Below are 43,600 nucleotides of genomic sequence, written 5' to 3'. Positions count from 1 at the left end.
TTTTTAGCAGAAGCAAGAAGCTCCAACGATGATTAATAAAATAAACAGTACAACTAATAAAGCAAATCCTCCAGCAAAACCGCAGCCTTCGCCGCAACTACCACCAAAACCCATAATAGTTCCTCCTTTTAATAAGAGGGGAAAACAAGGGTACACTCATGTATTTTAACGGATTCAAATTACTTTATGTTTTTTACGCAATAATTGAGCAGGTCCTTTGGAAAATAAAAAAAGACATCAATTAAGATGTCTTTTTTCTTTGTAAATTGGTGTTAAGAAGGTAACTTATTGCTTTTAACCTATGAATAATATAACAATCATCGAGTAAGTTTATTATAGCAGTGATAAATAGGATTTTTATATGTAATATTACATATATATAGATTTATTTATGTTTTATTTGTATATTTTAATTGTCTGTTCCTTGTTTTAATTCGTTTAGTTATATTATTTTTTGAGTGCTCCAGCAATGGAGCCTTTTTTTAGTATTCTATTTTGATGATGTTCCATAAAATTAGCACCTTTTAAAGCTGTTTTTATATAAAAAGTCTTTAACTTGTATTTATAGCTAAAGGCTCTGAGTGTCATACTTTATAGTTTATAAAATCTTATAAGAAGAATAACCAGTATTTTATATAGAATTTATCCCACTATTTGCCGGGCTGCCCATAAACGCCCGATTGGTGAGAGCTGATTAAAGTTTCACTGTATAATGTTTTTTATCCAGTTTGGAACTGAAAATGTACTAGCTTGATAATGAAGCTAGGTTATTAGAAGTGAAAAATTTTAGTTTTATTATAATTAATAGAAATGAAAGTAGTGTAAATATAAATCCACTCCAAATAAGTTGATGAATACCTAAGTTTGAAATGAACCAGCCTCCAATAGTTGTTCCTAGAGTAATTCCAAGATTTGAGAATGAAACGAATAGGCTATTACCAAATTCGGGTGCTTCTCTTGCTTCACTTATTAACCATGTTTGACCAACAATTAATCCACCAGCATGCACGATTCCCCAAATGAATACCATAAAAATCATTGGAACAAGATAAGGACCTAAATAATAAACCAATATGTAAACAATAGAATATAAAATAGGGAACGATATTACTGTATTTACGATGCTTCTTTGCAGAAGACTACCAAATAAATGATTGCCTAAAATCATAACTATACCAAATATGAATAGCATGATACTGATGAGCGATCCATTCATGGAAGTTACTTTCGCAAGGTATTCGGCGAAGTAGCTGTATACGGAAAACATGGCTGCAAAAAGGAATGTGACAGTTAAAATATTTAACCATAATCCTGGTTTGCCGAGTATACGAATTTGTTTGCCGAAAGACATTTTTTCTTTAACGGGCATAGAAGGAAGTGAGATTAGTATTCCAATGAATGAAAGGGCGTTAATAAGCGCTCCGAATAAGAAAGCAATTTCTAATGAAAATTGATCTGCAAGGTAAGAGGTTAATGGTACACCTAGTGCAAAGCCAACCGTAATTCCCATGAAAACTTTTGTAACCGCTTGACCACTCTTTTCAGGAGGGACAAGTTTAGCAGCAGTTACAAGAGCGATTGAAAAGAAGAGTGGGTGAAGTGCTGCAGGTAAAATACGAAAAATAAGCATGATTTCAAATTGTGTTGTATAAGCGTAAATTATATTTGAAATAACAAAAACAAAGATTGCTATTAATAAAATTATTTTACGATTAATACTAGAGACGAGCAGAATTAAAAACGGACCAGAAATAGCAACGACTAGTGCGAATATACTTACTAAAAACCCTGCTTGTGCAGTTGAAATGCCAAATTTCTGAGTGATTTGTGGTAATACACCGACAATACCCATCTCGGTAGTAATAATTCCAAACACCCCTATTGCTAGTGTAAGAATAAGTAAAGGACTTACTTTTTTCATTTGTAAAACTCTCCATTCTTCTTATTATTTTGAAAGTGAAATCGATTTATTAACAAGGAAATGAGCATGATTGGATGTCAATAGTATTAGAATTATGTAATGTTAAACACAAACACAGATATCTAAATAACTAGATATGATATGTTAAAAAAGATGCTCCTTTCTATGTTTCTTTCTTTTATAGGTAGCGAAGTTTTAAAAAGAATGTATTGGGCAGCTATATAAAAGCAGAATGTGTGAAAGCAAATAATCAATGGTAGGTTGATTATTTGCTTTTACTTTATAATTCATTTTGAACGTATTCAGAAAACGCTTGTATTGTTTTTTCATTTCGACGATAATATGTCCATTTTCCAATTCGGTCAGAGTCTAGTAGTCCTGCCTTTTTCATAGTTAATAAATAACTAGAAATAACCGATTGGGCTAAGCCAGTTTTAAGCTGAATATCTCCTACACACACTCCAATCTGAAAATTAATCCCTTGTTCTAAATAAGGTTTTTCGTCGAAATGGTTTTCTGGATTTTTTAACCATGATAGAATTTGACATCTTGTTTCATTTGACAATGCTTTATAAATTAATGAAGGTTCCATAAGGATATTATATCTACTTTTATAGATTTGTAAATGGGTTTGTGTGATTTTAAGGGAAGAAGGTCTAGTTGATCCCCTCGAATAGGAATAAGGTGCTCTTGATCTGTACCCTTTGTAAAGGACATTTTAAAAAAAATTAGGCAACCTAAAAAAGATGATTTCTGTATGCAAACAGAAGTCATTTTCTTTAAATTCCATTGATAGCAAGAGTGATTATAGTACGTCATATATTTATTAATTTCATGTTTTAACTGAACAAACGAGTCACATGATTTTATATATGCTTTATCGGTTAAAGTACTACGAGGATTACGTGCAAAAATGATAGTATTGTTAGGCTTAAGCATGTTGTTGCCTAGCTATCAATGGCGGATGCCTAAGAAGAGTAATAATAAAACCCAACTGAAGATTTAAGAAAAATTTTATATTTACCCCACTCTTTATTTTAAAAGTTTTTCCTATCCTATAAATGAGTTACATCATGAAGGAGACTAAAAAAGACAAAGTCATAGATGAAAATGTAAAGTTAGGGGATTCTACATGGATACAGGAGTTTTGATTAGTTATTTGTATACTTATTTCTTTACTATTATGTTTTGTATTGTGTTTCAAATTGGAGTTTATTTTAAAGCGAAAAGAACTATATCTATTCGGCATTTTTTGTGGGTGTATGTTTTTCTGTTCTATCTTTCGTTAGTGTATAAGGTGACGCAAATCGCGACTGTATGGGATATAAGTAGATATGAAACGTGGATTCGTGTAAGTCAAATCAATTTGACTCTATTTGATACGGCAGGTAGTACTACGTATCTTTTGAACATTGTACTGTTTATGCCGTTAGGTTTTTTATTACCGATGATTTGGCCGCACTTTAGAAAAATGAAAAACACCGTATGTGCAGGATTTCTTTTTTCATTGGCAATTGAGTTAAATCAATTACTTAATAATAGAATTACAGATATTGATGATTTATTTACGAACACTCTCGGGGCGATTATTGGATATTTATTATATAGAGCTTTTAAAATGATATTAAGAAGAGAGGGGGAAAAGCTTGATATCAACTCTTCTCTAGTTATAAAATACGAGGCTGTTTTTTGTTTAGTGTGTTCATTTGTAGGGGCGATGTTAATTTATCATCCAGCTTTATTTGGAAGACCTGTCATCATTCAGTGAGGTGATTACGAATTTTTTTTGAACGCTCGTGCGATATTTCAATTTGTAAAAAGCCTTTAACTTGTTATAGTTAAAGGCTTTTATCATCATGATTTTTACTTACCAATTACCCACTCTAACATCCGCCTTCAACCACTTCACCCAATCCAAATCCTCTACCTTAAGCAAACTGAGCGAAACACCCTTCATATCTAAAGAAGTTAACAACGTACCAACCTTTACGAATGTAACTTGCAATCCTTCAAGTTCAGACAAACGGCGAATGTCGTTTGCGAAAATGTATTGTTCCATTAATGGAGTTGCGCCGAGTCCATTAATAAGGATAGCGAAGTTGTCACCTTTTCTCCAGCGATAAATGCTTTTTAGTTTGTTCATTAGTTCGATCGCTAATATTTCAGAAGAGGATAGTGCTTCTTTGCGGTAACCTTTTTCGCCGTGAATACCGACGCCGTAAAAGACTTCATCTTCGGTTAATGTGAAGGAAGCTTTTCCTTTCACTGGATCGTTTGCAGGTGAAAGAGCAACTCCTAATGTGTGTAAGTTTTTGATGACAGCTTGCCCGATTGTTGTTAGTTCTTCTAAAGAATGTCCACTCTCAGCGGCCGCACCTAATATTTTTTGAACGAAAACAGTGCCAGCTACGCCGCGTCTTCTTTTATTAAAGGAAGCATCATCTTCAATTGAAACATCGTCATTTACGATGATATGGTCAACTTTTCTTCCTTCTTCTTGAGCAATTTGCTTTGCTGCTAGAAAGTTTTCTACGTCATCTTTAAAGTTTTTGATGATGAATAGTATACTTTTATCTTTTGGTATGAGGCGAGTTGCTACTACAATTTGTTCCACTGTTGGAGGAGTGAAGATGCTTCCGTTTACTGCCGCCGTAAGCATTCCTTTTCCTACATAACCAATATCAGCAGGTTCATGTCCGCTACCACCGCCGCTTACAATAGCGACGTCTTGCTTCATTTTTTCGATATCTTTTACATAAATGATGTTATTTGTTTCATCGTAATTTACTTTGTCGTTATGTTCAAAATAAAAGCCATGCAGCATATCTTGAACGATATTTTGTACATCATTCATAATCTTTTTCATTGCTTTTGCCACCCTTTAATTACTTTGCTGATTGCTCAAGTAATAGTAGTAATTGATTGTTTATCATATTTTTCATAAGAGAAGACATAACGGATGGATCTACTTCGCACTTGCTTTCAATCCAATCTTTTATCGTTCCAACGAAGCCGTGACTATAAAAGGAGGCAATCGTATTTTTGGTCTCATCAGAAAGGCTGAATCCACAGCTCACAGATAATTCATCAATAATCTTCATATATAAGTTTTTCGTATGCTCAAATAAATAGTGATTAAACGAGTTTTGCTCAATGACTTTAAAAGCATTTCGGTAAAATTTTTGATTTTCATAAAAGTAATCAAATAATAAATCGAAAATGTTTTCCCACGTTTCATAGTCAAGAAAATCGATAATGTTTTCCTTCGTTTCTTCTCTATAAATCCAGCTTAATAGTTCAAATTTATCTTTAAAATGATAATAAAAAGTTTGCCTACGCATTTGACAGTGTAACATAATATCGCTCACTGATATTTTATGAAACGACTCTGTTTCCATTAAATACTTCAATGAGTTCGCGATTATCTTTTTAGAAATTATAGAAGAGGTCATCTGAATCATCCCTAGAATGTTATTAATATAAAAATCCTATCTATAAATGAGAGCGGTGTCTTTAGACAGATTGTCCATTTTGTCCGTTTACTATAAAACGCTTTCATTTTAACATGAGTAGTAAGAAGAAGATTTCAAATATATCACAATATATTAAAGGAATTGAGGGAGAACTACAATGAAAAAGATTATAAACAAACCAGAAACATTAGTAATGGAAATGTGTAACGGAATGGTTATGGCTCACCCAGAGCTTGAGCTTTTGAAAAAACATAAAGTAATTAAGAAGAAAGAAATGAACGAAAATAAAGTAACGTTAATTAGCGGCGGCGGTAGTGGTCATGAGCCGGCACATGCAGGATTAGTCGGAAAAGGAATGTTAGATGCGGCAGTGTGCGGAGATGTGTTTGCGTCACCTTCACAAATTCAGGTATATCAAGCAATTAAAGAAACAGCTAGTAAAAAAGGTACGTTATTAATTATTAAAAATTATAGCGGCGATATTATGAATTTCAAAAACGGTGCGCATTTAGCGACGGAAGATGGAATTGAAGTCGACTACGTAAAAGTGGACGATGATATTGCGGTAGAAGATAGCCTATATACAGTAGGACGCCGCGGCGTTGCGGGAGTTATTTTAGTTCATAAAATTGCCGGCGCAGCAGCGGAAGCAGGTATGGATTTAGGAGCGGTGAAAGCTGTAGCAGAAAAAGCAGCGGCTAACGTGCGCACAATCGGTTTAGCGTTAACGTCTTGTACAGTTCCAGCGAGCGGATCACCTACTTTCACACTTGCGGAAGATGAAATGGAATACGGCGTAGGTATTCACGGCGAACCAGGAATTAAGCGTGAAAAAATGCTGTCGGCTGATGAATTAGCTAACCGTATGACAAATGATTTAATGAAAGATTTAGGAGTAAAAGATGGCGAGGAAATCGCACTTCTAGTTAACGGTTTTGGCGGAACACCACTGCAAGAACTTTACTTATTTAACAACGCCGTTACGAGAGAACTAGCAGCTAGAAACATTAAAATTAATAGAGTATTCGTCGGTAACTATATGACAAGTATTGATATGGCTGGTATGTCTTTAACGGTAATGAAGTTAGATGACGAGCTAAAAACATTACTATCAAAAGAATGTAATACACCAGCGTTTAAAGTAGATGGACCAGTTGAAAGTGTAGAGTACGTGAATGTACTTGAAGAAACAGAAGAGAAGGAAGTTTCCTTTGAACTAGAAACAGCGGAAGAGCACGCTGTGATTAAAAATAATGTCATCACATTAAACAACATAATTTATCTCGTTGATAAAATGAGCGATATTATTATTAAAAATGAAGTACCGTTTTGTGAGTTAGATACACATGCAGGTGACGGCGACTTCGGAATGAGTGTTGCAAAAGGATTTAAGCAATTAAAACGTGAGTGGCATTCGATTGTAGAACAAGAAAATGTAACGATTGGATCATTCCTTGACGGTTGTTCGATGATTATTATGGAACATTGCGGCGGCGCTTCTGGTCCAATTTGGGGCGGAGCATTCCGCGCAGCTAGTAAAGCAGCAGGCGAGAAGCGTGAGTTAACAGTGAAAGAATTCGCTGAAATGTTGCAAGCAGCACTGCAAGGCATACAATCTATCGGTGAAAGATCATTCGGCAGAGGAGCGGTAGTTGGTGACAAAACATTAGTTGACGCACTTGCTCCATGTGTAGATTCTTGGTTAGATAGCGCCTCAAACGAAGTAGACGTAAAAACTGCCTTTGAAAAAGGTGCAGAAGCAGCCGTTAAAGGCGCAGAGTACACGAAAGAAATCGTAGCTCGCATGGGCCGCGCTGGTACAGTTGGTGAAAGAAGCTTAGGCTATCCAGATGCAGGTGCACATGCACTTGGAGTTATCTTTACGGAGATTGCGGGTAGTTTGAAATAGGAATGAGAAGATCCCCTCTGCCTTGTGGTGGAGGGGTTCTTTATTTATAACTATCATTCTTCCAGTGAAAAAATTTATTTGTTAGCCAATCTAGAAGCAGCTTCTTCAACTTCTTTATATGCATTTTGTAATACTTCATTTGGATCTAGTACTGCTGTTCCTTGTGCACGAACAATTTGATAATCTTCAATACCAAGGAAATTAAACATTGCTTTTAAATATTTATGAGAGTATTCCACTTCTGTATACCAATCATCATTTGTATAGATTCCTCCACTTGCTTGTATAACAAGCATTCTTCTTCCATCTTTAAGTAATCCCACTGATCCAGTTTCAGTATATTTAAATGTTTCACGTGCAATCATGATATTGTCCATGTAATCTTTTAACTTTGATGGAATATTAAAGTTGTGCAAAGGTAATACGATTACATACGTATTTGCACTTTTGAATTGTTGTAAAATTTCGGACATACGCTCTGTTACTTTTTGTTCTTCATCAGTTAACTGCTGTCCATTTCCTTGCTTTTCCCATGCGCTTAAAACAGTTTTATCTATCATTGGTACTACATCATCGTATAAATTAATCTGTTCAATCGTTTCATTATTAGGAATTAATTCTTTATAAGATACTAAAAAGTGGTTAAGAACTTTAATGCTGACCGATGATGTATCATCCACTTTTGGATGTGCGTTTATGATAAGTGTTTTGTTCATTTGTATTTCCCCTTTTTAAAAGTTTTTACGTTTTAATCGTCGACAATATTAATCGACGATTAATATTGTCTTTAATATAAACTCCGAAATTATTTTTGTCAATGAAATACATACTATTCTAAAAGAGCCTTTTTTTATTTGACTAAAATTCTAAATGGTCCTAAGATACAATTTGATAACCCTTAAAATAAAAAGCAGGTGATTTGTATATGCAATATAGTGTTGGGGTTGAATATGCCTTGCATTGCCTAGTTTATTTAATCAATGCTCCTTCCAAGGAAAGTGTTGGAATAAAGGATTTGGCAGAGTTTCAAGGACTTTCTGAAACATTCCTTTCAAAAGTTTTCGGTAAATTATCTAAAGCTGACATTGTGAATTCTGTCCCAGGTGTAAAGGGAGGATATAGGTTAGCTAAGTCTCCAGAAGATATTTCTTTTTGGGATGTAATAGAAGCTGTCGAAGGCCCAAAACCTATTTTTCAATGTAAAAATATTGTACAGAATGGTGTACTATATCGAGATGAGGTTTGTAATTCTTGTGAACCTAGCAATTCTTCTTGTACAATTAACTTAGTAATGCTTGAAGCGGAAGAACACATGCGTGAGTTTCTTCGTAAAAAGACTCTTGCATGGTTAGATAAAGAACTTGATATTGTTTTACCTGAAAAGATAAGGGTAGATACTCGTGAATACTTCAAACAAAAAAACTCTAACTAAATCGCCATGACGAATTAGTTAGAGTTTTTTTGTTTTTTAACAATATCAATCAACTTTTATTTGTCTAGTCTAAAGCCTATTTCCATGGCCAATTTGATTTCTTCACATATGTACCACATATCAGTAATTTGTTCAGTATCATTAAATTTAAAAATACCAACTTCATCCCACACTAAAAAAAACCTTTTCGCCAGTAGCTGCTTAAAGGATCGCGCTGGTACAGTTGGCGAAAGAAGTTTAGGATACCCTGATGCAGGTGCACATGCGCTTGGAGTTATCTTTACGGAGATTGCGGGTAGTTTGAAATAGGAATTAGCAAGTCCCTCTGCCTTAAGGTGGAGGGACTTTTATATAGTTGATATGTAGAAGGCTTCTTTCGGTGCTCTCCCTGTAAAATATGAGTTTGTTACTATTTTTGATAAAATCTTATTTCAAAAATACAACTAATATTTCTCAACATTAATATATTGAAAATAGTTAGAATATTTAAGATAATCATTTGTGAAGAAGTAAATTATAAAAAAAGGGGGAATTTATTTTGTTACGTCGTTTATCTATTTGTACAGTACTAACAGCTTTTATATTTACTTTATTTACATTTAACGGCTCTGCTTTCGCGGCTACGAATGCTACTGAAAATGAAACAGTAGTAGCAGCTTGTGCAAAGGGAGGTACGGTAGGTGTATATGGTGCAAAGATGCGCAGTGGTTATACTGTCAATTCACCTGTCTTACATACATTTAATGACGGTACGAAAATTACTGGAACATGGGTAACTGGTGAATATGTTCAAGGTCATTACAGTAATTCTAAACAGTGGTTAAAAGTTACATATAAAGGGATGACAGGTTATGTATCCCATACAACATTATATAACGTTTGCTCATAAAACTATGTACCATAATAGCTTTGGATATATTGAGCTAATCTCTTCTAGAGATTAGTTCTTTTTTATCTCTTAGTTTTTAATGGGGCATTTTTTGAAAAAGACCAACGATTCATTAAATCGATGGTCTTACGTTTATATAGTATTCATTTGTATCTATATCAAATTTTTCATTGCTTTTTGCTTATTTTAGACTTAGTTTGTTTGTGATTGTAGCTTATCAATTTTCCAGTATGTTTGTAGAGGGTCTAAAGAGCTTTCAATATAAAACATATATTCATCTACGGTATGTGGTACTTCAAAAGCTATTTTCAATTCTACCGTTTCATTTGGTTTAACTTGTATATCAGAAGGGTTTTGATCAAGCACCTTTCCTTTATAGATCTTTCCGTCTTTTTCATCTTTTAAGTTATATTTTAATTCTGATAGTCCAATCGTTTGACCTCGTACATTTTTTACAGAGACATTAACAATGACGGAATCGTTGCTAGCATTTAAATATGCACTTTGAACAGCGGCCAAGTAATAGCCTCCTTTAACACTCTCGCCAACTAATAAAATGCCTTGTTCCAAGCGGCTCATCTCTTCTTTTTCTTCAAAATTTATTAATTCTTCATTTTCATTTTTTGCGGTTGGTTCTTCTATTGGACCATTTTCAACGGCACTATCTGTTTTATCTTGTGTGCAAGCAGCCGTAACACTGACTAATACTAGAATGAAAGTAAGTAATATAGATAATTTTCTCATAAAATTTATCTGTCTCCTTAAGTTTCTCAATTTTGTGCAGCTATACATATAAGATTAACATAATGTCTCATTATTGGCTCAAAATAGGGGGTCTTTTAGACAACTTATTCTTTTTACTTTTAATATACATTCGATTGGTTCTCGCGATATTTGTTAATCTTTTAAAACATTGGCTTAGTAATACCGAGGGTTATTATAGATATATTAATCATGTAATTTGTCCATATCAAAATGAACGTTTTTTGCATCTAATATATTGTAAATATATTTTATTTTGAAAGGATGTGATTATATGGCCCATAAATCTACTGGAGTGTTCCGAGTTCCAGTCTCTGAAAATGGGATTATTCCAACTGCTCTCAACATTATGCTAAACAATGATTCGCGTTGCCATACTAGTAATGTGACGGTAACTGTTAAGAGAAGTCGAAACACTTTTTTCCCAACTCAAAATGAATTAGTTGAAATCTCTCGTACTTTTGTTTCTTTAGAACCAAACAGAACAACTAAGATTGTGTTATTTACTCCAGAATTCCAAATAGAAGATTTTCTTGATGTCATCATTAGTGGAAATAAAGAGGATGTTAAGGATGTTCTTGTATATTCTTTCTTAGCAGATTCAGTAGGTCATAATCTGCCATCTACTGTTTTCAGAAATGCAGAATACACTTTTGCTTGCTGACACCGTGATGATGTATTCTTTACTGTCGTATATCTGAATTGAATGTTGCAAGTAGCACTTCAAGGCATATAATCTATCGTTGAAAGATCATTCGGCAGAGGAGCGGTAGTTGGTGAAAGAAGTTTAGGATATCCAGATGCAGGTGCACATACGCTTGGGGTTATCTTTACGGAAATTTTAGGTAGTTTGAAATAGAAATTAAAAGATCCCTTCTACCTTAAGGTGGAGGGGGTTTCTTAATATTGTTTTTTGATATATATTGCTAAATATGTTCCAATAATTCATTCTATTGTATTGAGAATAATGTCATCTACATCAAAAAAACGGCTTATAAAAGGAACTAGTATTTGAAGGAGTTCCACCTCAAACATACTCCTATGCATATAGGTATGTTTGAGGTGGATTTATTAACGAATTTTATATATAGCATGAATGAAAATGGGATAAATAAAACAATGTTTCCTATTATGTTTTTAAGAATTAATTGAGCAGGCCCTTGTAAAAATAAAGAAAAGACACCAAAAGGTGCCTTCTGCCGACTTAAATTATTTTAATATTATCGTTCTAAGTTTAAAAGCTATAGGGATTTTTTCTGTGGGATTTGTAAGTAGTTTTTACGAAATTATGAGTGTTTTTTATTTTGTAATTCAATAAGTTCATCTGGTAGCATTTTTGTATAATATTCTTTTTCTGTTAGTTCAAATATAAATAATGCTTTTTTCCAGTTATAAATAACATCTTCTACATTATGTTGTTTAATTTTTAATAACAACTGACCTTTTAAATAGAATAGTTCACCTAATAGGTATAACGTATTTAGATTAATTGCTAATTTGATGCCCTTATCAATGTATTTTATTGCCTCTTCATGTTGATATGTGAAGTCCAAAGATTTTGCTAAATTTAACATGATTTTCAACTTAATTTCTTTATCTCTAGGAAAATCTAACTTATTAAAATTACTTAAACATCTTTTTAATATATTAATACTTTTTTCATATTCTTTATTTTCCGCATAAAATATAGCCATTGTTTGCATAATATCTATTTCTCTTTCTGATAAAAAATCAGAATTAGTTAAAGTCAGTTTTAATGCATTATTTAAAAAATCTAAAGCAGTTTTTAATGATTTATCCACCATAAATATAGCAATTGCTTCATGCCATATTAGAAATTGTTTCTCTTCTTTTGTTTGAAAATTATTTAAGTTTTTCTCTTTTTTTACTATTTCATAAAGTTCTTTATATTGTTTTTGTTTTAAGCAATCTTTTATTACAAATTTTACATTTTCTATATATTTTAATTTTTTGTTTTGAGTTAGTGCAAATATATTATTTGGATTAATACCAAGTCTTTCTGATAATTGATATAACAATATGCTAGATGGATAAATCACACCTTTTTCGATCTTACTAATTTGACTTTGTGAACATATTCCGTGACATAAGTCGGATTGTGATATATTTTTTTTAATTCTAAGTTCTTTAATGGTAATACCCAAATCGTTAAATTCCATTTTCCCCACCTACTATTTAACACTTTATTAGTATGATATTCTCTAACCTTAATGTAATGTAAAATTAATATAGTTGCAATTATTGTTTTAAAGGGCTTATCGTTTCTATAAGATGGTGAGATTTTTTTATGTACAAAAAAAGACACCAAAAGTTCCTTTCGCCGACTTGAACCACATTCATTTAATATAAACTTATCTGTATTTTTACATGCTTTTCTAATCCCTCTATTATCCATTTGATAAAATAAAATCCTAATATTACCAATAATTAAATAAATATTTCTATATATTCAAGATATTTACATAAATTACAAAAGTGATACATTTAAGTTGTAAGCTATAAAAACTATTAAAGGGGGATTTATTATGTTCAGGAAATTAGTAGTAGGAGCAGTAGCAACAGGTATTGCATTAACAGGGGGAATTGGTGCAGCTTCAGCTGATACGCAAAAAGCTGTGAGCTCTCCGAAGCAAGCAACATGCTCAATTCCTTATGAGTATTCTAATGGTAAATTCAAAAGAACTCTTTATTACTCAAATGGAGTATATGCTAATAGCTTTAATGAAAATGTTTGTGGCGGGACGATTACGTGGTACTTAAAACATGTTCAAAATGGAGTTGCTTTTTACGAAGGTAATTTAAAATAGTAGATTTTTTGAACCTCATTTATTGAGGTTCTTTTATTTTTAGTTTTTAAACTGATTCTCTATAAAAAAGACACCCTAAGGTGCCTTTTTGCGATTTGATCCATTGTAATATGGTATTGAATGCCAGTCCGATTATTATTTTACCATGTTAAGTAGTTTCGGTTATTGAGAAAAAATACAACTCATTGTTTGAATGCAAAAAAGCCCTAGGGGGACTAGGACTTTTTGCTAGAATGAATAAGATTTAAAAAAGGACTTATATAACGTAACATACGAATGTTTCGGAAATGTATCAAAAAAGTGAACAAAAGCGTTAATTTTAATAAAAAAAGCTCCGCGATAAAAGCTGCGGAGCTTCATAAGGTCGAGTTATGTCGTACTCACAAGGGATTTTAACATGAATGTTGTGGTAAAAATACTGGTAAATTTATCCCATAAAACTCCCGCTGATTAGAGTTCCACTTCATTCGAAGGAATTTATGTTTTATAAATTAGATTATAATAGTTGATATTCTCCATATTGACCAGAAAAGAACTAAAAATTCTAGTGAAATTCCAAGTGTTCGTTTCCTAGTTTTTTGAAATTCTTTTATTAAATAGCCAACAGCACTAATTGCTATAAGAATGAAAAGAATAAGTTCGAGTGTAACTGGCATTTTATCTACCCCTAATACATTAATTTGTTATATAGAGATTATAAGATATTTTTACGGCTAGTAGTGAAAAATTTAATAAAACTATCTCTAATGGAGTTTTGTTTGAACTTCTAAAAGTATTTTTGAAAACCATTGTACGTAAAGTTTCTGCGTATGTTTTTAGGAAACAAATTTTAGAAAAAGATAACAAAAAACCCGCTCCTCGTCGCCGTTGTAAGCAAAAGGGTGGGTTTTGTAAAAAATAAATGAGCCCTAATGGATATAATGTACAAAAGAAAAGAGGCTTTCTTATGAAAGGATAGACTTTCATGTGTCATCACTATTAATAATGATGTGTTATTTTTACATAGAAACGAATAAGGAACAGAACAAGTTATAGTTTAAAGGGATAAAATGGTGGGATTGTATTGAGAAATTTTTTTGAAACAATAATATTCAGAAAATTAAAAGTTTTACTGGAAGATTTTTGTTATTATGTTAGTAATCTATAGACAAAGGAGAAGGGGCTATATGAGTGTACATGTAATAAAAAAGGAAGAAATCAATTTACTTTTACATGAGTGGTATAGAGAAATTCGTTCACAGAATTTCTCTAAGGCAAAGGAATTAAAACAAAGTATTGATACAAAAGTTAATAGTATGGAAGAAGATCGAAAGAATACAGAGTTTTATTCACTTGTAGATTTTAGATTTAAAATGTTAAGTGCAGAGTTTTATCCCCATCAATCTGACATATCTAAGAATGATCTAAGAAAAATGAAGTTAGATGAAGCTCCATCAGATGAATCTTTATTATATTATTACCATTTCTTTAAGGCTTCTCATGCCACAGTAAACGGTAATTTTAAAGTGGCTGAAAAGCATTATGGAATAGCAGAATCTTTGTTGGGAAATATTCAGGATCCAATTGAAAAAGCAGAATTTAACTTTAAGCTATCAAGCTATTATTATCACGTTTGCCAGCCTATTTTAGTAATTCAATATGCAACTAGAGCAAGGAATACATTTGAAGGGCTGTACGGGTATAGCAGGAAGGTGGCAGCATGTGACAATGTTCTGGGTTTAGCATGTGTAAAGCTAAATGAATTTGAACAAGCAGAAGTTTATTTCATGTCGTCTCTGGATATTTTGAAAAAGCAGAATGAAGAGGAGCTAATGTTACGAGTTCGACATAGTTTAGGGGTTATGTATGCAGAGCAAAACCTATCTGATTTAGCACTTCGTTACTTATCAGAAGTATCACAAAAAATTCCGAATCACTTTAGAGCGATTTTTTTGGAAGCTAGAGAGAATTTAAAGTTAGGAAAGACAAAGCTTGCAGCGTCCTTAATTGAAAAAGGATTAATAATTTGTAATGAACTGGAACAAAAAGAATATGAACATCATTTTACAATTCTAAAAGAAATGAATGAGAATGTTTCTGCTGAAGAATTAGAGTTAGCCATTTCTAAAGGAATTTATTTCTTTAATGAAGTAGGTTTATGGCAATATGTCCAGGAATATGCTGAAAAATTAGCGGTTAAATATCATGAAGAAGGAAATTCAATAAAATCTAGTGAATACTTCTATTTAGGATATAAAGAAAAAGAAAAAGGTTTTCAGAAAGGGGCTTTAAAATGAAAAGGGTCATCAGCAGTTCAATTGGATTAATAATTACGGTCATACTATTAAATGGAGTAAATGTTTCAACGGACCAATCAGAGGTCAATACAACAAGTGTTATACAATATACGCATGGAGAGCCGTGGGGTTGAAGAAATATTGAAGTATAAAGAGTTGTTATATCAAAGGATTATTACCGAAGAAGAGTTCTAAGTGAAGAAAAAGTAATTATTAGGTATATAGATGAAACGCTCAAATGAGCGTTTTTTTATTTGTATATTCGCAAGTAAAATAACATAATATTACTATGAATCCTTATAACAATATGAATTTTTGCATATTTTAAAATTCAATATATCCATCAAAAACTTTTAATTGTATAATATATTTTGTCATATTTTTAGATTTTTCGACATAAACCAACAAAAATAGAGAATGTATTGGGAGAAGACATTATGTATACAAAACTATTAAAATCAATTACATCATTATCACTTATTGGTGGTGCGTTGTTATATACAAATGGTAGCGATGTAAAAGCTGCTGAAGTGGGTGTTTTTTCTGATGTGCCGACATCACATTGGTCATATCCTGCGATTAAAGATTTAGCGAGTAAAAATATTATTTCCGGTTATGGAAATGGGATATTTGGTTTTGGAGATGTTGCGACAAGGGAGCAAGTTGCGGCTTTAATTTATCGAGTGTTAGTACCGAATAAACAAGGCGGTTCGTTTAGTAATGATGGAACTCGTTACGTATTAAAGGATGGGTCTACGTTTAAAAATCCTTACGGTGATATTAATCAAAGTTCTACAATGTTTCCAGAAGAGGTATTAACTTTAACGAATTTAGGAGTTTTTAAAGGTGATGAAAATGGTCAATTTAGACCGAAAGCTTCTGTGAGTCGTGCGGAAATGGCACAAATTCTTACAAATGCTTTCCATCTTGCGGCAAAACAAAAACATACCTTTAAGGATGTTCCAAATCCATTTTGGGCAGAAAACGCAATTAGTGCGGTGCAGTCAAATGGAATCGCAGATGGCACAGGGAACGGGAATTTTGAACCGTATGGCACAGTAACACGTGAACAGTATGCGCAGTTTTTATATAAAACTTTGAAGTATAAAAATGCTGATGTGAAAGACACAGGAGATGCGGCATTATTAACAGCGTTTAAAGGGGAAGTACAAAAGCGTATTAATACATACGAGACAAATATTACACTTCCATATAAAACGAAAAACAATAATACAAACGAAGTGATGAATACACTTTTTAACGCATATAAAGAAGTTGCAAGTAAAAATGAGTATACAAATAATAATAGATCGAATGTTTCATATGGACTTTCTGGATCACCTGGAAATTATACATTTACGCTTAAGATTACATATCGTGAAACGAAAGAACAGACGGAATATGTCATGAAACAAGCGAAAGCAATCGTTTCTTCTATTGCTCAAGTTGGAATGGATGATCACGAAAAAGTGAAGGCGATTCATGATTACGTAGTAAAACATGTTTCTTATGATACGTCTTATAAAGCTTACACAGCATATGAAGCACTTGTAAATCGTTCTGCGGTTTGCCAAGGTTACGCACTATTAACTTATCAATTATTAAAAGAAGCAGGAATTGAAAATCATTTCGTGACAGGAACTGGGGACGGACAACCTCATGCTTGGAATTTAGTGAAAATCGAAAACAAATGGTATCACCTGGATACAACATTCGATGATCCGGTTCCAGATGAACAGGGCCGCGTAACGTATTCGTATTTCAATTTATCAGATGAACAAATCGCAAGAAATCATGAGTGGAATCGCGGAGACTATCCGCAAGCTACAACAAATTATTATAGTACACTGACAAACAAAATTGCGGCAGGTAGTACGAAAACGCCTGCATATCAGCAAATATTAAAAGATACAAAGTTAAACTATTTAGGAAATGAATATATCGTAAACAACTATACTGAATTAAAAAATAAAATGCAGCAGCGCTATAGTGCGAAACCAGAGAAAATTGAAGTGCTGTACAAGCAATCAATGAATGGTGCACTGCAAGATGTGAAAAAGGCAATTGGCGAAATCGATTATCCGCAAGGGGCAAATCGAGTTTCTTATAAAGCGGAGCCTTACAATGCGAAAGAAGGGTATTCTTTAGTGACGATTACGTTTACGTATTAAAAGCAACCTAGATCCTATGGGATCTAGGTTGTTTTTTTATTATTCTTCGACAAAACATGACAATATATAGATAAATTCTTTGCTACTATGAGATGAGAAATCTTACATTAAAAAAACTGTTTAAAATAACTAATGCAGATAGGCGGAAAAAAATGAACCGAAAGTTACTAATGGCATTAACATGCGGTACATTGCTTATGGGAATGGCTGCTTGTAGCTCAAATGAGAAGACTACAACTGAATCAAAACCTAAACAAGAAGAAAAGGTGCAGGAAAAACCGAAAGTTCAAACCATTCAAAAGCAGCAAAAAGATAGTTATGTAGTAAGTGAAGATGAACTCTCTAAAGCGGCACAGTCGATTGGTGAAATCCAAAACGAGCAAACTATAAATGATATGATGATACATATGTCTTTACAAAAACTCACATTCAATGGGAATAATCTTCATGTTTCCGGTACCCGTGATGTAGGGCGATTTCAAATGACGAAAGAAAACATTCAATACTTAAAAAACAACTTAAATGTTATTAATAATGATGAAAGACCAAAATATGAATCTATTCTGAACAAATGGTATGGTGGAGAGTTCGAATCTGTAGTTAAAGACTTTGAAGAAATTCATTATTTACGTTCAGGAAAAGAGAAAAGTATGGAGGGATCTAAACTAGCTAAAAAACCGGATAGTGATGAAAAAGAATTTATTCTCCATTTCTTTGGTCAAGAAGGATTGGATATCCATAATAAAGAGTGGAAACAGGGCGAGTTATAGAAGTAAAACTGAATTTCTCTTCACTAGGAAGTACAATGTTTTACGGAACAAAAAAATGAAGAAATTCCCTTAAATATAGTCCCATTGGGAGGTTGTCTATACTGAGATTCAATAGATACACAGTAATGCTTATCTTTCTAGCCATTGGCACAAATGCTGCATTATCTATGTGGATTAAGCAGGGAATTTTAGGTGTCATCAATGCTATTATCTTCTTGTTAACCGCTGCACGGACTACAAAATGAACTAATACAGAAGATTAGCGTAAATAAAACATTGTATTTCTTAATAAACAAAACAACTTAACGTGGTAAAATAATAGTTGGACTGGAGTCCAATACATATTATTAAAATTAAGATGGTTCAAGTCGGAGGAAGGCACCTTAGGGTGTCTATTCTTTTTTCTAAATAAGAGTCTTGCCTTAAAGAAGATGAAAAGTTAATGGATGATTACGATGAATATATAGATAAAGTTCATCCATATATTTGTAGAAAGGAGGAATTCAAATGAAGAGAGATGATAATAAGATTGGTCACTTTATATCGGAAAAAGGGAAGGAAGATTTTCAAATTGCTTACGATGAATCAATGGCACTCCTTCCAAAACCTAACGATACGAAAGATATAAAAACGAAATATGGCACAATTCGTGCTTATTATTTTACTAAAGAGGAAAACAAACATAAGGAACCAATACTCTTACTCCCTGGACGTGGTGCATCTACTCCAATGTGGGTACCTAATTTAGAAGGTCTAAGAGAAAAAAGGCCTGTTTACACGATAGATTTACTAGGTGAACCTGGAATGAGTGTGCAAACGAAGGTGATTGAAAACCAAAAACAACAAGCAGAATGGTTAAATGAAGTAATTGAAGGATTAGGTTTAGAAAGAGTGCATATCGTAGGTGTCTCCATTGGAGGTTGGACAACAATGAACTTGGCCAGATATAATCCTGAGCATATTGCTACGGCTAGTTTATTAGATCCAGTCTTTGTATTTGCACAAATATCCATAAAAATGATTCTGGCATCTATTCCAGCTTCCGTTCCTATTGTACCTAAGTTTTTAAGAGAAAAGATGTTAAGCTATGTTTCTGGAGGAGCAGAAGCAAGTGACGATGAGCCTATCGCTAAGTTAATCGAGTCGGGTATGCGTAACTATAAACTGAAAACACCAGCGCCTGATTTATTTAGTAAAGAAGACTTAAAAAGTATTGATATTCCAGTGCTTGCACTTATGGCTGAAAAAAGTACAATGCACAATTCGGTAAAAGCAGTTGAAACTGGAAAAAAATACGTTAAAGATATTGATATAGTTAATTGGAAAAATGCATCTCACGCAATCAATGGTGAGTTCTCTAACGAGGTTAATGCTAGGATCCTTGATTTTGTAGAAAAGCATTCTAAGGATAACTAAGTTGAAGGTGGAAAATATGTTGTCATAACAACTTCATCTCTATATAGCTATTTAGGGGATTTAGCTCATTTTTTATTTTGGCATATTTTAATTCTTCTATTTTCATGAATATGTAAAATTACATAAAATTTCAGAGAAAAAGAGAGTATACTTTCATATTGTGTAATAAAGATAAAGCCCGCCTACGGAAATAGGTGGGCTTTTTTTACTTATAAAGAAAAAACAACCTGTAAGGTGTCTTCCTTCGATTTGAAACATTTTACTAGGTTAAGTTTTTGTGATAATAAACTCTTTTAATTGGAATGAACTGGAGTAGTACATCACTTTATTCTTAAGCATCATTCTCAACAAAAGTGAAGATTTTCATTATCTTTTTAACTACAAAGGGTAATAATTTAGAAGCTAAAAATGCAAGTACGAAAGCAATTCCCCATGTTTTCATCCATGATTTGAGAAATAAAGCTGTATATCCAACATTCATTGAAACCATGACGAAAGAGATAATACTAGATATACCTAAAATCATAAAGATATTAAAAATTATTGGTTCGAATTTTTTATTGATTTTCAAAATTAACACCTATTTTCTATATATGCTTTGCTGCCCAATTTCACCAACATCTAATCTTACAGTTTGAAATCTAGGTTGTCCAGTTTGTTTTACTTTTCTGCAATAGCAATATTATATGGAATAGAGTTTCACCATATTGCTATTAAACTAAAATTTTAAGATTGCACCTAAACGAAATTTATAGTATCGAAGTTCATTTTGGAGAGGGATGTAATACTACATCTTACACTTAAACTGCACATTGCGTATTTTTTATGAAGAAAAGACACTCATATAAAAGTGTCTTTTCCGATAGTTTTTTAGCAGAAGCAAGCAGCTCCAACGATGATTAATAAAATGAACAATACAACTAATAAAGCAAATCCTCCAGCGAAGCCACAGCCACCACAACTACCACCAAAGCCCATAACAGTTCCTCCTTTTAATAGGAAGGGAAAACCAAGGGGTCACTCATGTGTTTTAACGGATTCCATTTACTTTATGCTTTTACGAATGAATGGAGCAGGTCCTTTTCAAAATAGATTTATCCCGCTATTTGTCGGGGAGTAAGACCTCTATTGGCGAGGGCTGATTTAAAGTTTCACTTTATTCTTTAAGAGCGAATAAATAAAAAACAAAATATCCAAAAATATAGATAGAAATCCGCTTTTATACCTTTCAATAAAAGAATACTAGCATTATATATTATAAGGAATACTTGTCCTTAATTGTAAATGAAAGGGGGGAATTGGTATGAGTTATGGCTATGGTCACCCTCCAAAAAAATGCTGTGAATATCATAATGAAACTTTATCAACGGGTATATTACGTAGACATTCCGCTACGTTATTTCTTACTGTGGATGCTATGAATGTTGATCCCGACGATACTCGTAGAGTAACTGTTGAAATGTTTGATTGGTCATCTGGTTCTCCGGTATTGTTACCATTAATAGACCCTTCAACGCAAACATTGCCACCTAATCGATATGTTACTTTTCGTTCAGCAGCTCTTCCTCCAGCACTTTTTGCTTATGAAGTAAGAATCATTCGTCCGAAAGATAGAGATGTTGTTACGAATGTTTTTGGTCTTAGTGCAATCGTATTTAACCCACAAGAAGGAAATAATGTTTTACAACATGATTTAGCAAAATTAGACCTTAAATAGCTTTTATAAAAATCTATTTATTGAGCATGATTAAAAAAAGAGTAGGATTACATCCTACTCTTTTTTTAACGTTAACTAGAATTTTAAAAGAAATCCTTCATCATTTTAGCATCTTTAATATTCACTATCACACCTTCTACCTTATCTTTCTTCTCATTTTTAGCGATTGTAATTTGTTCCTTATTATCAACCCATACAAGAAATTCTTCTTTTGAGTCATCTTTATATGTAACGGTAATAGTAGAATGTGCAGATTCTCTCTTTTTTTGATCTAAAGTGATTGTTTTAGGTGTTCCATTTTGAACTGCTGAAACGATAGATTTTATCATTTCTTCGTTATTTGTTTGAGATTTGGAAGTAGTATGATTTGTTGTTTTTAGTATTTCAATGTCTGAAATATTTGCGGAGTTTAATTGAAAGGTATGTTGTGTGTGTTCTTGCTTAACTTGTGAAGCTTTATCTGTAGCCGAGGTGTTTGTACAACCTATTAAAGTGAAAGATAGAGCGGTTAGAGCGCATATAGATATGATTTTTTTCATAGTATCCCTCCTTAAATTCAATTATAACAATTTTCTGTTAATTTAGGTGGTTATTGTAAGGAGAAGATGTTTTAAAGTGGTAAATGATGTTGTTCATTTTCTATTAAAATTAAAATTCACATAACTTTTTTCATATTTTATGTTTAACATTTCGAAAATAGGTGTACTACATATAATATAACAAATAATTCATTTTAAAGGAGGAAGTTAAAGATGGAAACGAAGTATAGTAAACCTTTTGTATATGAATTTATTACGGAGAAAGAGGTCATGAATGCGGCAAATGATCTAGTGAAGAAAGGAATAGAACAAAAAGATATTTACGTGTTAACACATGAGAAAGAGAGGACAGATAGAATCGCAGATAATGCAGACGTGAACACGATTGGAATAAAAGAGGAAGGGCTTGGGACAAGCATTATTAACGTCTTTCAAAAAACGGGAGATCAGTTAAGAAATAAGATGCAGGAGTTAGGGCTTAATGAGGAAGAAGCAAACTTCTACGAAGAAAAGCTAGATGAAGGGAAAATCTTGTTATTCGTTAAGGATTTAGAAAGAGTCGGTGAATGGTTACACGAAAGAAGATGCATGTATTCTATTTAATTTTGTACCCTTTACATCTATAAATCTATTACGAAAAGGAGATGGGAAATATGAGTGAGAGCGGGCTGAAAGAACAAATTACTGGTAAAGTTGAAAAGAAAAAAGGGCAATTAAAAGAAGGAATTGGTGAAGTTACAGAAGATAGAGAGTTGAAAAATGAAGGGAAGTGGGAGAAGACGAAGGGAACTATAAAAGAAAAAGTCGGAAAAGTGAAACAAAAGATAAGTGATGGATTGGATAATAAAGAATAATATATGTTCATCAAGCTTTAGTTACATACTAAAGCTTGATGAATTCAATATAAAACGAATATAGGAGGTTTAATTGTGGGACTTATTATTACGTGTATTGTAGGTGGACTTATTGGTGCGTTAGCTGGAATGATTACAGGAAAAGACTTTCCGTTAGGTATAGTTGGTAACGTGATTGCCGGATTAATCGGATCTTGGGTAGGTAGTGCGTTATTTGGTCATTGGGGTCCTGAATGGGGAGGCATTTTTGTTCTTCCAGCGTTATTAGGTGCAATCGTCTTTATTTTAATCGTTACATTCTTCTCTAGAATGCTGCGGAAAGCGTAAGTATGATAATAAATAGTAATCTTAAGTTTATTATATATAGTTATAAAGTTAATGAACTGATAAAAATACATAAAAAAGCATCCAATTAAACTAATTTGGATGCTTTTTTATGTATTTTACATAGGAATGAGTGGAGGATGAAGACCCCCCACTCATTAACATTACACTTTCTATTATGTATTAAGCCATCGTTACCTTTTTACAATTATTTATTCTTACGACTTGCCTTGGTTCTATATGAGATAAGTCCTCGCTATTACTTATATCAACTACAATTGTATTCGTTAGTATGTTAATAATGGAACCAACTAATTTTGTAGCATGATCGTGTCGATAAGAAAATTGAACGAAATCTCCCTTTTTAAAGTTGTGCTCTTCCATAGATAGATCCCCCTAAAAATAATGTTTATACATTATACATACACAAAATTATAAGTTTTAAACATTTATTAGTACGATTTAAGTGTTAAGCCGAGAAAGGTGTAGAAAATTTATTTATAATGAAAATAAAAAAATATGTTTAAAACTAATTTTTATGGGTAATTAAATAGTAAAAGTTCGAGATAAGGGGGCGGAAATGATGAATTTGGCAATAAATATTTTGCAAAATGATGTAGGTTATACGGTACAACTTAATGGTGAGATTGATGCGTATACGGCGTCAGATTTAAAAAATAAGGTAATGCCTATTACAAGCGAAAAAGAGGTTCATATTGTAGTAGATTTTCATAACGTAGATTATATGGATAGTACAGGCTTAGGAGTTTTTATAGCTTTATTAAAAGCAGTTAAGAAAAATGATGGGAAGCTAGAGTTTACTGGTGTGTCTAAAAGGCTAAAAAGATTATTTGATATTACAGGGCTAACAGAAATATTAAATTTGAATTCCGATTTTGAAAAAGTAGAAAGAAGGTGACTAGGGATGATGGAGAGATTTGAAAAGATAGAAATGAAAATTCCTGCAAAGGCAGAATATGTGGCTATTATTCGTTTAACAATGGCTGGTGTTGCGAATCGAATGGGCTTTGCTTATGACGATATAGAAGATATGAAAATTGCTATTAGTGAAGCATGTACAAACATTGTACAACATGCATACAAAGAAGACGTTGGAGAAATTACAATTGTCTTTGGCTTATATGAAGATCGATTAGAAATTATGGTTGCGGATAATGGGGTTAGCTTTGATTTTAATAGCTTAAAAAGGAAAGTTGGTCCGTATGATATTAGTAAACCAGTAGAACATTTGCCGGAAAATGGTTTAGGTTTATATTTAATCAATACGTTAATGGATGATATACAAATTATGCATGATGAGGGAATGACAGTTTTAATGACAAAATATATACAAAGAGAGCAGGTGGAGAATGATGGAAATCCAATCTCAACCTACAACTCTTACTAAAGAAGACGTTATTAAGCTAATTGCAGAATTCCAACAAAACCAATGTAATGAAGCGCAGGAAAGGTTAGTTGATCATTATAAAAATCTCGTATATTCCATTGCATATCGTTATTCAAAAGGCGGGCCGATGCATGAGGATATTATACAAGTAGGTATGTTAGGGCTCTTAGGTGCAATAAGAAGGTATGATTATTCGATAGGAAATGCTTTTGAGCCTTTTGCAATACCTACGATAGTAGGGGAAATAAAGAAGTATTTACGCGATAAAACTTGGGGCATTCACGTTCCAAGACGAATTAAAGATTTGGGCGGGAAAATTAAACTTGCGATAGAGGAGTTAACAGATCACCTGCAACGTTCGCCGAAGATTATAGAAATCGCAAATCATTTAGGACTATCGGAAGAGGAAGTTCTAGAGATTATGGATGCTAAAAATAATTATCGAGTATCTTCCTTAGATGATGTAGTTGAAAATGCATCTGATGGTAGTTCGGTAGCGAGAATTGAATCTGTAGGTGAAGTAGAGCAAGGATATGAAGAGACAGAAAGGCGTCTCGTTTTAAAGGATATTTTCAACGTATTAAATGACACAGAAAAGAGTGTTATTCATTATATATTTGGAGAAAATTTAAATCAAAAAGATACAGGGGAACGGTTAGGTATTTCACAAATGCACGTTTCTCGTATTAAAAGACAAGCGATAAGTAAATTGAAGCAAGCAGCATTTTTAGATACATAAAAATTTAAAATCATTATGTTTAAAACATGAGAAAAGGGGTAGTTATTAAGTATAGGAGGAGATATAAAAATGTCACACGATGTGAAAGAACTAATCGAAGGATTGAATGAAGATTTAGCAGGAGAATACTCAGCAATTATTATGTATAACCATAATGCAGCTACAGTTTCTGGTATATATAGACAAGTGTTAAAACCTTTCTTTGAATCTGAAATTAGTGATGAACAAGGACATGCCCTATATTTAGCGGAGAAAATTAAGACGCTAGGTGGTACACCTACTACGATCCCTTTACCAGTGAAACAAGTAGAAGATGTTAGAGAAATGTTAGAATCCGCTAGACAATCAGAATATGAAACAATTAAGCGTTATGAAACGAGAAAAGAACAGGCAGCGAAATTAAATATGACAGAGTTAGTTGTAAAACTAGAAGATATGATTGCAGATGAAACTAATCATATGGAAGAATTAGATCGTCTTTTAAATGATAAAGCAATGGTGTTAAATTAAAAGTAGAAATTTATAGAGTGAAAGAACAAATTCCTATTTCTAGGGGTTTGTTCTTTTGTTGTATAAATATGTTTGAGTAAGAAATTTTCATTTTGTAACTGAGTATGTAATACTAGAAAAATAGAAAATGATAATAGATTTACATTTTAAATAAGAAAAGGGGAAATAACTTGTGTCCATTTTAATTGTTGATGATAATCCGGTTAACATATTTGTAATTGAGAAGATTTTAAAACAAGCCGGATATCATGATCTTGTATCGCTCAATTCTGCACAAGAGCTCTTCGAATACATACAGTTTGGAAAAGATTCTTCCAGGCATAATGAAATTGATTTAATACTATTAGATATTATGATGCCTGAAATTGATGGACTTGAAGTTTGTAGGCGATTACAAAAAGAGGAGAAGTTTAAAGATATCCCTATTATTTTTGTTACAGCTTTAGAGGATGCAAATAAATTGGCCGAAGCTCTTGATATGGGGGCAATGGATTATATTACGAAACCTATAAATAAAGTTGAACTATTAGCACGTATGCGTGTAGCGTTACGCTTGAAATCAGAATTAAATTGGCATAAAGAACAAGAAGAAAATCTTCGGAATGAACTAGATTTAGCTACGCAAGTACAAAGAAACTTATTAAGTAGCCCATTAAGAGAAGATCATATAAAAATTGAAGCAAGTTACTTACCTTCATTTAAACTAGCTGGAGATATGTATTATTGGTATAAAATCGATGAAAATCGCTACGGTATTATATTATTAGATGTGATGGGACATGGTGTATCTGCTTCATTAGTTTGTATGTTTATTTCGTCTGTATTACGTGAAACAATTAAATGTTTAATTGATCCAGAACTCGTTATTAAAGAATTAAATAAATATATGACCCTTTTACATAATGAAAATGATAATATTCCTTATTATTTTACGGCGATATACTTAGTTGTTAATACAGAAGATAGAACAGTTGAATATGTAAATGCAGGGCATCCTTCTGGATATGTTTTAGTTGATGAAACAAATGTAGTTGAACTAGATCGCGGGAGTTGTGCCGTAGGATTTTTTGATGAAATAAAAGTTAAAAAGACAGTTATACCTTTTGAGAAGAACGCTCAAATATTATTGTTTACAGATGGTGTTCTTGAAGCAATTGCAAATGATGAATTTGAGTCTGAAGAGAAATTACGTACTTTTACAGAAAGAAAATGGGGAGATTTAGAAGGCGAGATAGAAGGGTTTTACAAGGAAGAACAAAAGAAAGCGCAATCAGATGATATGTGTCTAATTATGATACAAACGAATGCGAAATAAAAAGCGTATGAAATCCAAACAGAGGATTTCATACGCTTTTTATTGTATTTTTTGATAAATTTGTTCACTAGGATTAAATTGGGTATAATGCGGCATTATATTTGAAAAACGAAGAGTTTCTTTATTTCCTAAACATAGAAATCCATTGTGACTTAAGCTTTCATAAAATAGTTGCTGCACTTGATTTTGAAGTTTACTTGTAAAGTAAATTAAAACGTTACGACAAAGTATAATATGAAACTCGTTAAAAGATTGATCGGTTACTAAATTATGCTGTGCAAAAATAATGTTTTGTAACAGTGAAGGATTAAAATAAGCAAAACGATTATCTGTTGAATAATAGTTAGAAAATGCTTGTGTACCGCCAGCTTGTAAATAGTTTTTCGTATAAGTTTGCATTTTATTTAACGGGAGGATAGCTTGTTTTGCTTTTTCTAACACATTTGTATTCATATCTGTTGCGTAAATAACCGACTTTTCACTTAATCCTTCTTCGTGAAGTAAGATGGACATCGATAATACTTCTTCACCAGTTGCGCATCCAGCATGCCAAATTCTAATTTCAGGTTGCTTTTTCAATTCAGGAATAACATGCTCTCTTAGCGCTTTAAAAAAGGCAGGGTTACGGAACATCTCAGTTACATTAATCGAGAAATCATTTAATAACTGTTCTAAAACCCCTTCCTCGTGAATTACTTTTTCAATTAATTTTGAAATGGTTGGGATATTAGAGAGCTGCATTCGATTACAAATCCTTCTATAAATAGATGTGCGAGCATATTGGCGAAAATCAAATCCTGATAGTTTAAATACCGCTTCCAATAGTAATTCAATTTCTAAGTTCGTGCGCTCATCCGTATCTACTGATGGATCAAAATTATAATACTTATTTTCCACTCCAACTAAACCTCACTTATTTTATTAACCATACACTCATTACCGAATAGAGTTGATGTAGGTTTAATGGTTTACTTATATAATCTGAAGCGCCAGCAGATAAACATTTTTCCTTATCATTTGGCATTGCTTTAGCAGTTAATGCGATAATAGGTATTTCATGTAACCCTAAGTTCATTCGGATATTTTCCATCGTTTCATAACCGTCCATATTAGGCATCATAATATCCATTAAAATAAGGTCAATATTTGTATTGCTTTTTAGTATTTCTAAACACTCTATGCCGTTTTGGGCAGTAATAATGTTGGCATTTTGTTTTTTTAATGCATTTTGTAACGCAAATATATTTCGATGATCATCATCGACAATTAAAATGTTTTTCTCTTGGAAGACGTTATTTGTTTCGGTAGTAACGATAGTTTCTTCAACAACTTCAGCAGGAATAACATCTTCTATCGTTGCTGCGACTTCTAAATTGGATAACTGTATATCATGTAATCCATTTGGAAGGTTAGGAATATATACTGTGAAAGTACTACCTTCTCCTACATTACTCTCTAACGTAATCCAACCACCTAACAATCTAGCAAACTCTTTACAAATAGATAAACCTAGTCCTGTGCCACCATACTTTCGAATCGTTGCTCCATCTGCCTGTTGAAAGGCTTCGAAAATAAGTTGATGCTGTTCTTTAGCGATACCAATACCAGTATCTTTTACTGAAATTGTAATCCAATCTTTACTTATAGACTGCATATCATGACTTAAATTGGTTGTTTCTATTGAATCGAAATGTAAAGAAACGGATCCTTTTTCCGTGAATTTAAATGCATTGGATAATAAGTTTTTAATAATTTGCTCAATCCGTTTTGCATCTGTATAAAACAGATCAGGAATCGTATCACTGTCTTCAATAGTAAATTCGACATTTTTTTGTGCAGCTATATGTAAAAAGTTTTGATGCATATTGGCTGCCATGTCACTTATGTTCGTTGCTTCAAAAATGATGTCTAGTTTGCCTGCTTCTACTTTAGATAAATCTAGTATGTCATTAATTAAAGTAAGTAAGTCTTTCCCTGATGAATGAATGACAGTTGCTAGTTCAATTTCATCATCCGATAAATGATTATCATGATTTTCTCTTAACATTTCAGATAATAGTAAAATACTATTTAACGGTGTGCGTAATTCATGTGACATATTTGCTAGGAACTCAGATTTGTATTTTGAGCTGCGTAACAACTCGCTTGCTTTTTCTTCTAATTCTGATTTGGTAATTTGTAAGTCAGCTGTCTTTTGTTCAGCTTCTTCAGTTCTAGACTCTAATTGTTCATTCGTTGTTCGTAATTCTTCAGCTTGCATTTGTAGTTCTTCAGCTTGCGTTTGTAATTCTTCTGATTGAACTTGTAACTCTTCTGTCATTGCTTGTGATTCATGTAAAAGAGTTTGAATTCGCATACGTCCTATAATGCTATGGATTGTTAAACCTAGATTATCAATAGTTTGTTGAATTAAATCTTGATGTAAGTCTGAAATCTCAGTTACACTTACTAACTCCATTACTGCAATCACCTCATCCTCAAATAAGATAGGGATGACTAGTAGATTTTTAGGACGTATTTCTAATACTCCGCTAGTGACATAACGAAACTCTTCGGGTATATCCCTGAGAATAAAACTTTTCTTTTCTAAGGCAGACTGTCCAATGAAACCTTCACCCATTTTAATGGATTGTTTTCCAATATCAGCACCTTGATCGGCGAAAGAAGCTTTTTTCACATAGTAGACAGTTTCTTCATATTCTTCACGTACATAAAATGCACCGCAAGAAGTGTGCGTTTTTTGTATAATTCCACTAAGAATTTTTTTACCTAACATCTCAATAGAAGATACACCTTGATACATTAAAATTAATTCTGCAAGTTCAGTTTGTAACCACTCTCTTTTCGATATTTCGTCTAGTAAGTGGTTCGTTGTATGAGCAAGATCTTTTATTTCATCATGTGTATTTACATGAATTCTTTCCGTAATTTTTTCTTTAGAAGAAATTGATTTAATAGCTTGAATTACATTTTTAATCGTTTTTGTAATGGAATTCGAAATATAGAGTGAAACGATAATGGAAATAAAAGAAAGTAAGAACAATAAACTGTATAACCAAATCTCTAATTTATTATTTTCAGTATCTAATTGTGCTGCTCTTTTTTTCGTTAATTGCTCCTCAGTGCTACGGAAGTTAGTTACCTGTGACTGTAAGGACTGAATTTGAGTCGTGTCGATTGTTTGTACATTATTACTATTATTATTTGTAATAAGTGGGTGAATCTCTTTATTAATCCAACTAGTAATGTTTTCGTTAATCTGTTTTAATTTTTCTTGCTGAGAGGGGTTATCCTCTAATAAAGAAAAAAGATCTTGATAATGTTTTTCGTAATCCTTTTCCGCAGAGTTAAGGGATTGCACGTAATTAGGGTTATTAGAAATGATAAACCCTTTCGCTTTATTTTCAATTGTTAGTAACTCTTTCTCCACTTGATTCGTCAAATTGAGAACTTTAAAATCATGATCAATAATAAAATTACGAGATTTTTGTAAGTTGGAAATCTCATTGTTTAACATAATGAAAGAAACAAGTAAGAACAAAATGATAACTAAATAACCAGCCATAATTTTGTAGCGAATACTAAATTTTGCTTTCGAGTTCATTAAAAATTCCTACCTTCAAGGTTATTAAAACTTTTCTATTTTAAAGAATGAAAAACGTAATATATATTATATCAGTTTTCATAAGGCCAAACTAGAAATCCCCCTATTGTATTAGGGGGTTCTTTTTTTATAGAGGAAATCATTTTGAAATATAAAAACATATATGAAAGGTAGTAAGCGAGGGAATAGAGGATAACAAACATTCTAAGAAGGGAAGAGTGTTCTTAAAGCTCTTTTTGCATCTATTCCTTCAAAAATAAATAATATAAGATCTTTCTTTTTTACAGTAAGGAAAAAGGATACTAGAGTGCTTAAATTTTTGATTGATGTCATTGTTCCATGTTTACTTATAAACAAATTAGCTTGAAATGTTGTCATTAAAGCATAAAAATGATGAATCTGAGTTATTGTAGGTGTTTCATTATAAGAAATAGTAGTAGAGTGAATGGCGTTCATCGTAATATTCCTTTCCATATAGTAAGCATAACAATATAAACATACCCGTTTTAAAAAATGTTAAACATATAAATAAGAAAAAATATAAGTATAGTTTTTTTACGTTTAGAAAAGGTTAGGAAGGGTATACATATACTACAAAGAGATTGATTGAAGATGAATTGTAAGATGTCTATGTTTAGTAGATTAGTCTATCAAAATATACTTTTACTTTAAATAAAAAGGAGCCTGGTATACATGAATGAAATGATGATTGATATTACATTTGATTTAATTTACTTGTTAAGTAGTTCACTTGTAGTGCTTTTACTATTCGCTTTCTTCGTAAATGGTTATGTTAATAAGAAGATTAGTGTATACAGAAATGAAGAAAAATAAAGATACATTATATAAAACTTTAGGAGGTTAATAGTTATGAATGTAGATAGAAAAATAGTAGGTGTTTTTAGAACAATTGATGATGCGGCACTCGTTATTAATGAATTAAATGATAAAGGATACTCAGCAGAGAATATTTCAGCTATTGCGAAAGATCAAAAGGAAATTGAACACCTTGAAGAAAAATCGGGTGAAAAAGTGAATAGCGAAACTGCACATAAAGCAGATATCTTTTCAGCGACAGGGCTTGTAGCTGGAGGGGTAGCAGGCGGGCTTGGTGGATTATTAACAGGTCTTGGTGTACTTGCCGTTTCTGGAATGGGTCCAATTGTAGCAGCAGGACCAATCGCAGCAGCTATTGGAGGAGCCGGTATTGGCGGAGGAGCTGGAAGTTTAATAGGAGCATTTATCGGCTTAGGAATCCCTGAAGACCATGCTAAAAAGTATGAAGAATATATTTACGATGGCAATATATTAATTTTAGTAGATGCAAAATTAGACGATAAGTTAGAAATCTATAAAATATTTGATAAGCATAATGCCTATAACTCTGATTTCTTTAAATAAAATATAAACAAAGTGAATATCGTTTTTTGATCTTACAACTTTGGCGCGGCCGAGGAGTCGTATGACTATAAGAGAGGAAGGGCTTATAGTAAAAGATCAAGTTCTATCATGTTATTTAAAAGGGAAGAGGTGCCTTTTCGTGATTGTAAAAATATTAAAGGATAGCAATAATAGTTTCCTTTGTACAGTTCAAAACAAAAATGGAGACCAGTATGTGAAAAAATGGTTTAGTAAACATGAAAATAACAAAGAATTAGGGCGACCAACTTTTAAAGAAGTAGAAAAGGATTGGAAAGAAAATAGAGAATCGTTTATGTATCCCAATATTAAAGCACTTTATTAAAATTAAACATAATGCGCGCTTTATTATTACAAAACTGTCACATTCCTGTAAGGTAATTCAATGGATTAGATACTTTTTCCATGTCATAATAAAGACATAAGAAAGCTTATCAAAACTACAACTTATTAGGAGAGTGTCAGTCATGATTGTAACAACAACGTCTGGAATTCAAGGTAAAGAAATTATTGAGTATATCGATATTGTAAATGGTGAAGCTATTATGGGTGCAAATATTGTCCGCGATTTATTCGCTTCAGTTCGTGATGTTGTCGGTGGTCGTGCTGGTTCTTATGAAAGCAAGCTAAAAGAAGCTCGTGATATCGCAATGGATGAAATGAAAGAACTCGCAAAACAAAAAGGTGCGAACGCTATCGTTGGTATTGACGTAGATTACGAAGTTGTTCGTGATGGAATGTTAATGGTTGCTGTAAGTGGTACAGCTGTACGTATATAAGTAAATAAAAAACAGGCTCACCCCTTGAAGTTTATGCTTTGAGGGGGTTTTTTGTTTTTAAGTTGTAGAAGTAAACTCCAGTTGCAAGGGTAAAATGAAAAAGAGACAGTGATGCTACATATATGTAATGTGAGTGCAAACTTTATAATAAAGTTGTTATTTGAGATAATGGAAGAATTAGTGGTATAAATAATTTTATAGATAATAATCAAAATAGAGAAGACAGAATGTTCATGGATGGAATAGTTAGGGGGGATTTTCCAATCTGTAATAAAAAACGGAGGTACCGAGAGCGGTTTACAGATGTCTACTACATAAAATTTATAATGGATTGGAGGCAATTTTTATGTTTTGGTTAGGAGGCTTTTTAGGATACATTGTAGGTTCTATTACTACATGTGCGCTACTTTACTTTGGTTATAGAGCCGAGAAGAACAAAAAAGCGGATATGCGAAAGAAAGAGGGGAGAAACATCAATAAAAAAGGTGTATAGGATGTGGAAGAAAAATTGATAACATTGATGCAAAAATAAAGGACAGTTACATATTTTATATGATTACTATGTACTGTCCCGCTTATTCCTTTTGGATTAACAAAAATTGTTTCCTGTCTTGCTATAAATTTCATAAGCAAAAAATCCAAATAAATAGCCTATTCCGGATCCTAAACTAATTGAAAGCAGTGAGAAATCTGGGGAAAACATGCCGAAAATCAAACCAATTATACAGCCAAAAAGCATTCCTATAGGTATTAAACTATCTAATAACAGTTGAGCTTTTTGAGATTTTTTCTTACCTAATTTTCCTTCTTTATATTTCCGTTCCATTCTTTTTATTACAAATACTACAATTCCACCAACTATTAAAACGGGCGCGATTGCCGAAATGAACCACATATTAGAAGCTCCTTTCGTATTTTAACCAAATTATACCATTTAATAACATTTTTTAGTTTAAGCGGAGATAAGATTTTTTGCTTCTCCTTCCTTTTTGTTCATGACTAAAGTTAATAGGAGTAAAATTAAGCTTAAAAGTGCCATTATAATAAAAACTTGCGTATAACTATCAAAATAGTCACGAGCGATTCCAGCTAGGACAGGAATGAATCCGCCCATAATATATCCTCCTGATTGCATCATAGCAGTCCATGCACTTGCATCTTCTGAAGTTTTTGTTTCATATAGTGGCAGCATAAGAGCGAGTGGAAATACGCCGCCGAGCCCGATCCCTAGTAAAATAGAAGGGGTCCATGGTGTAGTTAGTGGGTAAATCATAAGCGATAAACCTACGAGTACAAAGCATATACTTCCTAATAACCAAAGTGCTCTGTTTTTATAAATATCCGCTAATGTTGGAATTAAAAAGCTACATATCATTTGAATCACTGTAAAAACAGTTATAAGAGTACCCGCTTGCTCGCTACTCACACCCATACTTTGATTTGCTGGCGCAAGCCAAGTCGTAATGGAATAAAAGATTCCTGAGTGTAGTCCGAAAAAGATTGTAAATAACCATGCTTTTTTATTTCTTAAAGGCAATTTATTATTCTTTTTATTTTGTGTGCTCGTCTTCTTTTTTCGTTTCATAATGGGATACCAAAATATAATGGCGATAATAGTTAGTGCACCCCAAAAAGCGAGTGCCATATTCCAAGATCCTTTTAATACATGTTGTAAAGGAATCGTTAATCCTGCACTTAAAGAAGCACCAGTACCCATACCTACTGAATATATTCCAATCATTAAGCCGATTTTCGTAGGGAATTTTTCTTTAATAAAACCTGATAATAACGGACCTGCAAGTGCAATTCCAATACCGATAAATAAAGAGCTCGCGAATAATGTGGAAATAGAAAAGGTAAAAGCTCTCATACATGTTGCCAAGCCAATTAAAATAAGACAAGCCATAATTGATTTTTCTGCCCCGTATTTCTTAATTACCTTCCCAGTCAGTAAGGCGAATGTCCCCATACAAAAAACAGGAATAGCTGTTAAAAAACTAACGGAAAAATTGCTTATATTTAAGTCTTGTCGGATTGTTTCTAATACAGGTGAAACAGATGTAATTCCGATACGTAAATTAATAGAAACAAAAAATAGCGCTAGTATATACAAATAAGTTCGTTCTTGATGTTTCAATTTCATTTTCTCCTCTCTTAAACATCAGATGTTATTGAGTATATCATCTGATGTTTTTGTGTAATAGATAAGGAGCTTATTTCAGCTCCAAATTTTAAACAGCGTATTTTCGTGCTTCTTCAGTATTTTGTTTTAAAATCGCTTGGAATAACTTTTCATGAATGTCAGAGTTATCTTCATAGTTCGCTGTATTTAATATGAATTGGCTTAAAATGTGACGAAGGGCAGGTACGAAAGATTGATACAAATCAAGTAGAACTTCGTTTTTGCTCGCCTTTGCAATGGCTAGATGAAACTGAATGTCTGCATCTATGTATGCTACATAATTTCCTTCTTGAAGGGCATTTTTTCTTTTATTCAAATGTCCTTTTAAGTATAAAAGATCCTCGTCGCTTCGGCGCTGTGCCGCTAACATCGCTACTTCTTTATCTAACATATTTCGTGCTTCATACACATGATTTATATTAGCTGCTTGTAGTCGTTTTTCAAATGAATCTTGCGTTATATTAAGTGAGACAATACGAGTACCTTGTCCTTGTCGAACTTCTAATATGCCAGCATGTACTAATATTTTTATGCTTTCTCGTAGCGTTGAGCGTCCTACCCCTAACTCTTCCATTAATTGCGGCTCTGTAGGGAGGCGATCACCAACTTCATACTTCCCAGAAAAGATTTTCTCTTGTAGACGTTCCAATACTTCATCGACTAATTTCCGCCGAGAAACTTTTGAAAAAGATTTCTTTTCGTTCATATTCATCTGCTCATCTCCTGTTATGTTCGCTTTTATGATAACCAATATAAGTGCTGTTGACAATGTTATTTTTAGGTAGTTGAAGCCGGGATATCAAAATTAGGTTTATAAGGCATAAAAAAATCAATCAAAATAGAGTCTTCAATTGCATTCAATAACTCGTCAAAAACACTTTCCCTTTCGTTTTCTCAGCAGATTGCACAACATCAACTGCCGCTTTCACATCTGCTAAGTCATACGTAGAATGTACCGTCATAAAACACAATTGCTTATTTTCTACTAAACGAATTAAGTGACGAAACGTTTCTTGCCATTTATATGGTGACACTTCATTATTCCAATGTCGTAAATGAAATATGTTTGCGTGTACTTTTGCTCTCGTGACAATCTCGGCCCAGTTCACTTGTATTCCTGATAGAAGACCGATCGTTAAAAAATGCCCGTTTGGATGTAAGGAGAAAGCTAATTCATTTCCATCCGGTCCTCCGATGGAATCAATTGCAGCATCCGCACCGAGCCCGTTTGTTAATGACATAACTGTTTCATAAAGCGGGGTAGTGGAAGTATCAATTACATATGCAGCACCAAGGCGCAGTAATTCTTCTGTATGCTTATTATTTCTTGTAACAGCAATTAATCGGAAATTTAAAATTTGTGATAACTGCGCAAATAGATGTCCAATAGCGGATCCACAAGCATTCACTAATAAAACATCATTATGCTGTAAGTTTAGCGTTTCTGTACATGTAACCCACGCAGTAAGAGGATTAATATACATTTGTGCCGCTGTAAAATCATCAATGGAATCAGGAACAGGGACTACAAAATCAGCTAATGTCTTCACATATTCTTGCCAAGTACCTTTCCCGCGTAAAGGTAACACACGTTTACCGATAAGGTCTCGAGAAACAAAAGCGCCTACATCTTCTACAATACCAACACCTTCATAACCAGGTATGTTAGGCAAAGGGATTCTATGTGCGTATGCTCCAGTGATGGGAATTAAGTCAGATGGATTAATCGGTCTAACTAGCATACGAACGAAAACTTCATTATCTTTCAGTGGTTCTATATTTTTATATTCAACTTGTAATACGTCTTTTGGATTGCCAAACTTATGAAATTGAATGCATGTTCCAAGCAAAGTAATTTGCCCCCTTAGTTTGATTGGGTTTATTATAGCATTTTTGGTTTGGGCGATTATTTTGTTAGTGATAAATAGGGTTTTTAATTTACGTATTTATCAGAATTTTATAAAATGTTTATAGAACTATAAAATGGGGGGATTTCTTCATGTGTACTAGTTTGACGTTACAAACAAAAAATTTCCAGCATCTTTTTGGGAGAACAATGGATTTCACATTAGATATGAATCAAGAAGTAATAATCATTCCTCGGCGTTATCAGTGGAACAATATAACTGGTGAAACGATCCGAGCGAAAAAGGCTGTTGTCGGAATGGGAATTAATTTTGGAGGAAGGGTCATGATGGCGGACGGAGTAAATGAAACTGGTATGACATGTGCAACTCTCTATTTCCCAGGATTTGCTACTTATAGTAATCATATAGATAGCAATAAAACGAATGTAGCACCATTTGATTTTGTGACTTGGAGCCTCACGCAGTTCAATTCTGTTGAAGAATTAAGAAAATATATTGATAACATTGCCTTTATAGATGTGCCATTACCAGTTTTAGGAATTACGCCACCGCTACATTGGATTTTAGCAGATAAATCGGGAGCGTGTATTGTACTTGAGCCGACAGCTGATGGAATAAAAGTGTATGACAATCCAATAGGAGTAATGACTAATAGTCCGGAGTTTAATTGGCATTTACAAAATTTAAGACAATATATTGGACTTAAATCGCAGCCATTTGCGCCAACTGAGTGGGGAGATGTACCATTAAGTGCTTTTGGCCAAGGTTCAGGAACAATGGGACTTCCTGGAGATTTCACCCCGCCATCAAGATTTGTACGGGCAGCATATGGCAAACAAAACATTCAAAGTATAGAGAACGAAGAAGAGGGGATATCGGCTATTTTTCATATCTTATCAAATTGTGAGGTTCCTAAGGGGGCAGTAATAACAGAAGACGGTATATTAGATAATACGATCTATACAAGTGCAATGTGTATGGAGTCTGGAACATATTATTACCATACTTACGATTGTAGACAAATTATAGCCATTCATTTATTCAATGAAGATTTAGATACAGCTGAGATTAAAACGTATCCGTTCCAGCGGAAGCAAAAAATCTTTTATGAAAACTGATAAAAACACCTCCATTGAATTTGCATACTTAGTATGCGAATTCGGGAGGTGGTTTTCTATTAAGCCGAAGCTTTCTTCATTCTCTCAAGTAAACTAGATAACACATGCGTACGATACGATTCTAGTTTTTTACCTTCATAGGTACGGATACCTAATTTTTTAAGTTCTTTTACATACCAACCTTTGCTTCCGAAATACATGTGATCGCTCCCCTTCAACTTTGTTTTTATTTGTTCTGATTGCATATGGAGGTACAGGTAATATAATGAAGGAAATGAATTTCGCGCGAAAATGGTTAACTTTGTTGCAAAAGACATATATACTAAAGATAGTATACAACGAGGTGGACAAGACGTGATTATAGAGAAGCACGAAATTCAAATTGACCAAATTACTAGCGGTAAAGTGAATATCTTTACTTTCTATAGAAATAGAAAGCAAATTGATGATCATTTTTTACGATTGCAAGAACCATCGCTTACAGCAAACTACTTCTTCCATTTTCATTTTGATGCAGAGAGCTTGCATCTACTGCAGGAAGAGTTTCCAGGCGTATATCCGTACGACGGTAGTGAAACGATTCACGACTGGACGGAAAAGATGAAAGCTGAATTGCAACATCAGATCCAAACAGGTAAATGGAATAAACGCGTACGTATTGGTAATCGCATTCTAGATGTGGTGTTTACGTGGTGTGACGAAGATATAGTAGAGTGAAAAAGAAGCGGATGACGCTTCTTTTTTTTAGCGCTGGAATAAAACGAGCTTACCTGCAGTAGATGTACAGCGATGTGTTTTTTCATACAATCCTTTTTCTTGTAAAATAGATTCACCTTTTGCTTTTGCTTCTTTTTCAGTTGCCGCCTCGAATGATTCGTCTAATGCTTTTGAACCATCTTTTTCAAAGACTGTTAGAACGTATACTCCCATGAAAATTCCCTCCAATAATTAAAATCAGAATCTTATAATTATTTTGACATAAAACACTACAATATGCAAAGAAATATATGACATTGCGTGGTAAAATAGAATGAAACTTTAATCATCGAGAATATTTTCATTCTCGATGATGATTAGTTTTCAGCGATGTTAATTTTAATAAAATGAAACTTTTGAAAGATAGAAAGGATCGTTATTTGTGAAACAAGTAAAGTTTATACATGCGGCTGATTTGCATTTGGATAGTCCGTTTAAAGGAATGGAGATGAATGTTGCGCAGTCTGTTTGGGAGAGAATGAAGCAAAGTACGTTTGAATCATTTGAGCGTATTGTTGATAAAGCGATTCAAGAGCGCGTTGATTTCGTATTACTAGCTGGGGATTTGTATGATGCGGAGACGAGAAGTTTGAGGGCGCAAGTGTTTGTGCGTGAGCAAATGAAGAGACTTTCGCAGTACGATATCCCTGTTTTTATTATTCACGGTAACCATGATCATTTAGGAGGAAGCTGGGCAGCGATTGAGTTTCCGGAAAATGTTCATGTGTTTACGGAGCCTTACGTAGAAGAGAAATCATTTTATAAAAATGGTGAGCTATTAGCTTCTATTTATGGGTTTAGTTATTTGCAGCAAGCGGTAACGGATAATATGACAGCGCAGTATACGAAAATGAGTGATGCGCCTTTTCATATTGGCATGCTTCACGGAAGTGTGGAAGGAGATGCAGAGCATAATCGCTATGCACCGTTTCAAATTCGTGAGTTGAAAGAAAAACAGTTTGATTATTGGGCTCTTGGCCATATACATAAACGTGAAATTTTATCAGAAGAGCCATACATTATTTATCCAGGGAACATACAAGGTCGTCATCGTAAGGAAACAGGTGAGAAGGGTGCGTACCTTATTGAACTTACGAAACAAGGAACGCATTGCTCATTTTTCCATACGGCAGATGTTGTATGGGATGAGATCGAAGTTTGTATTGATGGACTTGAAACTGTTGATGAACTTATGACGAGCATGTCAACTGCGATGAATGAGTGCCGAAGAGAAGAGGAAGGGACGCTTTTAACTGTCGTATTCACAGGGCAGGGCCCACTTTCTTCTTATTTGCGTGACGAAAAGCGTGTGGAAGAGATTTTTCACATTTTAGCATCTGGCGAAGAGCGAAAAGATTTCGTATATGCAATGAAGTGGAAAAATGAGACGGTTTCTTTTGCAGAAATCGAACGTTTGAAAGCGGAAAATCATTTCGTCGGTAGTCTGCTAAAGGAGCTAGAAGCTTTCACAAATATGGACGGCGTGTTGCGCACCATTTGGACATCTCCTGTAGCGCGTAATAGTATTGAATCTTTTACAGAAGACGAGAAGAAAGAGATTCAAAAGGAAGCAGAAAATATTATTTTAGAGCAATTATTCCAGCAAGAGAGGGATAAAAAATGAGAATTGAAAAACTCCATATTTATGGGTACGGAAAATTAGAAAATGTGGAAATGGATCTTTCCTTGCTGACGGTGCTATACGGTGAAAATGAAGCGGGGAAATCGACAATTCGCTCGTTTATGAAAAGTATTCTGTTCGGTTTTCCGACGAGAGGACAGCGCCGTTATGAGCCGAAAGAAGGCGGGAAGTATGGCGGTGCGATGACTGTACAAACAGAGCAGTACGGCCGTTTGAAAATTGAACGATTGCCAAAGACGGCAGCTGGCGAGGTGACCGTTTATTTTGAAGACGGGAAAACGGGCGGCGAGGAAATTTTAAACGATATATTAAGCGGGATGAATGAAAGTTTATTTGAATCGGTCTTTTCATTTGATATGCATGGTCTTCAAAATATTCATCAGCTCGGCGAAGCGGATATTGGCAATTATTTATTTTCAGCAAGTGCAGTCGGAAGCGATGCGCTATTACAGTTAGATAAAAAGCTAGAAAAAGAAATGGATCAGCGTTTTAAACCGAGTGGGCGTAAACCGGAAATTAACGTGTCACTGCAAGAGATGAAGAAGCTTGAAGAGAAGATGAAAGAGTGGCAAGGAAAAATTGGCACGTATGAAAAACAAGTGGAGCAGTTAAAAGAAAGTGAAGAGAAGCTTGCTTCTGTTCGCGGAGAGAAAGAGAGTGCAGAAAGGCGAAAGCAAGATTATGAAATATTAGCAGCGCTTGAGCCCCTCGTTATTGAAAAGCGTGCGCATGAGAAAGTGTTAGAAAATGAGAGCAGGCAGTTTCCTGTAAACGGAATGGCGCGCTATGAAGCGATTAAGGCGAAGATGGAGCCGCTTCAGTTACAAGTTGATTCGCTCCATAAGAAAATCGAGACAGTGCAATCGGAAATTGCCTCGATTCAAATAGATGAAGAGTTTTTACGAAAAGAAAGTTATGTAGAAGAACTTCGTATGCAGCATTTGTCTTATGAAAATGCGTGCCAAGAAATGCGTGATATGACAGGAAGTATTACGAATATAAAAGAAGAAATTGCAGAACTAGAACAACAAATTGGTGCTACTTTTGAAAAGGAAGCGGTTCTTGCGTTTGACATGAGTTTGGCAACGAAAGAATTAATTACGCAAACCGTGCAAAAGGCACGTGAATTAGAAACGCAAAAAGCACAGCTTGATGATCGTTTTAAAGTAGCGCAAGAGCAATTAGAAGAACAAGAAGAAAATATAAGACAGATTCAGAAACAAATGTTAGTTGATGAAGAGCGAAATACGTTAGTTGAGAAAGAGAAATCGTTCCAAGACGCGGCGTTTATCGGTATGGATGCAGAGAGAATGAAGCGCAAGTATGAGGAAAAAGCAGGAGCGGCTATGCAAAAGAAAAAGCAGTGGCAAAGAATTTGTCTTCTGTTACTTCTTATTAACACGCTTGTTTTATTCACGAGTTTATTTATTGATAACCGCCCGCTCTTATTTATTAGTGTTATTGTTTTTGTAGGGATTGTCCTTGCTCTTGTTTTATATAAAGATCCATCAAGCGGATTACAAGAAGAGCTTCTTACTCTTCGGCAAAGTGCTGGCGGGAGACAAAGTGAAGAAGCGCTGTCTGTGCGCTATCAGTTAGAAAAGGATGAAGAAATTCGTAAGCTATTTGAGCGTGAGTCTTATAAATTGCAGCAAATGGAGCGAGCTTATGATAAAGTCGTTTCATCGTATGAGGAATGGGAGAGAGAAACGTTCCAGGCGGGAGAACAAGTAGATGCATATAAAACGCGCTATATGTTCCCAGAATTTTATACGTATGCACACATATTGCCAGCGTTTGAGCGTATTGAAAAAATGCAGCAATTATATCGGGAGTTAGAAAAACAAGGCACGCGAAAATCTTCATTATATGAAATGATTTCGCATTTTGAACAGAAACTAGAAGCTGTTATCGGTAGTGCGGAGTATAGTAAGCTACACGGGGTACAAAGTCGTATGCAAAATGAGAAAGAGAAGCGCCAAACTTGTAAGCAGTTAAAAGAAAAACTGGCGGAATGGCAAGAAGAATATGAGTTTATGCAAGAACAATTGAAACAACTGTTAGTAGAACGAAATGCATTATGGAATATTGCAGAGACTACAGATGAAGAGATGTTTTTAGAAGCGGGTAAACTGGCGGAAAAACGTGAAGATGCTGAGAAACAAGTAGTGCGTTTATTACCGCAAATTGATCTGTTAGAACAGCGTTTAAAGAGTTTATCATTAGCTGAACATTACGAAGCTGACGGTTATGAAGAGAAATTAAAGAGAGAAATTACAGTCGTACAAAACTGTCTGGCGCAAGAGAAAGAACTGACAGAGCGCATCGCGAAACATCGTATGGAAATTGCGAATTTAGAAGAAGGTAGTACGTACGGAGATTTAATGCATGAATGGGAAATGAAAAAAGCGCAATTGCGTGAACAAGTGAAGAAATGGGCTGCTTATGCGGCCGCAAAAACGGTGTTAACGAAAACGAAGCAATATTATCATGAAGTGCATCTGCCTCGTATTTTACAAAAATCAGAAGAGTATTTCGTCTATTTAACGGGCGGACGCTATAGTAAAATCTTTTCACCGTCAGAGGCGGAGCCGTTCATTGTTGAACGTAACGACGGTATACGTTTTTACAGTCATGAACTAAGCCAAGCGACAGCGGAGCAGTTATATTTATCGCTGAGATTTGCACTTGCGAAAACATTTGAACATGATTACCCATTTATTATTGATGATAGTTTCGTGCACTTTGATGCGGTAAGGACGGATCGAACGATTGAACTAATAAAGGAAATCGCAAAAGATAGACAAGTCATCTTCTTTACATGTCATGCGCATTTACTCGCGTATTTTACAGAAAAACAGATTGTAAAATTAACACATAAGCGTAAAGAAAATGAGTTGTGATATGCTATACTAAAAGTAACTGATTTGGTGGAGGAATTCGAATGAAAAAGAAAATTGCAGAATATGAAGTTGGTGA

Annotated in this window: 53 protein-coding genes and 2 pseudogenes (1 of these 55 only partly in view); 32 read left to right on the top strand and 23 right to left on the bottom strand. The window is 33.7% G+C overall.

Going from position 1 to position 43,600, the window contains the following annotated elements:
• Positions 1-3: 3 nt before the first annotated feature.
• The 4 genes and pseudogenes from OXT04_RS17325 to OXT04_RS17310 all read right to left on the bottom strand — a co-directional run.
• Positions 4-114 carry a YjcZ family sporulation protein gene (locus OXT04_RS17325; RefSeq protein ID WP_000505669.1) on the bottom strand — a complete coding sequence of 37 codons (111 nt, stop codon included), beginning with the start codon at positions 112-114 and terminating at the stop codon, positions 4-6.
• 631 nt (positions 115-745) lie between these two features.
• On the bottom strand, positions 746-1,921 hold the full coding sequence (locus OXT04_RS17320) for an MFS transporter (RefSeq protein WP_267416256.1): 1,176 nt from the start codon (positions 1,919-1,921) through the stop codon (positions 746-748).
• 280 nt (positions 1,922-2,201) lie between these two features.
• Positions 2,202-2,513: an ArsR/SmtB family transcription factor gene (locus OXT04_RS17315; protein WP_000433732.1), complete on the bottom strand. Its 312-nt coding sequence runs from the start codon at positions 2,511-2,513 to the stop codon at positions 2,202-2,204.
• A 145-nt stretch (positions 2,514-2,658) separates the two neighbouring features.
• A pseudogene (locus OXT04_RS17310) lies at positions 2,659-2,809 on the bottom strand (IS3 family transposase); the annotation flags it as partial.
• A gap of 244 nt (positions 2,810-3,053) precedes the next feature.
• On the opposite strand from OXT04_RS17310, the gene OXT04_RS17305 reads away from it, so the two are divergent.
• Positions 3,054-3,689, top strand: a complete 636-nt coding sequence (locus OXT04_RS17305; protein ID WP_267416252.1) for a VanZ family protein — start codon at positions 3,054-3,056, stop codon at positions 3,687-3,689.
• Between the two features lie 99 nt (positions 3,690-3,788).
• Here the strand turns inward: OXT04_RS17305 and dhaQ are convergent, their stop codons facing one another.
• Together dhaQ and dhaS are read right to left on the bottom strand one after the other, a co-directional pair.
• Positions 3,789-4,787: a DhaKLM operon coactivator DhaQ gene (dhaQ, locus tag OXT04_RS17300; protein WP_267416250.1), complete on the bottom strand. Its 999-nt coding sequence runs from the start codon at positions 4,785-4,787 to the stop codon at positions 3,789-3,791.
• A gap of 19 nt (positions 4,788-4,806) precedes the next feature.
• Positions 4,807-5,373: a dihydroxyacetone kinase transcriptional activator DhaS gene (gene dhaS / locus OXT04_RS17295; protein WP_078385069.1), complete on the bottom strand. Its 567-nt coding sequence runs from the start codon at positions 5,371-5,373 to the stop codon at positions 4,807-4,809.
• Positions 5,374-5,551: 178 nt separating this feature from the next.
• Between dhaS and dhaK the strand changes: the two genes are divergently transcribed.
• Positions 5,552-7,303, top strand: coding sequence for a dihydroxyacetone kinase subunit DhaK (dhaK, locus tag OXT04_RS17290; protein WP_267416240.1), 1,752 nt, complete (start codon positions 5,552-5,554; stop codon positions 7,301-7,303).
• Between the two features lie 74 nt (positions 7,304-7,377).
• On the opposite strand, the gene OXT04_RS17285 is transcribed toward dhaK, so the two are convergent.
• Positions 7,378-8,019 carry an FMN-dependent NADH-azoreductase gene (locus tag OXT04_RS17285; protein ID WP_065228397.1) on the bottom strand — a complete coding sequence of 214 codons (642 nt, stop codon included), beginning with the start codon at positions 8,017-8,019 and terminating at the stop codon, positions 7,378-7,380.
• A 209-nt stretch (positions 8,020-8,228) separates the two neighbouring features.
• Here OXT04_RS17285 and OXT04_RS17280 point away from each other — a divergent pair, with 209 nt between their 5' ends.
• The 3 genes and pseudogenes from OXT04_RS17280 (at position 8,229) to OXT04_RS17270 (ending at position 9,624) form a co-directional block, all read left to right on the top strand.
• Entirely contained in the window at positions 8,229-8,735 is a 507-nt protein-coding gene (locus tag OXT04_RS17280) for an RrF2 family transcriptional regulator (RefSeq protein WP_001200331.1), read from the top strand.
• Positions 8,736-8,945: 210 nt separating this feature from the next.
• A pseudogene (locus OXT04_RS29940) lies at positions 8,946-9,044 on the top strand (DAK2 domain-containing protein); the annotation flags it as partial.
• Positions 9,045-9,273: 229 nt separating this feature from the next.
• The gene (locus OXT04_RS17270; protein ID WP_000946192.1) at positions 9,274-9,624 is read left to right on the top strand and encodes an SH3 domain-containing protein; all 351 of its coding nucleotides are present in this window, start codon (positions 9,274-9,276) and stop codon (positions 9,622-9,624) included.
• Positions 9,625-9,816: 192 nt separating this feature from the next.
• Here the strand turns inward: OXT04_RS17270 and OXT04_RS17265 are convergent, their stop codons facing one another.
• A complete protein-coding gene (locus OXT04_RS17265) occupies positions 9,817-10,368 on the bottom strand; it encodes a DUF4352 domain-containing protein (protein WP_001228903.1) in 552 nt (183 codons plus the stop codon).
• A 292-nt stretch (positions 10,369-10,660) separates the two neighbouring features.
• Here OXT04_RS17265 and OXT04_RS17260 point away from each other — a divergent pair, with 292 nt between their 5' ends.
• Both OXT04_RS17260 and OXT04_RS17255 read left to right on the top strand, forming a co-directional pair.
• A complete protein-coding gene (locus OXT04_RS17260) occupies positions 10,661-11,050 on the top strand; it encodes a hypothetical protein (protein ID WP_000940659.1) in 390 nt (129 codons plus the stop codon).
• Positions 11,051-11,125: 75 nt separating this feature from the next.
• On the top strand, positions 11,126-11,245 hold the full coding sequence (locus OXT04_RS17255; RefSeq protein WP_071713771.1) for a DAK2 domain-containing protein: 120 nt from the start codon (positions 11,126-11,128) through the stop codon (positions 11,243-11,245).
• A 427-nt stretch (positions 11,246-11,672) separates the two neighbouring features.
• On the opposite strand, the gene OXT04_RS17250 is transcribed toward OXT04_RS17255, so the two are convergent.
• Entirely contained in the window at positions 11,673-12,566 is an 894-nt protein-coding gene (locus OXT04_RS17250; protein ID WP_000395459.1) for a helix-turn-helix domain-containing protein, read from the bottom strand.
• Between the two features lie 366 nt (positions 12,567-12,932).
• Here OXT04_RS17250 and OXT04_RS17245 point away from each other — a divergent pair, with 366 nt between their 5' ends.
• On the top strand, positions 12,933-13,214 hold the full coding sequence (locus OXT04_RS17245; protein ID WP_000488870.1) for an LCI fold-containing protein: 282 nt from the start codon (positions 12,933-12,935) through the stop codon (positions 13,212-13,214).
• A gap of 491 nt (positions 13,215-13,705) precedes the next feature.
• Here OXT04_RS17245 and OXT04_RS17240 read toward each other — a convergent pair whose 3' ends face one another.
• A complete protein-coding gene (locus tag OXT04_RS17240) occupies positions 13,706-13,870 on the bottom strand; it encodes a hypothetical protein (protein ID WP_001145511.1) in 165 nt (54 codons plus the stop codon).
• Between the two features lie 510 nt (positions 13,871-14,380).
• On the opposite strand from OXT04_RS17240, the gene OXT04_RS17235 reads away from it, so the two are divergent.
• The 5 genes from OXT04_RS17235 (at position 14,381) to OXT04_RS17215 (ending at position 19,847) form a co-directional block, all read left to right on the top strand.
• Positions 14,381-15,490, top strand: coding sequence for a response regulator aspartate phosphatase (locus tag OXT04_RS17235; protein WP_267416223.1), 1,110 nt, complete (start codon positions 14,381-14,383; stop codon positions 15,488-15,490).
• Entirely contained in the window at positions 15,487-15,624 is a 138-nt protein-coding gene (locus OXT04_RS17230; RefSeq protein ID WP_094194486.1) for a Phr family secreted Rap phosphatase inhibitor, read from the top strand. The genes OXT04_RS17235 and OXT04_RS17230 overlap by 4 nt, the downstream gene beginning before the upstream one ends.
• Positions 15,625-15,927: 303 nt before the next feature.
• Positions 15,928-17,661, top strand: coding sequence for an S-layer homology domain-containing protein (locus OXT04_RS17225; RefSeq protein WP_267416213.1), 1,734 nt, complete (start codon positions 15,928-15,930; stop codon positions 17,659-17,661).
• A gap of 152 nt (positions 17,662-17,813) precedes the next feature.
• A complete protein-coding gene (locus OXT04_RS17220; RefSeq protein WP_016513184.1) occupies positions 17,814-18,431 on the top strand; it encodes a DUF6241 domain-containing protein in 618 nt (205 codons plus the stop codon).
• Between the two features lie 507 nt (positions 18,432-18,938).
• A complete protein-coding gene (locus tag OXT04_RS17215) occupies positions 18,939-19,847 on the top strand; it encodes an alpha/beta fold hydrolase (RefSeq protein WP_000817351.1) in 909 nt (302 codons plus the stop codon).
• A gap of 331 nt (positions 19,848-20,178) precedes the next feature.
• Here the strand turns inward: OXT04_RS17215 and OXT04_RS17210 are convergent, their stop codons facing one another.
• Both OXT04_RS17210 and OXT04_RS17205 read right to left on the bottom strand, forming a co-directional pair.
• Positions 20,179-20,418 (bottom strand): DUF2798 domain-containing protein, encoded by a 240-nt coding sequence (locus OXT04_RS17210; protein ID WP_000700210.1) that lies wholly within the window; start codon positions 20,416-20,418, stop codon positions 20,179-20,181.
• 299 nt (positions 20,419-20,717) lie between these two features.
• Positions 20,718-20,825: a YjcZ family sporulation protein gene (locus tag OXT04_RS17205; RefSeq protein ID WP_000505670.1), complete on the bottom strand. Its 108-nt coding sequence runs from the start codon at positions 20,823-20,825 to the stop codon at positions 20,718-20,720.
• 325 nt (positions 20,826-21,150) lie between these two features.
• Between OXT04_RS17205 and OXT04_RS17200 the strand changes: the two genes are divergently transcribed.
• Positions 21,151-21,564 carry a hypothetical protein gene (locus OXT04_RS17200; RefSeq protein ID WP_086422229.1) on the top strand — a complete coding sequence of 138 codons (414 nt, stop codon included), beginning with the start codon at positions 21,151-21,153 and terminating at the stop codon, positions 21,562-21,564.
• A gap of 83 nt (positions 21,565-21,647) precedes the next feature.
• On the opposite strand, the gene OXT04_RS17195 is transcribed toward OXT04_RS17200, so the two are convergent.
• Positions 21,648-22,103, bottom strand: a complete 456-nt coding sequence (locus OXT04_RS17195; protein WP_061660170.1) for a hypothetical protein — start codon at positions 22,101-22,103, stop codon at positions 21,648-21,650.
• Positions 22,104-22,316: 213 nt separating this feature from the next.
• On the opposite strand from OXT04_RS17195, the gene OXT04_RS17190 reads away from it, so the two are divergent.
• From OXT04_RS17190 to OXT04_RS17180, 3 genes are all read left to right on the top strand, one after another.
• Positions 22,317-22,706 (top strand): YflT domain-containing protein, encoded by a 390-nt coding sequence (locus OXT04_RS17190; protein ID WP_016125605.1) that lies wholly within the window; start codon positions 22,317-22,319, stop codon positions 22,704-22,706.
• A gap of 50 nt (positions 22,707-22,756) precedes the next feature.
• Positions 22,757-22,957: a CsbD family protein gene (locus OXT04_RS17185; protein WP_053565102.1), complete on the top strand. Its 201-nt coding sequence runs from the start codon at positions 22,757-22,759 to the stop codon at positions 22,955-22,957.
• Positions 22,958-23,032: 75 nt separating this feature from the next.
• Positions 23,033-23,284, top strand: coding sequence for a GlsB/YeaQ/YmgE family stress response membrane protein (locus tag OXT04_RS17180; RefSeq protein WP_000522903.1), 252 nt, complete (start codon positions 23,033-23,035; stop codon positions 23,282-23,284).
• Between the two features lie 180 nt (positions 23,285-23,464).
• On the opposite strand, the gene OXT04_RS17175 is transcribed toward OXT04_RS17180, so the two are convergent.
• On the bottom strand, positions 23,465-23,665 hold the full coding sequence (locus OXT04_RS17175; RefSeq protein WP_000391011.1) for a hypothetical protein: 201 nt from the start codon (positions 23,663-23,665) through the stop codon (positions 23,465-23,467).
• A gap of 196 nt (positions 23,666-23,861) precedes the next feature.
• Between OXT04_RS17175 and OXT04_RS17170 the strand changes: the two genes are divergently transcribed.
• The 5 genes from OXT04_RS17170 to OXT04_RS17150 all read left to right on the top strand — a co-directional run bounded on the left by OXT04_RS17170 (position 23,862) and on the right by OXT04_RS17150 (position 27,253).
• Positions 23,862-24,200: an STAS domain-containing protein gene (locus OXT04_RS17170; protein WP_002060869.1), complete on the top strand. Its 339-nt coding sequence runs from the start codon at positions 23,862-23,864 to the stop codon at positions 24,198-24,200.
• Between the two features lie 6 nt (positions 24,201-24,206).
• Positions 24,207-24,689 (top strand): anti-sigma B factor RsbW, encoded by a 483-nt coding sequence (gene rsbW, locus OXT04_RS17165; RefSeq protein WP_000970583.1) that lies wholly within the window; start codon positions 24,207-24,209, stop codon positions 24,687-24,689.
• A complete protein-coding gene (gene sigB, locus OXT04_RS17160) occupies positions 24,652-25,428 on the top strand; it encodes an RNA polymerase sigma factor SigB (RefSeq protein WP_002153364.1) in 777 nt (258 codons plus the stop codon). The genes rsbW and sigB overlap by 38 nt, the downstream gene beginning before the upstream one ends.
• Before the next feature lie 69 nt (positions 25,429-25,497).
• A complete protein-coding gene (locus OXT04_RS17155; protein WP_000017755.1) occupies positions 25,498-25,938 on the top strand; it encodes a ferritin-like domain-containing protein in 441 nt (146 codons plus the stop codon).
• A gap of 172 nt (positions 25,939-26,110) precedes the next feature.
• The gene (locus tag OXT04_RS17150; protein ID WP_029442048.1) at positions 26,111-27,253 is read left to right on the top strand and encodes a fused response regulator/phosphatase; all 1,143 of its coding nucleotides are present in this window, start codon (positions 26,111-26,113) and stop codon (positions 27,251-27,253) included.
• Between the two features lie 39 nt (positions 27,254-27,292).
• Here OXT04_RS17150 and OXT04_RS17145 read toward each other — a convergent pair whose 3' ends face one another.
• From OXT04_RS17145 to OXT04_RS17135, 3 genes are all read right to left on the bottom strand, one after another.
• On the bottom strand, positions 27,293-28,150 hold the full coding sequence (locus OXT04_RS17145; protein WP_000429043.1) for a CheR family methyltransferase: 858 nt from the start codon (positions 28,148-28,150) through the stop codon (positions 27,293-27,295).
• A 16-nt stretch (positions 28,151-28,166) separates the two neighbouring features.
• Positions 28,167-30,857: an ATP-binding protein gene (locus OXT04_RS17140; protein ID WP_001084961.1), complete on the bottom strand. Its 2,691-nt coding sequence runs from the start codon at positions 30,855-30,857 to the stop codon at positions 28,167-28,169.
• Between the two features lie 204 nt (positions 30,858-31,061).
• Positions 31,062-31,313, bottom strand: a complete 252-nt coding sequence (locus tag OXT04_RS17135) for a hypothetical protein (RefSeq protein ID WP_000991350.1) — start codon at positions 31,311-31,313, stop codon at positions 31,062-31,064.
• 237 nt (positions 31,314-31,550) lie between these two features.
• Between OXT04_RS17135 and OXT04_RS17130 the strand changes: the two genes are divergently transcribed.
• From OXT04_RS17130 to OXT04_RS17110, 5 genes are all read left to right on the top strand, one after another.
• Positions 31,551-31,691, top strand: a complete 141-nt coding sequence (locus OXT04_RS17130) for a hypothetical protein (RefSeq protein WP_001004567.1) — start codon at positions 31,551-31,553, stop codon at positions 31,689-31,691.
• Between the two features lie 36 nt (positions 31,692-31,727).
• Positions 31,728-32,258: a general stress protein gene (locus OXT04_RS17125; RefSeq protein WP_001100092.1), complete on the top strand. Its 531-nt coding sequence runs from the start codon at positions 31,728-31,730 to the stop codon at positions 32,256-32,258.
• 139 nt (positions 32,259-32,397) lie between these two features.
• Positions 32,398-32,601: a DUF4028 family protein gene (locus tag OXT04_RS17120; RefSeq protein ID WP_267416209.1), complete on the top strand. Its 204-nt coding sequence runs from the start codon at positions 32,398-32,400 to the stop codon at positions 32,599-32,601.
• Between the two features lie 142 nt (positions 32,602-32,743).
• Entirely contained in the window at positions 32,744-33,055 is a 312-nt protein-coding gene (locus OXT04_RS17115; protein WP_000637510.1) for a YbjQ family protein, read from the top strand.
• Positions 33,056-33,401: 346 nt separating this feature from the next.
• Positions 33,402-33,548: a hypothetical protein gene (locus tag OXT04_RS17110; protein WP_267416208.1), complete on the top strand. Its 147-nt coding sequence runs from the start codon at positions 33,402-33,404 to the stop codon at positions 33,546-33,548.
• 96 nt (positions 33,549-33,644) lie between these two features.
• On the opposite strand, the gene OXT04_RS17105 is transcribed toward OXT04_RS17110, so the two are convergent.
• The 4 genes from OXT04_RS17105 to OXT04_RS17090 all read right to left on the bottom strand — a co-directional run bounded on the left by OXT04_RS17105 (position 33,645) and on the right by OXT04_RS17090 (position 37,087).
• Positions 33,645-33,950, bottom strand: a complete 306-nt coding sequence (locus OXT04_RS17105; protein ID WP_065228405.1) for a hypothetical protein — start codon at positions 33,948-33,950, stop codon at positions 33,645-33,647.
• A gap of 57 nt (positions 33,951-34,007) precedes the next feature.
• Positions 34,008-35,198, bottom strand: coding sequence for an MFS transporter (locus OXT04_RS17100; RefSeq protein WP_267416207.1), 1,191 nt, complete (start codon positions 35,196-35,198; stop codon positions 34,008-34,010).
• 88 nt (positions 35,199-35,286) lie between these two features.
• On the bottom strand, positions 35,287-35,949 hold the full coding sequence (locus OXT04_RS17095; RefSeq protein ID WP_267416206.1) for a FadR/GntR family transcriptional regulator: 663 nt from the start codon (positions 35,947-35,949) through the stop codon (positions 35,287-35,289).
• Positions 35,950-36,094: 145 nt separating this feature from the next.
• Positions 36,095-37,087: a zinc-dependent alcohol dehydrogenase family protein gene (locus OXT04_RS17090; RefSeq protein WP_267416204.1), complete on the bottom strand. Its 993-nt coding sequence runs from the start codon at positions 37,085-37,087 to the stop codon at positions 36,095-36,097.
• A gap of 149 nt (positions 37,088-37,236) precedes the next feature.
• On the opposite strand from OXT04_RS17090, the gene bsh reads away from it, so the two are divergent.
• Positions 37,237-38,223: a choloylglycine hydrolase gene (bsh, locus tag OXT04_RS17085; RefSeq protein WP_000337600.1), complete on the top strand. Its 987-nt coding sequence runs from the start codon at positions 37,237-37,239 to the stop codon at positions 38,221-38,223.
• Between the two features lie 59 nt (positions 38,224-38,282).
• On the opposite strand, the gene OXT04_RS17080 is transcribed toward bsh, so the two are convergent.
• On the bottom strand, positions 38,283-38,423 hold the full coding sequence (locus OXT04_RS17080; protein WP_000273536.1) for a YflJ family protein: 141 nt from the start codon (positions 38,421-38,423) through the stop codon (positions 38,283-38,285).
• A 154-nt stretch (positions 38,424-38,577) separates the two neighbouring features.
• Here OXT04_RS17080 and OXT04_RS17075 point away from each other — a divergent pair, with 154 nt between their 5' ends.
• Positions 38,578-38,940 carry a hypothetical protein gene (locus OXT04_RS17075; RefSeq protein ID WP_000582776.1) on the top strand — a complete coding sequence of 121 codons (363 nt, stop codon included), beginning with the start codon at positions 38,578-38,580 and terminating at the stop codon, positions 38,938-38,940.
• A 27-nt stretch (positions 38,941-38,967) separates the two neighbouring features.
• Here the strand turns inward: OXT04_RS17075 and OXT04_RS17070 are convergent, their stop codons facing one another.
• Positions 38,968-39,153, bottom strand: coding sequence for a YhzD family protein (locus tag OXT04_RS17070; RefSeq protein WP_000539552.1), 186 nt, complete (start codon positions 39,151-39,153; stop codon positions 38,968-38,970).
• A 208-nt stretch (positions 39,154-39,361) separates the two neighbouring features.
• On the opposite strand from OXT04_RS17070, the gene OXT04_RS17065 reads away from it, so the two are divergent.
• The 3 genes in view from OXT04_RS17065 to yhaM are tightly spaced (at most 41 nt apart) and all read left to right on the top strand, a layout consistent with a single transcriptional unit that may run on beyond the window.
• Positions 39,362-40,603, top strand: coding sequence for a metallophosphoesterase family protein (locus tag OXT04_RS17065; protein ID WP_267416198.1), 1,242 nt, complete (start codon positions 39,362-39,364; stop codon positions 40,601-40,603).
• Positions 40,600-43,524 carry an ATP-binding protein gene (locus tag OXT04_RS17060; protein ID WP_097997665.1) on the top strand — a complete coding sequence of 975 codons (2,925 nt, stop codon included), beginning with the start codon at positions 40,600-40,602 and terminating at the stop codon, positions 43,522-43,524. Before OXT04_RS17065 ends, OXT04_RS17060 begins: the two co-directional genes overlap by 4 nt.
• A gap of 41 nt (positions 43,525-43,565) precedes the next feature.
• Positions 43,566-43,600 carry the 5' end (the start) of a 3'-5' exoribonuclease YhaM gene (gene yhaM / locus OXT04_RS17055; RefSeq protein ID WP_000726652.1) on the top strand. The gene runs 910 nt beyond the window's last position, so the window shows 35 of its 945 coding nt (coding positions 1-35); its start codon is at positions 43,566-43,568; its stop codon lies beyond the right edge, outside the window.

Origin of the sequence: Bacillus sp. GC_Bacil_1 (assembly GCF_026540675.1) — a bacterium.
In the GTDB taxonomy this organism is placed as follows: domain Bacteria; phylum Bacillota; class Bacilli; order Bacillales; family Bacillaceae_G; genus Bacillus_A; species Bacillus_A cereus.
This window is presented reverse-complemented; position numbering and strand designations above follow the sequence as displayed.

Excerpts from the sequence above, each read along its gene's own strand:
- OXT04_RS17245 (WP_000488870.1), top strand. The coding sequence starts at position 12,933 with ATGTTCAGGAAATTAGTAGTAGGAGCAGTAGCAACAGGTATTGCATTA.
- OXT04_RS17285 (WP_065228397.1), bottom strand. The coding sequence starts at position 8,019 with ATGAACAAAACACTTATCATAAACGCACATCCAAAAGTGGATGATACA.
- OXT04_RS17315 (WP_000433732.1), bottom strand. The coding sequence starts at position 2,513 with ATGGAACCTTCATTAATTTATAAAGCATTGTCAAATGAAACAAGATGT.
- OXT04_RS17225 (WP_267416213.1), top strand. The coding sequence starts at position 15,928 with ATGTATACAAAACTATTAAAATCAATTACATCATTATCACTTATTGGT.
- OXT04_RS17140 (WP_001084961.1), bottom strand. The coding sequence starts at position 30,857 with ATGAACTCGAAAGCAAAATTTAGTATTCGCTACAAAATTATGGCTGGT.
- OXT04_RS17170 (WP_002060869.1), top strand. The coding sequence starts at position 23,862 with ATGATGAATTTGGCAATAAATATTTTGCAAAATGATGTAGGTTATACG.
- OXT04_RS17135 (WP_000991350.1), bottom strand. The coding sequence starts at position 31,313 with ATGAACGCCATTCACTCTACTACTATTTCTTATAATGAAACACCTACA.
- OXT04_RS17125 (WP_001100092.1), top strand. The coding sequence starts at position 31,728 with ATGAATGTAGATAGAAAAATAGTAGGTGTTTTTAGAACAATTGATGAT.
- OXT04_RS17220 (WP_016513184.1), top strand. The coding sequence starts at position 17,814 with ATGAACCGAAAGTTACTAATGGCATTAACATGCGGTACATTGCTTATG.
- dhaQ (WP_267416250.1), bottom strand. The coding sequence starts at position 4,787 with ATGAAAAAGATTATGAATGATGTACAAAATATCGTTCAAGATATGCTG.
- OXT04_RS17115 (WP_000637510.1), top strand. The coding sequence starts at position 32,744 with ATGATTGTAACAACAACGTCTGGAATTCAAGGTAAAGAAATTATTGAG.
- OXT04_RS17175 (WP_000391011.1), bottom strand. The coding sequence starts at position 23,665 with ATGGAAGAGCACAACTTTAAAAAGGGAGATTTCGTTCAATTTTCTTAT.
- OXT04_RS17325 (WP_000505669.1), bottom strand. The coding sequence starts at position 114 with ATGGGTTTTGGTGGTAGTTGCGGCGAAGGCTGCGGTTTTGCTGGAGGA.
- OXT04_RS17200 (WP_086422229.1), top strand. The coding sequence starts at position 21,151 with ATGAGTTATGGCTATGGTCACCCTCCAAAAAAATGCTGTGAATATCAT.
- OXT04_RS17070 (WP_000539552.1), bottom strand. The coding sequence starts at position 39,153 with ATGGGAGTATACGTTCTAACAGTCTTTGAAAAAGATGGTTCAAAAGCA.
- OXT04_RS17080 (WP_000273536.1), bottom strand. The coding sequence starts at position 38,423 with ATGTATTTCGGAAGCAAAGGTTGGTATGTAAAAGAACTTAAAAAATTA.
- OXT04_RS17195 (WP_061660170.1), bottom strand. The coding sequence starts at position 22,103 with ATGAAAAAAATCATATCTATATGCGCTCTAACCGCTCTATCTTTCACT.
- OXT04_RS17110 (WP_267416208.1), top strand. The coding sequence starts at position 33,402 with ATGTTTTGGTTAGGAGGCTTTTTAGGATACATTGTAGGTTCTATTACT.
- dhaS (WP_078385069.1), bottom strand. The coding sequence starts at position 5,373 with ATGACCTCTTCTATAATTTCTAAAAAGATAATCGCGAACTCATTGAAG.
- OXT04_RS17320 (WP_267416256.1), bottom strand. The coding sequence starts at position 1,921 with ATGAAAAAAGTAAGTCCTTTACTTATTCTTACACTAGCAATAGGGGTG.
- OXT04_RS17305 (WP_267416252.1), top strand. The coding sequence starts at position 3,054 with ATGGATACAGGAGTTTTGATTAGTTATTTGTATACTTATTTCTTTACT.
- OXT04_RS17100 (WP_267416207.1), bottom strand. The coding sequence starts at position 35,198 with ATGAAATTGAAACATCAAGAACGAACTTATTTGTATATACTAGCGCTA.
- OXT04_RS17095 (WP_267416206.1), bottom strand. The coding sequence starts at position 35,949 with ATGAATATGAACGAAAAGAAATCTTTTTCAAAAGTTTCTCGGCGGAAA.
- sigB (WP_002153364.1), top strand. The coding sequence starts at position 24,652 with ATGATGGAAATCCAATCTCAACCTACAACTCTTACTAAAGAAGACGTT.
- OXT04_RS17155 (WP_000017755.1), top strand. The coding sequence starts at position 25,498 with ATGTCACACGATGTGAAAGAACTAATCGAAGGATTGAATGAAGATTTA.
- OXT04_RS17265 (WP_001228903.1), bottom strand. The coding sequence starts at position 10,368 with ATGAGAAAATTATCTATATTACTTACTTTCATTCTAGTATTAGTCAGT.
- OXT04_RS17185 (WP_053565102.1), top strand. The coding sequence starts at position 22,757 with ATGAGTGAGAGCGGGCTGAAAGAACAAATTACTGGTAAAGTTGAAAAG.
- OXT04_RS17060 (WP_097997665.1), top strand. The coding sequence starts at position 40,600 with ATGAGAATTGAAAAACTCCATATTTATGGGTACGGAAAATTAGAAAAT.
- OXT04_RS17215 (WP_000817351.1), top strand. The coding sequence starts at position 18,939 with ATGAAGAGAGATGATAATAAGATTGGTCACTTTATATCGGAAAAAGGG.
- OXT04_RS17250 (WP_000395459.1), bottom strand. The coding sequence starts at position 12,566 with ATGGAATTTAACGATTTGGGTATTACCATTAAAGAACTTAGAATTAAA.
- OXT04_RS17235 (WP_267416223.1), top strand. The coding sequence starts at position 14,381 with ATGAGTGTACATGTAATAAAAAAGGAAGAAATCAATTTACTTTTACAT.
- dhaK (WP_267416240.1), top strand. The coding sequence starts at position 5,552 with ATGAAAAAGATTATAAACAAACCAGAAACATTAGTAATGGAAATGTGT.
- OXT04_RS17105 (WP_065228405.1), bottom strand. The coding sequence starts at position 33,950 with ATGTGGTTCATTTCGGCAATCGCGCCCGTTTTAATAGTTGGTGGAATT.
- OXT04_RS17130 (WP_001004567.1), top strand. The coding sequence starts at position 31,551 with ATGAATGAAATGATGATTGATATTACATTTGATTTAATTTACTTGTTA.
- OXT04_RS17260 (WP_000940659.1), top strand. The coding sequence starts at position 10,661 with ATGGCCCATAAATCTACTGGAGTGTTCCGAGTTCCAGTCTCTGAAAAT.
- OXT04_RS17230 (WP_094194486.1), top strand. The coding sequence starts at position 15,487 with ATGAAAAGGGTCATCAGCAGTTCAATTGGATTAATAATTACGGTCATA.
- bsh (WP_000337600.1), top strand. The coding sequence starts at position 37,237 with ATGTGTACTAGTTTGACGTTACAAACAAAAAATTTCCAGCATCTTTTT.
- OXT04_RS17205 (WP_000505670.1), bottom strand. The coding sequence starts at position 20,825 with ATGGGCTTTGGTGGTAGTTGTGGTGGCTGTGGCTTCGCTGGAGGATTT.
- rsbW (WP_000970583.1), top strand. The coding sequence starts at position 24,207 with ATGATGGAGAGATTTGAAAAGATAGAAATGAAAATTCCTGCAAAGGCA.
- OXT04_RS17240 (WP_001145511.1), bottom strand. The coding sequence starts at position 13,870 with ATGCCAGTTACACTCGAACTTATTCTTTTCATTCTTATAGCAATTAGT.
- OXT04_RS17190 (WP_016125605.1), top strand. The coding sequence starts at position 22,317 with ATGGAAACGAAGTATAGTAAACCTTTTGTATATGAATTTATTACGGAG.
- OXT04_RS17280 (WP_001200331.1), top strand. The coding sequence starts at position 8,229 with ATGCAATATAGTGTTGGGGTTGAATATGCCTTGCATTGCCTAGTTTAT.